This is a genomic window from Acinetobacter sp. YH12252 (assembly GCF_013417365.1).
GTDB lineage: Bacteria > Pseudomonadota > Gammaproteobacteria > Pseudomonadales > Moraxellaceae > Acinetobacter > Acinetobacter towneri.
In genome coordinates, this window is sequence record NZ_VPEA01000012.1 from 1 (window position 1) to 57,671 (window position 57,671).

55 protein-coding genes and 3 pseudogenes (1 of these 58 running past the window's edge) are annotated in these 57,671 nt (G+C 42.4%); 34 read left to right on the forward strand and 24 right to left on the reverse strand.

Annotated features, from left to right (window positions below):
- The first annotated feature begins 364 nt into the window (after positions 1-364).
- The 4 genes from leuC to leuB all read left to right on the forward strand — a co-directional run bounded on the left by leuC (position 365) and on the right by leuB (position 4,346).
- Entirely contained in the window at positions 365-1,813 is a 1,449-nt protein-coding gene (gene leuC / locus FTV28_RS10965) for a 3-isopropylmalate dehydratase large subunit (protein ID WP_179990471.1), read from the forward strand.
- Between the two features lie 97 nt (positions 1,814-1,910).
- Positions 1,911-2,561, forward strand: coding sequence for a 3-isopropylmalate dehydratase small subunit (gene leuD, locus FTV28_RS10970; RefSeq protein ID WP_004976094.1), 651 nt, complete (start codon positions 1,911-1,913; stop codon positions 2,559-2,561).
- 102 nt (positions 2,562-2,663) lie between these two features.
- Positions 2,664-3,227 (forward strand): hypothetical protein, encoded by a 564-nt coding sequence (locus tag FTV28_RS10975; protein ID WP_154321072.1) that lies wholly within the window; start codon positions 2,664-2,666, stop codon positions 3,225-3,227.
- Between the two features lie 39 nt (positions 3,228-3,266).
- Positions 3,267-4,346, forward strand: coding sequence for a 3-isopropylmalate dehydrogenase (gene leuB, locus FTV28_RS10980; RefSeq protein ID WP_004976098.1), 1,080 nt, complete (start codon positions 3,267-3,269; stop codon positions 4,344-4,346).
- Between the two features lie 114 nt (positions 4,347-4,460).
- On the opposite strand, the gene FTV28_RS10985 is transcribed toward leuB, so the two are convergent.
- Together FTV28_RS10985 and infA are read right to left on the reverse strand one after the other, a co-directional pair.
- Entirely contained in the window at positions 4,461-4,871 is a 411-nt protein-coding gene (locus FTV28_RS10985) for a hypothetical protein (protein WP_167845758.1), read from the reverse strand.
- Between the two features lie 158 nt (positions 4,872-5,029).
- Positions 5,030-5,251, reverse strand: coding sequence for a translation initiation factor IF-1 (gene infA, locus FTV28_RS10990; protein ID WP_001284370.1), 222 nt, complete (start codon positions 5,249-5,251; stop codon positions 5,030-5,032).
- A gap of 230 nt (positions 5,252-5,481) precedes the next feature.
- On the opposite strand from infA, the gene FTV28_RS10995 reads away from it, so the two are divergent.
- Positions 5,482-6,489: an AraC family transcriptional regulator gene (locus FTV28_RS10995; RefSeq protein ID WP_004976104.1), complete on the forward strand. Its 1,008-nt coding sequence runs from the start codon at positions 5,482-5,484 to the stop codon at positions 6,487-6,489.
- A 132-nt stretch (positions 6,490-6,621) separates the two neighbouring features.
- Here FTV28_RS10995 and truA read toward each other — a convergent pair whose 3' ends face one another.
- From truA to asd, 5 genes are all read right to left on the reverse strand, one after another.
- On the reverse strand, positions 6,622-7,419 hold the full coding sequence (gene truA, locus FTV28_RS11000) for a tRNA pseudouridine(38-40) synthase TruA (protein ID WP_154321070.1): 798 nt from the start codon (positions 7,417-7,419) through the stop codon (positions 6,622-6,624).
- Between the two features lie 12 nt (positions 7,420-7,431).
- Positions 7,432-8,412, reverse strand: coding sequence for an asparaginase (locus tag FTV28_RS11005; RefSeq protein ID WP_004976109.1), 981 nt, complete (start codon positions 8,410-8,412; stop codon positions 7,432-7,434).
- A 46-nt stretch (positions 8,413-8,458) separates the two neighbouring features.
- Positions 8,459-9,766 (reverse strand): fimbrial protein FimV, encoded by a 1,308-nt coding sequence (locus FTV28_RS11010; RefSeq protein ID WP_179990473.1) that lies wholly within the window; start codon positions 9,764-9,766, stop codon positions 8,459-8,461.
- 65 nt (positions 9,767-9,831) lie between these two features.
- Positions 9,832-11,250, reverse strand: coding sequence for a FimV family protein (locus FTV28_RS11015; protein ID WP_242770122.1), 1,419 nt, complete (start codon positions 11,248-11,250; stop codon positions 9,832-9,834).
- Positions 11,251-11,419: 169 nt separating this feature from the next.
- On the reverse strand, positions 11,420-12,538 hold the full coding sequence (asd, locus tag FTV28_RS11020) for an aspartate-semialdehyde dehydrogenase (protein ID WP_004976115.1): 1,119 nt from the start codon (positions 12,536-12,538) through the stop codon (positions 11,420-11,422).
- A 189-nt stretch (positions 12,539-12,727) separates the two neighbouring features.
- On the opposite strand from asd, the gene FTV28_RS11025 reads away from it, so the two are divergent.
- A complete protein-coding gene (locus FTV28_RS11025; RefSeq protein ID WP_179990476.1) occupies positions 12,728-13,855 on the forward strand; it encodes an endonuclease/exonuclease/phosphatase family protein in 1,128 nt (375 codons plus the stop codon).
- Between the two features lie 337 nt (positions 13,856-14,192).
- On the opposite strand, the pseudogene FTV28_RS11030 reads toward FTV28_RS11025, so the two are convergent.
- The 3 genes and pseudogenes from FTV28_RS11030 to FTV28_RS11040 form a co-directional block, all read right to left on the reverse strand.
- Positions 14,193-15,305: pseudogene (locus FTV28_RS11030) on the reverse strand (glycosyltransferase).
- A gap of 24 nt (positions 15,306-15,329) precedes the next feature.
- Complete coding sequence (locus FTV28_RS11035) at positions 15,330-16,265, reverse strand: lauroyl acyltransferase (RefSeq protein ID WP_179990478.1); 936 nt, start codon at positions 16,263-16,265, stop codon at positions 15,330-15,332.
- A gap of 167 nt (positions 16,266-16,432) precedes the next feature.
- Positions 16,433-18,340, reverse strand: a complete 1,908-nt coding sequence (locus tag FTV28_RS11040; RefSeq protein WP_179990480.1) for an ATP-binding cassette domain-containing protein — start codon at positions 18,338-18,340, stop codon at positions 16,433-16,435.
- Positions 18,341-18,375: 35 nt separating this feature from the next.
- Here FTV28_RS11040 and FTV28_RS11045 point away from each other — a divergent pair, with 35 nt between their 5' ends.
- The 11 genes and pseudogenes from FTV28_RS11045 to FTV28_RS11095 all read left to right on the forward strand — a co-directional run bounded on the left by FTV28_RS11045 (position 18,376) and on the right by FTV28_RS11095 (position 29,241).
- Positions 18,376-18,618, forward strand: a complete 243-nt coding sequence (locus FTV28_RS11045) for a SlyX family protein (protein ID WP_004976120.1) — start codon at positions 18,376-18,378, stop codon at positions 18,616-18,618.
- A 127-nt stretch (positions 18,619-18,745) separates the two neighbouring features.
- A complete protein-coding gene (locus FTV28_RS11050; RefSeq protein ID WP_179989444.1) occupies positions 18,746-19,711 on the forward strand; it encodes a hypothetical protein in 966 nt (321 codons plus the stop codon).
- Between the two features lie 16 nt (positions 19,712-19,727).
- Positions 19,728-20,735: a PIN domain-containing protein gene (locus tag FTV28_RS11055; RefSeq protein ID WP_096901707.1), complete on the forward strand. Its 1,008-nt coding sequence runs from the start codon at positions 19,728-19,730 to the stop codon at positions 20,733-20,735.
- Between the two features lie 101 nt (positions 20,736-20,836).
- Positions 20,837-21,286 carry an ammonium transporter gene (locus tag FTV28_RS11060; protein ID WP_004976129.1) on the forward strand — a complete coding sequence of 150 codons (450 nt, stop codon included), beginning with the start codon at positions 20,837-20,839 and terminating at the stop codon, positions 21,284-21,286.
- 34 nt (positions 21,287-21,320) lie between these two features.
- A complete protein-coding gene (topA, locus tag FTV28_RS11065) occupies positions 21,321-23,960 on the forward strand; it encodes a type I DNA topoisomerase (RefSeq protein WP_179990483.1) in 2,640 nt (879 codons plus the stop codon).
- Positions 23,961-23,971: 11 nt separating this feature from the next.
- Positions 23,972-24,703, forward strand: a pseudogene (locus tag FTV28_RS11070) (NYN domain-containing protein); the annotation flags it as partial.
- 251 nt (positions 24,704-24,954) lie between these two features.
- Complete coding sequence (locus FTV28_RS11075) at positions 24,955-25,710, forward strand: hypothetical protein (RefSeq protein WP_179988460.1); 756 nt, start codon at positions 24,955-24,957, stop codon at positions 25,708-25,710.
- Between the two features lie 147 nt (positions 25,711-25,857).
- Entirely contained in the window at positions 25,858-27,846 is a 1,989-nt protein-coding gene (locus FTV28_RS11080; protein WP_179990485.1) for an ATP-dependent helicase, read from the forward strand.
- A 79-nt stretch (positions 27,847-27,925) separates the two neighbouring features.
- Entirely contained in the window at positions 27,926-28,180 is a 255-nt protein-coding gene (locus FTV28_RS11085; protein ID WP_004976139.1) for an RNA-binding protein, read from the forward strand.
- Positions 28,181-28,355: 175 nt separating this feature from the next.
- The gene (locus tag FTV28_RS11090) at positions 28,356-28,859 is read left to right on the forward strand and encodes a DUF6586 family protein (RefSeq protein ID WP_179988458.1); all 504 of its coding nucleotides are present in this window, start codon (positions 28,356-28,358) and stop codon (positions 28,857-28,859) included.
- A 103-nt stretch (positions 28,860-28,962) separates the two neighbouring features.
- Positions 28,963-29,241, forward strand: coding sequence for a hypothetical protein (locus tag FTV28_RS11095; protein WP_131261040.1), 279 nt, complete (start codon positions 28,963-28,965; stop codon positions 29,239-29,241).
- A gap of 191 nt (positions 29,242-29,432) precedes the next feature.
- Here FTV28_RS11095 and FTV28_RS11100 read toward each other — a convergent pair whose 3' ends face one another.
- The 4 genes from FTV28_RS11100 to FTV28_RS11115 form a co-directional block, all read right to left on the reverse strand.
- Positions 29,433-31,148 (reverse strand): cation:proton antiporter, encoded by a 1,716-nt coding sequence (locus tag FTV28_RS11100; RefSeq protein ID WP_179990487.1) that lies wholly within the window; start codon positions 31,146-31,148, stop codon positions 29,433-29,435.
- A gap of 158 nt (positions 31,149-31,306) precedes the next feature.
- Positions 31,307-31,462 (reverse strand): 50S ribosomal protein L33, encoded by a 156-nt coding sequence (rpmG, locus tag FTV28_RS11105; RefSeq protein WP_004976146.1) that lies wholly within the window; start codon positions 31,460-31,462, stop codon positions 31,307-31,309.
- Between the two features lie 16 nt (positions 31,463-31,478).
- Positions 31,479-31,715, reverse strand: a complete 237-nt coding sequence (rpmB, locus tag FTV28_RS11110) for a 50S ribosomal protein L28 (RefSeq protein ID WP_004976147.1) — start codon at positions 31,713-31,715, stop codon at positions 31,479-31,481.
- A 163-nt stretch (positions 31,716-31,878) separates the two neighbouring features.
- Positions 31,879-33,327: a coniferyl aldehyde dehydrogenase gene (locus FTV28_RS11115; RefSeq protein ID WP_004976148.1), complete on the reverse strand. Its 1,449-nt coding sequence runs from the start codon at positions 33,325-33,327 to the stop codon at positions 31,879-31,881.
- A 117-nt stretch (positions 33,328-33,444) separates the two neighbouring features.
- On the opposite strand from FTV28_RS11115, the gene FTV28_RS11120 reads away from it, so the two are divergent.
- The 6 genes from FTV28_RS11120 to FTV28_RS11145 all read left to right on the forward strand — a co-directional run bounded on the left by FTV28_RS11120 (position 33,445) and on the right by FTV28_RS11145 (position 38,310).
- Positions 33,445-34,146 (forward strand): TetR/AcrR family transcriptional regulator, encoded by a 702-nt coding sequence (locus tag FTV28_RS11120; protein ID WP_004976150.1) that lies wholly within the window; start codon positions 33,445-33,447, stop codon positions 34,144-34,146.
- 91 nt (positions 34,147-34,237) lie between these two features.
- Positions 34,238-35,104, forward strand: coding sequence for a formyltetrahydrofolate deformylase (gene purU / locus FTV28_RS11125; protein ID WP_004976151.1), 867 nt, complete (start codon positions 34,238-34,240; stop codon positions 35,102-35,104).
- Positions 35,105-35,365: 261 nt separating this feature from the next.
- Positions 35,366-36,157, forward strand: a complete 792-nt coding sequence (locus tag FTV28_RS11130) for an energy transducer TonB (RefSeq protein WP_179990489.1) — start codon at positions 35,366-35,368, stop codon at positions 36,155-36,157.
- Between the two features lie 20 nt (positions 36,158-36,177).
- Positions 36,178-36,801 (forward strand): MotA/TolQ/ExbB proton channel family protein, encoded by a 624-nt coding sequence (locus FTV28_RS11135; protein WP_096901723.1) that lies wholly within the window; start codon positions 36,178-36,180, stop codon positions 36,799-36,801.
- Positions 36,801-37,205: a biopolymer transporter ExbD gene (locus tag FTV28_RS11140; RefSeq protein ID WP_004976158.1), complete on the forward strand. Its 405-nt coding sequence runs from the start codon at positions 36,801-36,803 to the stop codon at positions 37,203-37,205. The genes FTV28_RS11135 and FTV28_RS11140 overlap by 1 nt, the downstream gene beginning before the upstream one ends.
- Positions 37,206-37,371: 166 nt before the next feature.
- Positions 37,372-38,310: a DMT family transporter gene (locus tag FTV28_RS11145; RefSeq protein WP_179990491.1), complete on the forward strand. Its 939-nt coding sequence runs from the start codon at positions 37,372-37,374 to the stop codon at positions 38,308-38,310.
- A gap of 146 nt (positions 38,311-38,456) precedes the next feature.
- Here FTV28_RS11145 and FTV28_RS11150 read toward each other — a convergent pair whose 3' ends face one another.
- Positions 38,457-39,704 (reverse strand): YihY family inner membrane protein, encoded by a 1,248-nt coding sequence (locus FTV28_RS11150; RefSeq protein WP_178866098.1) that lies wholly within the window; start codon positions 39,702-39,704, stop codon positions 38,457-38,459.
- Positions 39,705-39,818: 114 nt separating this feature from the next.
- Here FTV28_RS11150 and wrbA point away from each other — a divergent pair, with 114 nt between their 5' ends.
- Together wrbA and FTV28_RS11160 are read left to right on the forward strand one after the other, a co-directional pair.
- Complete coding sequence (wrbA, locus tag FTV28_RS11155) at positions 39,819-40,415, forward strand: NAD(P)H:quinone oxidoreductase (protein WP_167846439.1); 597 nt, start codon at positions 39,819-39,821, stop codon at positions 40,413-40,415.
- A 568-nt stretch (positions 40,416-40,983) separates the two neighbouring features.
- Complete coding sequence (locus tag FTV28_RS11160; RefSeq protein ID WP_179989432.1) at positions 40,984-41,175, forward strand: hypothetical protein; 192 nt, start codon at positions 40,984-40,986, stop codon at positions 41,173-41,175.
- 58 nt (positions 41,176-41,233) lie between these two features.
- On the opposite strand, the gene FTV28_RS11165 is transcribed toward FTV28_RS11160, so the two are convergent.
- The 4 genes from FTV28_RS11165 to FTV28_RS11180 form a co-directional block, all read right to left on the reverse strand.
- Positions 41,234-41,635 carry a hypothetical protein gene (locus FTV28_RS11165; RefSeq protein WP_179990494.1) on the reverse strand — a complete coding sequence of 134 codons (402 nt, stop codon included), beginning with the start codon at positions 41,633-41,635 and terminating at the stop codon, positions 41,234-41,236.
- 261 nt (positions 41,636-41,896) lie between these two features.
- Positions 41,897-42,472, reverse strand: coding sequence for a xanthine phosphoribosyltransferase (locus FTV28_RS11170; protein ID WP_004976172.1), 576 nt, complete (start codon positions 42,470-42,472; stop codon positions 41,897-41,899).
- A 128-nt stretch (positions 42,473-42,600) separates the two neighbouring features.
- Positions 42,601-43,314, reverse strand: a complete 714-nt coding sequence (locus tag FTV28_RS11175) for a DUF3108 domain-containing protein (protein WP_179990496.1) — start codon at positions 43,312-43,314, stop codon at positions 42,601-42,603.
- Positions 43,315-43,459: 145 nt separating this feature from the next.
- The gene (locus FTV28_RS11180; RefSeq protein ID WP_004976182.1) at positions 43,460-44,134 is read right to left on the reverse strand and encodes a hypothetical protein; all 675 of its coding nucleotides are present in this window, start codon (positions 44,132-44,134) and stop codon (positions 43,460-43,462) included.
- Between the two features lie 275 nt (positions 44,135-44,409).
- Here FTV28_RS11180 and FTV28_RS11185 point away from each other — a divergent pair, with 275 nt between their 5' ends.
- Entirely contained in the window at positions 44,410-45,267 is an 858-nt protein-coding gene (locus tag FTV28_RS11185) for an energy transducer TonB (RefSeq protein ID WP_171062604.1), read from the forward strand.
- A 212-nt stretch (positions 45,268-45,479) separates the two neighbouring features.
- Here the strand turns inward: FTV28_RS11185 and ybeY are convergent, their stop codons facing one another.
- From ybeY to miaB, 3 genes are read right to left on the reverse strand one after another with little or no spacing between them, the layout of a single operon-like run.
- Complete coding sequence (gene ybeY / locus FTV28_RS11190) at positions 45,480-45,962, reverse strand: rRNA maturation RNase YbeY (protein ID WP_004976192.1); 483 nt, start codon at positions 45,960-45,962, stop codon at positions 45,480-45,482.
- Between the two features lie 43 nt (positions 45,963-46,005).
- Entirely contained in the window at positions 46,006-47,079 is a 1,074-nt protein-coding gene (locus FTV28_RS11195; protein WP_004976193.1) for a PhoH family protein, read from the reverse strand.
- Between the two features lie 39 nt (positions 47,080-47,118).
- Positions 47,119-48,573, reverse strand: coding sequence for a tRNA (N6-isopentenyl adenosine(37)-C2)-methylthiotransferase MiaB (miaB, locus tag FTV28_RS11200; RefSeq protein WP_168418537.1), 1,455 nt, complete (start codon positions 48,571-48,573; stop codon positions 47,119-47,121).
- A gap of 358 nt (positions 48,574-48,931) precedes the next feature.
- On the opposite strand from miaB, the gene FTV28_RS11205 reads away from it, so the two are divergent.
- The 6 genes and pseudogenes from FTV28_RS11205 to FTV28_RS11230 all read left to right on the forward strand — a co-directional run bounded on the left by FTV28_RS11205 (position 48,932) and on the right by FTV28_RS11230 (position 55,054).
- Complete coding sequence (locus FTV28_RS11205) at positions 48,932-50,818, forward strand: lytic transglycosylase domain-containing protein (protein ID WP_179990506.1); 1,887 nt, start codon at positions 48,932-48,934, stop codon at positions 50,816-50,818.
- A 71-nt stretch (positions 50,819-50,889) separates the two neighbouring features.
- On the forward strand, positions 50,890-51,537 hold the full coding sequence (locus tag FTV28_RS11210) for a ribonuclease I (RefSeq protein WP_179990498.1): 648 nt from the start codon (positions 50,890-50,892) through the stop codon (positions 51,535-51,537).
- 204 nt (positions 51,538-51,741) lie between these two features.
- Positions 51,742-52,728 (forward strand): malate dehydrogenase, encoded by a 987-nt coding sequence (locus tag FTV28_RS11215; RefSeq protein ID WP_019836931.1) that lies wholly within the window; start codon positions 51,742-51,744, stop codon positions 52,726-52,728.
- Positions 52,729-52,968: 240 nt separating this feature from the next.
- Positions 52,969-54,178 (forward strand): annotated as a pseudogene (locus FTV28_RS11220) (YeeE/YedE family protein).
- 205 nt (positions 54,179-54,383) lie between these two features.
- Entirely contained in the window at positions 54,384-54,632 is a 249-nt protein-coding gene (locus tag FTV28_RS11225) for a DUF2789 family protein (protein WP_096901745.1), read from the forward strand.
- Between the two features lie 164 nt (positions 54,633-54,796).
- Positions 54,797-55,054: a DUF2789 family protein gene (locus tag FTV28_RS11230; RefSeq protein WP_026438086.1), complete on the forward strand. Its 258-nt coding sequence runs from the start codon at positions 54,797-54,799 to the stop codon at positions 55,052-55,054.
- A 62-nt stretch (positions 55,055-55,116) separates the two neighbouring features.
- Here FTV28_RS11230 and FTV28_RS11235 read toward each other — a convergent pair whose 3' ends face one another.
- Together FTV28_RS11235 and FTV28_RS11240 are read right to left on the reverse strand one after the other, a co-directional pair.
- Complete coding sequence (locus FTV28_RS11235) at positions 55,117-55,644, reverse strand: hypothetical protein (protein WP_179990500.1); 528 nt, start codon at positions 55,642-55,644, stop codon at positions 55,117-55,119.
- Positions 55,645-55,730: 86 nt separating this feature from the next.
- The gene (locus FTV28_RS11240) at positions 55,731-56,333 is read right to left on the reverse strand and encodes a 2OG-Fe(II) oxygenase (RefSeq protein WP_179990503.1); all 603 of its coding nucleotides are present in this window, start codon (positions 56,331-56,333) and stop codon (positions 55,731-55,733) included.
- Between the two features lie 116 nt (positions 56,334-56,449).
- On the opposite strand from FTV28_RS11240, the gene FTV28_RS11245 reads away from it, so the two are divergent.
- Both FTV28_RS11245 and pssA read left to right on the forward strand, forming a co-directional pair.
- Positions 56,450-57,307 carry a 23S rRNA (adenine(2030)-N(6))-methyltransferase RlmJ gene (locus tag FTV28_RS11245; RefSeq protein WP_026438537.1) on the forward strand — a complete coding sequence of 286 codons (858 nt, stop codon included), beginning with the start codon at positions 56,450-56,452 and terminating at the stop codon, positions 57,305-57,307.
- A 43-nt stretch (positions 57,308-57,350) separates the two neighbouring features.
- Positions 57,351-57,671 carry the beginning of a CDP-diacylglycerol--serine O-phosphatidyltransferase gene (pssA, locus tag FTV28_RS11250; RefSeq protein ID WP_004976213.1) on the forward strand. 504 nt of this gene lie beyond the right edge of the window, so 321 of the gene's 825 nt are visible here — the first part of the coding sequence; its start codon is at positions 57,351-57,353; its stop codon lies off the right edge, out of view.

The following is a 57,671-nucleotide window of genomic DNA, read 5'->3' on the forward strand; positions in this document are numbered from 1 at the left end:
CATAATTCCAGACAAAATTTACTTCGGATGCTAACTGATTTAGCACCTTGCAATGTTTGTCTTTTATGCGTAATTTGAGTGTCTTCATCCAATTATTTTAACAGTATTTTTCTTAATAGTGACTATATTACAAGTATTTAAAACGACATTTCGTGTCGTTCATATGGTTTACTCCAGTCGCTTATATCCTCGTGCTGAACCACGAGGTTTTACGCTCCAGTGGATAAAAATTATTTTGCTAGAAACAACTAAATAATTCCTAAAAGTTTTTAAATTAATAAAAATGATAAATTAGATTTATACAAATTCGCGGTTATAATCAAATTAATGAAAAAATTACCCAGTCCAGTGGAGTAGATCTGACATGGCAGGCGAAAACCAACAAGCACAAAATCTAGCTGCAAAAACTTTGTACGACAAATTGTGGGATGATCACTTGGTCACTCAACGTGATGATGGCTCGGCTTTATTGTATATCGACCGTCATTTATTGCATGAAGTGACTTCTCCACAAGCCTTTGAAGGTTTGCAACTTGCAGGACGTAAGCCGTGGCGTTTAAGTGCCAACGTGGCAACGCCTGACCATAACGTACCAACGTCTAAGAAAGAACGTGCAGACGGTATTGCAGGTATTGAAGATGATACCTCACGTATTCAGGTACAAACTTTAGATGACAACTGTAAAACCTTTAACGTGGTGCAGTTTGACATCAACGACATCCGTCAGGGGATTGCGCACGTGGTTGGGCCTGAGCAGGGCTTAACTTTGCCAGGTATGACCGTAGTGTGTGGTGACTCACATACAGCGACTCACGGTGCATTTGGGTGTTTAGCGCATGGTATTGGGACGTCTGAAGTTGAACACGTATTAGCAACCCAATGCTTAGTTCAAAAGAAAATGAAAAACATGCTAGTGCGTGTAGATGGCAAATTAGGTCAAGGTGTTACACCGAAAGATGTCGTTTTAGCGATCATTGGTAAAATTGGTACTGCAGGCGGTACAGGTCACGCGATTGAGTTTGGTGGTCAAGTATTCCGTGATATGTCGATTGAAGGACGTATGACAGTATGTAATATGGCGATTGAAGCAGGCGCGCGCGTAGGTATGGTCGCTGTGGATGACAAAACCATTGAATACGTGAAAGGTCGTAACTATGCACCAAAAGGCGAGCAATGGGATGCAGCAGTTGCTTACTGGAATACTTTACACTCAGATGAAGGCGCGCACTTTGACACCGTAGTGGTATTACAAGGCGAAGAAATTGAGCCGCAAGTGTCTTGGGGAACTTCACCTGAAATGGTCATTCCAGTATCACAAGCCGTACCAACTTTAGAGCAGGCGAAAGATGATGTACAGCGCAATGACTGGACGCGTGCTTATCAATATATGGGCTTAACTGCAGGTCAGTCTTTGGCAGATATTCAATTAGACCGCGTATTTATTGGCTCATGCACCAACTCGCGTATTGAAGATATTCGTGCAGCCGCTGAAGTGATTAAAGGTCGTAAAGTTGCAGCAAGTATTAAACAGGCGATGGTGGTTCCAGGTTCTGGTTTAGTTAAGCAACAAGCGGAACAAGAAGGCTTAGACAAAGTGTTTGTAGAAGCAGGCTTTGAATGGCGTGAACCAGGTTGTTCAATGTGCTTGGCAATGAACGCAGACAAATTGCAACCGGGTGAACACTGTGCATCGACTTCAAACCGTAACTTTGAAGGTCGTCAAGGTAACGGTGGTCGTACCCATTTGGTGAGTCCAGCAATGGCAGCTGCGGCAGCAATCGCAGGTCATTTTGTAGACGTACGTTCATTCTAAGTTATGCCTTCATCCCAGCCTTCTCTCAGAGAGATGGCGTTCCCTCTCGCTATAGCAGAGGGCAAGGGAGAGGTTACGGATTCAGTGAGAATTAAACATGAAAAAATATACCGTTGAACAAGGTATCGTTGCACCATTAGACCGTGCCAATGTCGATACAGACTTAATCATTCCAAAACAGTTTTTGAAATCTATCAAACGTACAGGTTTTGGCGATAACTTATTTGATGAATTGCGTTATTTAGATGAAGGTTATCCGGGTCAGGACAACTCAAAACGTCCGATTAATACTGAGTTTGTATTGAATCAGCCGCGTTATCAGGGTGCTTCAATCTTAATTTCACGTGCCAACTTTGGTTGTGGTTCAAGCCGTGAGCACGCACCTTGGGCATTGAATGAATATGGTTTCCGTACCGTTATTGCACCAAGCTTTGCCGATATTTTCTTCAATAACTGCTTTAAAAACGGCATGTTGCCTGTGATCTTGTCTGAAGAGCAGGTCGAGCAATTATTTAAAGAGTGTGCGGCGACTGAAGGCTATCAATTAACCATCGACTTGGACGCACAAGAAGTACGTACACCAAGCGGTACGGCATTTAAATTTGAAGTAGATCCATTCCGTAAACACTGTTTATTGAATGGTTTGGATGATATTGGCTTAACATTACAAGCAGCCGATGACATTCGTGCTTATGAAGAGAAAACTAAGCAGTCGCGTCCATGGGTTTTTGCCGAAATTCAGGCATAAATTCGCTGAAATTTGTCATAGCATCGCTGCCTAACTCTTGCTAACATCGGCACATAATAATTTTTATATTTTGTATCTAACAGGTGAGGTTGGGCGCGAACAATGACTAAAATTTTCGGTCGGCTTGCTGTCATTGGATTATGTATCACCATGCTAAGCGCATGCCAAACGTGGAATACAGCACGCATTAAACAGGTGAAAGAAACTGAACAAAGCAAATCCAATGCACTGATTTACTGTGCGGGTACAGATGATTGTGAGTTTGAGCGTTTAAATACGGTCACAATTGTCGATGCAGAAAAACATCGTGTTACACGTGCTGCCATTCAGGAGGGTTTAGTGCGTTTACAGGAATCATCCTTAAATAAATCCAATGCCTTGTATTTATCTGTACCGCCTAAACAACATGAATTGGTGATTCGCTTTTATCCCATTTCTAAAGATCGTGCAGAAAAACTGCATGTAATTCATAAGTTTAATGCCAAGCAAAAATATACCTTTAGAATGTATCGTGATCGAAGTCGTACTAAAGGCAGCTTATTAAATGTGTCTGCGCCAGATCCTTTATGTGTAGATTTGGTGCAAAACAACAAAACCATTCGACGTTTTTGCAAACCCTACAATGTCTTAAATGGCTTGGGTGAGTTTGTAGAACAAAAAATTTAATCCCACAGTCTTTGACTGTCATGAACAATGGAAACTCTCATGTCAAAACATATTTTGATTTTAGCTGGTGACGGCATTGGTCCAGAAATTGTGAAAGCTGCTGAACAAGTGCTGACACGTGTCAATGAAAAATTCAATTTGGGTTTGACTTGGGAACAAGGTTTATTGGGTGGTTCTGCAATTGATGCACATGGCGAACCGTACCCAGCAGTGACATCTGAGCAAGCGAAAAAAGCCGATGCAATTTTATTGGGTGCAGTTGGTGGTCCAAAATGGGACAACATTGAGCGTTCAATCCGTCCAGAGCGTGGCTTATTAAAATTGCGTTCAGAACTCAATTTATTTGCTAACTTACGTCCTGCAATTTTGTATCCACAATTGGCAGATGCTTCAAGCTTAAAACCTGAAATCGTATCAGGCTTAGATATCTTAATCGTGCGTGAATTGACAGGTGGTATCTATTTCGGTCAGCCACGTGGTATCCGTGAATTAGAAAATGGTGAAAAACAAGGTTTTAATACCGACGTATATGCTGAGTCAGAAATCAAACGCATTGCAAAAGTAGCGTTTGAAATGGCGAAATTGCGTGGCGGTAAAGTATGTTCGGTGGATAAAGCCAACGTACTGGAAGTGACTGAATTGTGGAAGCAAACCGTGACTCAGTTACATGCAGAACAGTACCCAGAAATCAACTTGTCGCACATGTATGTCGATAACGCAGCGATGCAATTGGTACGCGCGCCAAAACAATTTGACGTATTGGTGACAGGTAACTTGTTTGGTGACATCTTGTCTGATGAAGCGGCGATGTTGACAGGTTCTATTGGTATGTTGCCATCTGCATCTTTAGACGAAAATGGCAAAGGTATGTATGAGCCTTGCCATGGTTCAGCGCCAGATATCGCAGGTCAAAACTTGGCAAACCCATTGGCAACCATTCTTTCTGTGGCAATGATGTTACGTTACACCTTCCGCGAAGAAGCGGCAGCAAAAGCCATTGAAGATGCAGTAGGCAATGTATTAGATCAAGGTTTACGTACTGCCGATATTATGTCTGAAGGCATGAATAAAGTTGGTACTGTTGAAATGGGTCAAGCAGTCGTTACGGCACTCAACTAAAAATTTAAGCGATTTAACCTATCGCTTACAGCTCAAAATCAAATCATTAAACGCAGTCTTCGGGCTGCGTTTTTTTATTGGTTTTGTACTTTCAGAGTGTTTTAGCTAGGAGACTTAACAGCGTTGTCCCGAAACATACACTGCGGTAGCAATACCCTGCTGTAGGCGAAAATACAAATCACAAGTCAGTGCAACATCGTAACTTTCATGACTCGGGATACCGATATTTAACGGAACAGCACCAATACCTGTAGTGGGATGCTGCGCCATAGGGATCGGAACACGTACAGGACGAATAATGATACGGTAATGTAGCAATTGAGGGGTAGCTTGAGCTGTACCAAGCTGTTGATAGCCAATTTGGCTTAATTGCAAATGGGTCAGGATATATTGGCTAGATTGACCAATAAATTGCTGTAAATACGCATCGCGGTTTAAAGTGGAATGCGGTGGATTACTACTACACGCCACTAAACTGAGCGCAAAAAGACCTGTTATACAAGCAACGCAGGATCGAAATAACATGCTTTTTCTCCCTTGCTCAAAACTTTATTGTAGAAGGCAATGCAAGAAAAGAATGTGGTGATTCGATAAGCGGCGGGGACGAATTAAAGGCTAAACAGAATTTTTTTAAGTGAACGTAAAAAAGCCACTCCGAAAGTGGCTTTAGCTTACTCTAAAACTTAGCGTGCGCGATAAGTGATGCGACCCTTGGTTAAGTCGTAAGGTGTCATTTCAACTTTCACACTGTCGCCTGTTAAAATACGAATATAGTGTTTACGCATTTTACCAGAAATGTGAGCAATCACTTCATGACCGTTTTCTAAACGTACACGAAACATAGTATTAGGAAGCGTTTCGGTGACAACGCCTTCGAACTCGATGAGTTCCTCTTTATTGGCCATAGCCTACCTGAGTATCAAATTGGAAAGGCGCAAATTATAGGCAATTTTTCTGAAAAAAACAAGATGCTTTACCCTATACACAGCGCATCTGTTAGTAAAATAAGCGAATCATCGGTTTATACTTTTTCTGTAAAAATGGGCTTGGGTAGGTTGTCAGTTCGGTCAATCGCAGTTAATCTAATTTCAATCTTTTTAAGTATAAATGAAGTACATACAAGGAAGGTTTTTGCGTGGGTCAGCTAACTGATGCATCGGTTGTATTGCGTTTAGGCTACCAAGCGATTCGTCGTGCGGGGTTGCCAACCGAAGATATTTTAACAAAAGCAGGTGTGGCCTTAAATCAGGTCGAAGCCAATGAACGTACGCCTTTAAATGCACAATATGCGTTTTGGGTTGCGGCTGAGGAAGTCAGTAAAGACCCTGATATTGGTTTACATCTGGGGGAACATTTGCCACTTTATCGCGGGCAGGTGATTGAACATTTGTTTATTTCTTCAGAAAACTTTGGTGAAGGCCTAAAACGTGCTTTGGCTTATCAACGCCTGATTAGTGATGCTTTTGATGCCAAATTGGTGGTGGAAGATGGACGCTGCTATTTAACCAATGGCGTGCAGCCGTGGTCAGAAAATATCGTCAATCGTCATTTTTCTGAATGCGCCATGTCGGGTGTTTTACGCTTCTTTAAATTCATTACCGAAGGTCGTTTTCAGCCTATTTATATTGACTTTAACTTTAGTGATGGTGCTGCAGATGATGAATATTTCCGTGTCTTTGAATGTCCTGTGAGTTTGGGGCAGAAAGAAACGCGTTTGTATTTTGATCCGAGTATTTTGGATTATCCACTGTGGCAGGCAGAACCTGAGTTATTGCAATTACACGAACAGTTGGCATTGGAAAAACTGCAGGAACTGGCGCGTTATGATTTGGTTGGTGAAGTGCGCCGTGCCATTGGTTCGACCTTAGAAAGTGGAGAAACGACACTAGAAACAGTGGCGGCACAATTGAATATCACGCCACGTCGTTTGCGTACCCAATTGAGTGAAGCCAATACCAGTTTTCAGCAAATTCTGTCCGATTATCGATGTCGTTTGGCTAAACGATTATTATCGAATACCAATGAAAGCGTGGAGCGGATTGTGTACTTAACGGGTTTTTCAGAGCCAAGTACTTTTTATCGTGCTTTTAAACGCTGGACCAATGAAACTCCAGTGGAATATAGAAAACGTAAACAGCGTTAAGTTTGAAAATTTAAAACCTTTCCTAAACAGAATCCTCCCTAAATCCCCCTTTTTCAAAGGGGGGGACTTTCGTTTTTAACGCCTCGAAATGGAGCTCCTCTCTTTGGAAAAGGGAGGTCGGGAGGGATTAAATTATTCCGGCATGTTTAACCAATGTGGCCCTAAAGGAACTTTCGGTAAATCATACTGTTCAGGATAATGTGCCTGAATAAAATACAAGCCATCTGGCGGGGCAGTAATTCCTGCTGCTTTACGGTCTTGAGCTGCAAAAATTTGGTCAATATGTGCAATGTCATACAAACCTTGCCCGATCTCCAATAGACAACCCATGATATTGCGAACCATGTGATGCAAAAAACCATCGGCTTGAATATCTAACACTAAATAATTGCCGTGACGAATTAAGCGGCAATGGCTGACATGACGGACAGGCTGATTGGACTGACACGCTGCGGCACGAAAGCTTTCAAAATTATGTGTCCCTTCAAATTTCTGCGCAGCCGCAATCATTTTATCGACATCTAAGGGATAATAAGCGTGAGTGACTTGTTTGTGCAGCAAGGCAGGGCGTTGTGGATTGTTATACACGACATAGCGATAACGCCGTGCCTGAGCCTTAAAACGAGCATGGAAGTCCATATCCATCGTTTTAATCCATTGAATTGCAATGTCTTTGGGTAGTTGGCTGTTGGCACCCATCAACCAACCGCGTTCAGGGCGAATGGCATGCGTATCAAAATGTGCCACCATATTGGTTGCATGCACGCCTGCATCGGTACGTCCTGCACCATGTAAAATAATGGGTTCATCGGCAATTTTGCTCAGAACTTTTTCAATGGTTTCCTGCACACTAGGTACGCCTGCTTGCTGGGTTTGCCAACCCCGATACCGAATGCCACAAAACTCAATTCCGATTGCAAAACGCTGCATAATCACCTCAAATCACACTGAAGACTGCCAATGCGCATACCACTGTGCAAGGCTGTCGTATTGTAAATACATTTTTAAGGCTTTGGCATAAAGATCTGCGTGACTTTGGCAATCACTGATTAAAATTTTACTGTCCTGTAACCACTGGCTGATCGCATAGCGTTGTTGCATGCCACCAAAAGTGACTTGGGTGGTGAGAATCACGGCACATTGTTGAGCTTGTAAGGCCTGAATTAACTCAATCACTTCGGCATTGACGGCCATATTGCCTGTACCATAACTCTGTAAAATGAGGCAGTGTGGTGGCTGTTGCTGTAAGGCTTTTAAATTATCGACCAAAGCGGAAATGGCAATTGGCTGTAACATCCAGTTCAGGCAGTTAAAGTGCTGGGCTTTTTCAATATGTTGAGTGCTAATGTTGAATGCTGGCTCATTCTGCGATTTGTTCTCCGTGTAAACCAAAGCAGACTGACCTGTAAATGCATTTAACTCGGTGGTGTGTTGTTTCAGTGCCGTTGCGGCATGAATCAGTTGCTGATGGAAGGCCAGATATACTCCCTGAGTCACTTGATGAATCTGTTGTAAAGCAAAATTTAGGTTGTCCAAGGCATCACTAAATTCACGGGTATCTGTGCCTTGTGCATTGAGTAAGGGATATTGGCTACCCGTGAGAATGACATGGGTACTTTGCGCTAAAAAACGTGCCAAGACTGCGCTGGCATAGCTGAGGGTGTCGGTGCCATGTAAAATAACGAAATGTTGAAAATCATCGTGTTGTAATTTTTGAATATATTGAATGAGCTGTAACCAGTCTGCGGCTGTGCAGGCACTACTGTCTTTAATGACAGGGGCAACAAAGCATTCAATCTCTAAATTTAGGGGTAAGACCTGTGCCAAGCGTGGCAGAAATTGCTCCGCAGGCATTGGGCTTAGTGGTTCACCGACACAGCCAAAAGTGCCGCCCATATAGATTAACGCAATTTTTTTCATCATAAAAAAAGCAGCCAAGAATGACTGCTTTATCTTAATCTGATTTGAATTAAGAAGCGATTTGATTCAGTAACTGATCGGCACGTTGGCGTTGTTCAGCAGAATAATTTGCGCCTTGTTCGCTAAGTAAAGCTTTCGCAGCATCATAAGCGCCCAATTCCACATATTGGTTCGCCAAGTCTAAATTCAACTGAATTTCATCTACTTGAGATAAGTCTGGGAATGATTTCACCAATGGATCATTTAGATCAACATCTGTGCTGACAACGGTTGCAGCAGGTTCAAGTGCAATACTTGGTGCAGCAATGACTTCAGGTTCAATTGCAGGCTGAAGGTTGGTTTCCTCAGCAGGCGCACTGTCAAATGTGAAATTAAAATCAGGCGTTGCAGGTTCAGCTTTTGCTTCAACCGCAGATGCGCTTTCTGGTGTAGAAAAATTGAAGTCTAGACTTGGGGCTTTGACTGAAGAAGCTTCATTGACTGTTGATTCTGGGGCTGTTGTTTCAGCTGGACTTGGTGTTAAATCAAACGTGAAGTCGAGCGGTTTAACTTCCTCTGCAGGGCTTACACTTGGTTCAGCTGTAATTGCAGGCGCTTCAGTTTTTGCTTCTGCTGCTGTGGAATCGAGTGAGAAATTAAAATCCAGTGCAGCAGGTTCTGCTTTGACTTCAGGTTCGGCTGCTTTTTCTACAACAGGTGTAGCTGCAGGGCTGAAATTTAACGATGAGGTGTCAAATTCTAAAGCTGCTTCAGGTTCTGCAGTTTTATTTGAGGTCAGTTCGTGCTGTAACTGGTCAAAAGAAGCCGTTTGATTTGGCGTACTCACAGGTGCAGTAAAATCTAAGCTGCTTGGAGCTGCTGTCAGCGCTTCATTTGCTGATTTTTCAGCAATATCTTCATGTGCATGACTGGCTTTTTTCGCTTCAGCTTGTGACAGAATATCGTCAAGCTCTAAAGAACGTAAATGATTCAGCAATTGATCAATTGCAAATTCATCTTTTTGTTGTAAATGAATATCAAGCAATAACAAATACAAACCATGCAATGAGTTATCACGTTTTAATGCTTGGTTAATTTGTGCTTCTGCAGCAAAGAAATTACGTTCTTTGATCAGGTTTTCAATGTTGGTTTGGATTTTTACAGGAACAGGGGTAGAGTGTTGTGGTGTTGGAACAACCTCTTCAACCACCACCGATTTCTGGGCAACTTTTTTGGTAGTTGTGGTTTTCTTGGCACTGGTTTTGGCTGGCGCTGCTGTTTTCTTGTTGCTTGGTTCGGCTTCTTTACTTGCTTCACGCTTTTTCAAGAAAATTGCGATCACCAGTAATAAAATAAACGGAATCACATAAATCAGCATGTTTATACCCCTTGAGGATGTGGTCCCTGTTTGACCTTATCCCAAAAAATCATTGTGTGTAACATTTAGTGTTTTGGCTTATTTGCGGCTTGTTGTTTTTGCAATTGTTGTTGCAGTTCAGCAAGGCGCGCGTTGAGTAATTGAATTCTGTGATCCTTCTGACGTAATGCCAATTCTAATTCTGTTACGTTTCTCTGTAATTTAACGGTTTTCTCACGGGATGTCATAACTTTTAATGACAAGTCACCCGAAGTTTGTGTGGATTGTGTGTTCTTCTTGGCAGAACCGTGGGTGGAGTCCTGTTGATTCTCTGCCACGAGGCTCATTTCTGCTTGATTTAAACGATATTTGGCTTTGCCTGATTGTGGTGTACTGGCCGTTTCTGGTTTTGGAATTGCGGCTTTTTTCTCTGTTTTAGAGTTAGCTTGTGCATGTAAATTTAAGGTCGCACCACGACGCAAACGATTGGCATCGCCTTGAATAAAAGCATGCTCATTATTGGCTTTAATTTGCTGCATCACTTCAGCAACAGGGCGGTTATTTTCACCCGCAATGCGTGAGGCAATTGCCCATAATGATTCATTCGATTGCACCACGTGTTGGGTATTGACTGCAGGCATGGCTGTGGCAGGGCTTGGTTTAGCCTGTGCAGCCGCTGTTTGTGCAGGCTTTTTCACGGCAGCAGCAGGCTGAGTTTGTGCCAGTTGCTTCGTGCGTTGCTGTTCAGCAAATTTTTGTACCAATGGATCAGCCGATTGTTGTGCAGTGACTGACGTAGTCGCTGTAGATGCTGTCGGTGTTGGGTTGTTATTTGTTTTTGCTGGCGCTGCTTTTGGAGCAGCAACAGTCGTATTTTCACTCGCTGCGCTACGGCTTGGCGCAGTTTGAATCACTGTTACTGCTTGATGGTTTAACGCAGGCGGTGTATTGCGTTTAATGGTTAGCGGTGCTTCAAAAGCCTGTTGTTCAATTGCTTTGGGTGTTTCAACCTGATAGGCCGTACTTACAGGTAAATTTAAAGCAATATCTTGCTCATTGACAATCATGACAGGCGTTAAAGCTTGTTCATTACTGCGTTGCATAGCGGCCAATGGCGCAGGTGCACTGCGTTTTAATGGTGTACGAATATGTTGCAGGCGAGTTGCATTACCTTCTTTAATTTTGACCACAATATTCAACTCAGACTCGGTTAGAGGTCGAGATGAGGTAATGGTGATGACCCCTGTACCGTTGCTGTTACGACGTGTAAAAAAGTTAAGATGACCAGGCGGACGGTGGCTCGCACCAATCGACATCAGATCTTCGGCCGTAGCTAAACTAACATCAATCGCTTCATTCACATTCGATTGACGAAAGTTGATTTCGGCATAGAGCAATTCCCCAGTTGTTGACTGAATTTGAATCGGGTCAACATTCATTGCATACATTTGCTGTGAAGCCAAAATAGATAAAATGGCGATCTTTAATTTGTTATATACAGTCATCTTAATTGTTAGCTCGGTCATTTATCGCAAGGCGAAAAGGATAGAGTAGCGAGTTGTAGGTCGATTGTAAAATATTAACACGTTGATTACATAAAAAAGCCAGTCAAATTTGACTGGCTTGTTGAGATTGATCACAGAATCAAAAATGATTCAGTGCTCAAGACGAAGCTTAAGCATTTTTGTAATCAATTAAGATGCGTAACATACGACGTAATGGCTCTGCTGCGCCCCAAAGTAATTGGTCACCTACAGTGAATGCACCAAGGTATTCTTTACCCATGTTCATTTTGCGTAAACGACCAACAGGTACTGTTAAAGTCCCTGTAACTGCAACTGGGGTAAGATCGGTCATTGATGCTTCGCGTGTATTTGGTACCACTTTTGCCCATTGGCTTGATTGACGAATCATATCTTCAATTTCGTTCAGTGGAACGTCTTTTTTCAGCTTCAATGTGATTGCCTGAGAGTGACAACGCATTGCGCCAATACGCACACAGTGACCATCAATTGGAACGATCTGCTGATTGCCTAAAATCTTGTTGGTTTCAACCTGACCTTTCCATTCTTCTTTTGACTGACCGCTTTCAAGCTGTTTGTCGATATATGGAATGAGAGAACCCGCTAAAGGCACACCAAAGTTTGCCGATGGGAAACCTTCGCCACGTTGTAATTCGGCAATTTTAGAGTCGATGTCTAAAATTGGTGAACGTGGGTCATCCAACAAGTCTTTGGTGTTGTTATACAAGTAGCCCATGCCTGTGATCAGCTCACGCATGTTTTGCGCACCTGCACCAGAAGCTGCTTGATAGGTCATTGAAGTTGCCCATTCCACCAAATTGTTTTGGAATAATGAACCCAAGCCCATCAACATGAGTGAAACAGTACAGTTACCGCCCACAAATGTTTTGGTGCCATTCACCAAGCCATCTTTAATGACATTCATGTTGACTGGATCAAGTACGATAATCGCTTCATCATCCATACGTAGGGTAGATGCAGCATCAATCCAGTAACCATTCCATCCTTCAGCTTTAAGCTTCGGGAAAACGGCAGAAGTGTAATCACCACCTTGACAGGTAATAATGACATCCATTTGCTTCAGACTTTCAATATCTGTTGCATCCATAAGTGCTGGGGCAGTCTTACCACCAAACGCTGGTGCTTCACCGCCAGCATTACTGGTAGAGAAATAGAATGGCTCAAAATGAGCAAAATCATTTTCTTCAACCATACGTTGCATAAGGACGGAACCCACCATCCCGCGCCAACCGACCAGACCTACTTTCATGTCACTTTGCCTCGGTGCGTTAAAAAACAATAAAGGAATATAAGTCTATCAAAAGGGGACGCAACTGCAAGCATTACATGAACAAAACATGAGTATTATTGAGTGAAATCTCTTGTTTGTGTTACATACAAAATTGATAACTTTGGTTTTCATGTAAAAACGACAAAAAATACAAAAGAGTAAAGCAAGATGATTTGGGTAGAAGGGCTTGCAATATTAGTCATTTGGTTAAGTTTTTGGTCACTGATTCCGCGTGATGAATGGTGGATTCGGGGCGCAGATTTTCCACGTTTACAGATCTTGGTTTTGGGCATCATTGCCTTTGTTTTGCTACTGATTTGGGAGCAGACGTGGGATGTGTCTAGCCAAGTGATTTTAATTGGGCTGATTGCAGCTTTGGCTTATCAGCTCAAAATGGTCTTGCCCTACACCTTGCTGTGGAAAAAACAGGTCAAACAAGTTCGTCCAGAACAGCTAAATCCTGAAAAACAAATTTCATTAATCGTGTCCAATGTTCTGACACCAAATCAAAAATATCATCTTTTAATTGAACATATTCAAGCCTTAAAACCAGATTTGGTGTTGACCCTAGAATCTGATTTGGCTTGGCAACAAGCCTTGTCTGTGATTGAAGTCGACTATCCTTATCGGGTCGCTGTGCCTTTAGATAATTTATATGGCATGCATTTGTATAGCCGTTTGCCGTTACAAAACAGTGAGATCAAATTTATTCTCAGCGATGAAATTCCATCTATTCATACCAGTGTGATTTTGCCTTCGGGGCAGCCTGTACAGTTGTATTGTTTGCATCCTAAACCACCAAGTCCTACCGAAGCCAAAGATTCAGTTTTAAGAGATGCCGAATTGTTGATTGTAGGCGATCAAATCAAAGATTTAGATGAAAGTTGTATTGTGATGGGGGATTTAAACGATGTGGCGTGGTCGCGGACTACGCGCTTGTTTCAGCGGATCAGTGGCTTGCTCGACCCGCGCGTTGGACGGCACTATATCAATACCTTTCATGCCGATTATCCTTTATTGCGTTGGTCATTAGACCACGTTTTTCATAGTACTGATTTTGCATTGGTAGATATGCAGCGTTTAGCACATATTGGTTCAGATCATTTTCCTGTGTATGTGGTATTGCAAACTGGGCGGGTGTTTGATCGAATTCAGGAAGAACTGCCGCAAACCGATGCCGATGAGCAGGAAGCACAACAGGCGATTCAGGATGGGATTGAAAAAGCAGAGCAAGAAGAAAAACTGGTGACCGATGAAATTGCACAACCGTATAAAGCACAGGATAAATCGGTTTAGAAATTAAACGAAAAGTGTACGAAATGGCTTACACGGATTTAGGCACATGACGCATGGTTTATTCTGACTGATCTGGTTAAGATTAATTCATCAGCACAAGGACTCGGGAACGGAATATCCCATTAAGGAAGACGACGCTGAGGGATAAACATCAAGGATATGATGTAGGTAAGGAACGCCATACAATAAAATAACAATAAGTTTTGAAAGCACAACCTCATGAGCCCGAGTTTTACAGGATGTAGAACTCGGGCGATGATTTTTTAGGGCTTATTTTTTCATTCTCATTGTTTTTAAACAAATTAAATTTCAATCAGCTCGATTCAGTTTTAAGGCTTTAGGTGTGTTTTGACTGCAAAACTTGCTGATATAAATCTAAGGTTTGATGACACATATCTGCCAAGCTGAACAATTCAACAGGGGTGACACTTTGCGGTATTTCCAGATGCAATTGCACTGCATTGAATAAAGCCACTTGGTCATCTGCTGCGATGAGCCCTTGCGGATACAGTTGTGACAAAATTTCAGCCACACCACCACGGTTCCAGCCAATCACAGGTGTTCCTACAGATAAAGCCTCAAGTGCAGTGCGTCCAAAGGTTTCCGCCTGATTGGAAAGTGAAAGTACAATATCGCTAAACGCAAGCCACTCGCGAATGTCAGAACGGTGTCCAACAAAGGTTATCGCTTCGGTCAGATGTTTATCCCGAATATTGCGTTCCAGTTCCTGTAAATAAGCTGCTTTTTTAACATCTGCACCGCCTACAACAACAGCATGAATCTGTGGATACTGGGTTTTTAATTTCGCAATTAGATCAATCAATGTTTCATGACCTTTTAAGCGGGTGATACGTCCCGGCAAACAAATTAAAAACTTATGTTCAAGTTCTGGGAAATCTTGATAGGTTTGTTGCATCCATTGTGCCGAAGGTTGATACCCGTGCGGAAATGCAGCAGGGTCAATTCCACGATAAATACGGACAATATCTTCAGGTGGACAGTTTTGATAATGATCACGAATGTATTTGACTACACTGTCAGAAACTGCGATCACTTTTTCCGCTTGGGTCATAATTTGGCTGTAACGGTTAACTGAATAAAAACCATGTACAGTTGAAATTAAGTGTGGACGTTTTTCGGCTGGAATACCTTTTAGGGAAAAATGAGTTAGCCATGCAGGTACGCGGGAACGTACATGCACAATATCAGGTTGATGTTGCATAATCAGTTGGCGTAAAGGACGGATTTGCCACAAGCTTGATAATGATTTTTTGTGGATGGCTAACTTTAAATGAGTGGAACCTTCAGCTTAGAGTTGGTTAACCATCCGTCCGCCATTCGACACCACCAATGACGTATGTCCTTGAGCGACCAAGGCTCGGGCGATTTCGAGCGTACCGCGTTCTACACCGCCACTGTTTAATTCGGGTAATAACTGCATGACTTTCATGAATCTTTCCTTCTGCCGTACAGATTAGTAAATACTGTCATAACCTTCGGGGCGGCTCTTAAACCGACGATGAAACCACATATATTGGGTAGGAGCGATCCGTAATTGCTGCTCAATAATGAAATTGGTGCGCGTTGCATCTGCAACTTCATCTGCGCTTGGGAAATCCAGCAGTTCAGGTTCAATCAAGACTTTATATTGAGGGTTGGAAAGCTCACCTGTACGGTAAAAATATAACGGAATTGCTGCGGCTTTGGTCATTTTAAGTAAACGACGATGCGCTGTAACTGTCGCAGCAGGCACGCCAAAAAATGGCGCCATAACACCTTGTTTTAAACCAAAGTCCTGATCTGGGCTATACCAAATGGCACGACCATTTTTTAAGTGGCGGATTAAACCACGCATGTCATCGTGGTCAATTTGATGACCGTAAATGGTGGCGCGACAACGGTAAATCAGCATGTCCAGTAAGGGATTGTTTTGTGGACGATAGACCACATCGGGGTCAAAATATTGTGCACAGACATAGCCACCTGCATCTAGCAGAGTAGAATGTGTGCCTAACAATAAAACCCCGCGACCATCTGCTTGGGCTTGCTGAATATGTTCCAAACCTTCAACCTGAGTGCGTCCTTTAAACCACTGTGGACAGTACCATGCATTTAAGGTTTCAAATACGCCCAGCATTTGATCAACAAAGACTTGGCGAGCATTTTCATGTACTTCAGCCTCGCTCCATTCAGGAAAACACACTTCCAAATTGCGTAACGTAGTTACGCGACGTGACTTCATGCTGTTAAAGGCAAGATTGCCTAAAAGCTGCGCCAAACGATACTGAATCGCCCACGGCAAAATGGCTAAAATCATCAGGTAGACAATGCCAATCCAGATGCCCCAATATTTTGGCAACAGGAAAGACCATTGAAATTCGCCTGGTGGATATTCAGTGTGTTGACTCATAATGACCGTGTAAAGTGTTGTATCGTTGCAGTTTAGCACGAACCGATTTTAAAATTTAAAAGCATACGTCCAATGGGAAAGATGCTTAAAATGGTTTTGCAAAGCTTTGGTATTGGGGACAAGTCCTGTGCTTAAAAAGTTAGGAATAATCACTTAAGCCAATATGCTTAGTTACCATTCGCTAAGTTTTCCAGTTCGTCCCAACGCTCTAGTTTTTTCAGCAGTTCTTCATCAATTTCAGCCAAACGCTGTGAGGCTTTGGTGGCTGCATTGGCATCTGTTACAAACCAAGAACCATCCGCCAGTTTTTCAGCCAATTCGGTTTGTTCCTGTTCCAGTGCTTCAATTTCACCTGGCAACTGCTCTAAAGCACGTTGATCTTTATAGCTCAATTTTACTTTTTTGGCCGTTGGCGCTGCTGCAGCTGCTTCGGCTTTGGCAACGGCTTTTTTAACATCACTTTTTTGATCAACTACAGTTTGGTCTGGGCGTTGCTGCAAGTAGTCCTGATAGCCGCCAATATATTCATCAATATTGCCTTTGCCATCAAATACCCAAGTCGAGGTCACCACGTTGTCCATAAAAGCACGGTCGTGTGAAATCAGCAATAAAGTACCCTTATAGTCGCTGAGCATTTCCTCAAGCAACTCTAAAGTGACCATATCTAAGTCGTTGGTCGGCTCATCCATCACAATTAGGTTAGATGGTTTGAGTAGTAATTTTGCCAGTAAAATACGGTTGCGTTCACCGCCAGACAAAGCTTTAACCGGCGTGCGTGCACGTTCTGGTGAGAATAAAAAGTCTTGTAAATAACTATAGATATGACGACGTTGTCCGTTCACATCAACAAAGTCTGAACCTTCAGACACGTTATCTTTGACCGACTTTTCCAAATCCAAGACATTGCGTAATTGGTCGAAATAGGCAATTTCCAGTTGTGTGCCTGTTTTGACAGAGCCACCATGCTCAATTTCACCTAAAATGGCTTTAATCAGGGTGGTTTTACCGACACCGTTATCGCCAACTAAACCAATACGATCGCCACGTAATACCAGTGTTGAAAAGTCTTTGATAATCGGAGCTTGATTGCCAAAGGCCACTTGTAAATGTTCAATATCAAAGACCAGTTTGCCTGAGCGATTGGCTTCCTGCGCTGCCATATTGACTTTGCCTTGTTGGAAGCGACGTGCTTTTGATTCTTCACGTAAGGCTTTTAAGGCACGCACACGTCCTTCGTTGCGGGTACGACGTGCTTTAATGCCTTGACGAATCCATGCTTCTTCTTCGGCCAGTTTTTTATCAAACAGCGCATTTTGTTTTTCTTCGGCTTCTAGTTGCTGCGCCTTTAAATCTAAATAACGTGAATAGTTACCTTCGTAGCTGCGTAATACACCACGATCTAACTCGACAATGCGGGTGGCGATACTATCGACAAAAGCACGGTCATGCGAAATAAACAGTAGAGTTAAATTATTTTGATCGAGTAGGAATTTTTCTAGCCATTCAATACTTTCCACATCTAAGTGGTTGGTCGGCTCATCTAGCAACAATACGTCAGGTTGGGTGAGTAGGGCACGTGCCAACAACACACGACGTTTACGTCCACCCGATAAATCGGCCAAGTCGGCATTTGGATCAAGTCCCATTTTACTTAAAATGGCATTGACCTTATTTTCTAGCGCCCAGCCATCAAGCTGATCTAGCTTGTGTTGCAAGTTCCCCATACGGTCACAGGCATCCATATCGCCCAATACACAGGCATCACTGGCTTCGTGATAGGCTTTTAATACTGCAGCAGCTTCACCTGCACCATCGGCCACAATATCGGCGACTTTGCCTGAATCCATGGGTACATCTTGCGCCAACATGGCAATGGTGATGCCATTTTGAATGGACACTTCACCTGCATCGGGCAGTAAACTTCCTTCAATCAGTTTAAGTAGAGTAGACTTACCTTCTCCATTACGGCCAATCAAACACACTCGTTCGCCACGTTCTAGGTTAAAATTCGCGCCGTCGAGCAAGGCAGGTCCACCAAATGCAAGTTGGACATCCCTTAAAGTAATATAGGCCATAGTGTTTCCTAAAAAATCTCAAATGAGGATTTGAAATGACTAAACAAAGTATAGATGATCAGGCGTCATTTTCCGCACCCATTGAAGATTTGCAAGTGCGAATTGCATTTTTGGACGATTTAGTTGAGCAATTGAATGAACAAGTGGTTCATCAAAGTCTGGAAATTGCTGATTTAAAGAAACAAATGCAGTTGTTATATCAGCGGGTAGAGTCGGCAGATTTGTCGGATGGGATTGCACCATTTGACCCGATGACCAATCGCCCACCACACTATTAATCAATCGTACTTAATCAACGGTATTGGTTTCCGTGCTGATTTTAATTTGACCTTTGCTGTACTTCCCGCTGTAATGCTCGGCTGCTGTGCCTGAATCTTTTAAACCCTATTGTGTCCGCTAAAGTTTATGTCCTCTAAAGTTGTATTACTTGACCTTGAAAACAACCTGCCTACCGCGACTTTGTTGCGAGAAATTATTGAGCATCATCCGAGTGTGTATCTGTTTAATTGTGCAGGAAAATTTGAATATAACTTGCAGGATTTAACTGAACTCGCTGGCTGGATCAGTACGGGTCAACTTATGATTTTAGACAGCCCGCGCGCAGAGTTTAAAGAGTTTGAATATGCAGTGGTAGTTGGGCAACTGATGGCACTGCTAGAGCCAGAAACACAAGTTGAAGTGATTTCTGCGGCTGACAGTATTCAGATTTTAATGGAAATGTTGCAAGCATCTGAAATTGCCTGTCACCTGATTCATATTCAGCCTGAAATGCAGTCTGGGAAAAGCAAAAATCGTTTACCAAGCCCAATGGCAATTCGCAGCAAACCTGAATTGCTGTTGGTAAAAAAGTACTGTGATGCGCTGGCAAAAATGTCAGGCAAGCCAACCAACTTAGAAGCTTTAAAACACTCAATTGCCAATATTTTGCAACTTGAGGCCGACAAAGTGCAGCATGTGGTTGGTATGTTGATGAGCCTGAAAATTGTAAAGCGGGTGGATGAACAAATTAGCTTTCGTAAAAAAGTTCTGAAACAATGGGCTCAACTTGACCTAGATGTCGTGGAAGAATCTACGCAAGAGGCGACAGTCACTTCTACAATCGTGGCGCAAACTGAAGCCGTAGAGCCACATCCTCAGCACAGTTTATTTAAAAACTTTAGCCAAATTGACCCTGTGCAATGGGAAGTTGCCAAAAAGTTACGTGAGCTAAAGGGTGAAAAACCGAAAGATATTTATGAGTTGCGTGATTTACTAGAGCGGTTATTTCCAAAGTCTGATATTCGTTTATTGCTCAAAGAACTGATTGAAAAAGGCTATATTTATTGGAATGGACATGAAGTGCTATATAGTCATGAGATGTTCTTGAGTTAAAAGATTGTGAGAGTGTATGAAAAAAGTCTTGTTGTTGGATATTGAAAATTTACATAAATCAGAAAAAGAACTTCTAAAATATTTATCTGAATATCAATTCGTGTATTTGGTATATGCAAAATCACCTATAAATTTAAGCTTAGATGGTTTGCAGATGCTTTCTGATTTTGTGAGCAAGAAAAAGCTTGTTCTTATTAAAATGCCTAAGATTGGCCCAGATGCTGCAGATTTTGGATTAGCTTTCTTAGCTGGTCAGTTATCTATTCAAATGGATAAATCAAATGTTGAATTTGATGTAATGTCTAATGACAAGAAAATTGAATATATTGTTGATTTATTGACAGTAATGGGTTTTAAGTCTCAACAGTTAAAAAGGGATCTCTTATCTTCACCTAGCAAAGAGTTCAAATTAATAAATCAAGAAACTGATTTAAGTTCTGATGAACTGAAACCTTTACTGTTTGCAATCCAATTACTTTTAAAAAATCAACCCAAACAATTTAATTCATTAAACAATGCTCTAAAGTCTTGGTTAAAAGGATATACAAGCAATACCAGAAAGATTATTGAGCAGTTAAAAGATTATCAATTGATCCAAATTAAAGATCAGACTGTAAGTTATGAGCTATCTCGGATGAAAGATGCTCTTAAATTTAGAGAAAAAGGTGAGGTACAGGCTTTGAGTAAAGCTTTACCGTCAGTTGATGAAATTCAGATTAAGCCGCACTTGCAAAGAGTGAAACAGTATTGTGATTATCTAAGTAAAATTAGCAATAATAAACCTGCAAAATTAAATAGTTTACTGAATTCGATTCAATCTGTATTAAAGTTAAACGCTCAGCAATTGGCTCAAGACTTTATCAATATTTTAATAAAGCAAAATATTGTTAAGCAAGAAAGTACTAAACTAATATATAACGATTCCTTGATTGAGGCTTGGGCAAGTCTAGACAAAACTTGTTTGAATACAACAATAATTCAGACAAGTTTGATGGAACAACCTAATACGGAAGTTTTGTCATAAACAGTATAAGCTTCTGATAAAGCCAGTTGATTTTAGTCGGTGGTACTTGCGTTTTATATTGTGCTTATGCAACTCTAATATAAGAATAGAAAGGTTGTACTATGGAAAATACTGGAATTTGGGTTGCCGTTGCCATCATTATATTTGTGATGGGCTCTATTTTTGGTCTGCGTGTCAGCCCAAGAGAAAAAGCTTTAGGATTGATGCGTGAAAAAGCCCGAAAAATGGGACTACACCCTCGTTTGGTGGTTGCACCTGATTGGACAAAAATCCCCAAAGCTACGGAATCACGTGCCAGTATGGTGGCGTATTACAGCGTACTCATTGCCGATGCACGTTTACCGTTAATGCGTGCTTTAGTGACAGATCAAAAGCTAGAGCTGTTGCATGGCGATGAGAAATTCCAAGGCTTACCCATTGCATTAAAGGGCATTTATGCTATTGATATGCAGGCAAACTGTGTAGGAATCTATTGGGATGAAGAAGCCGATCTTCGCGCAACTCAATTAGATGAGATGAAAGCCTTTTTACATAGCTTGGCTGAACGTTAATTTTTAAACCATTAAATAGGAAATACGGTTACTTATGGCGAACGCTCCTCGGTCCACATCCAAAAGCACTGCAGCCAAATCTGAAGCTGGTCACAAACGTGCTTTAGTGATTGTGGAGTCGCCTGCAAAAGCGAAAACAATCAATAAATATCTTGGTTCGGACTACATTGTGAAGTCTTCGGTCGGTCACGTGCGTGATTTGCCAACCAGTGGTGGCGCAAAAACCACAGAAAAGAAAACCACCACCCGAACCAAACTGACCGAGGCTCAGAAAGCTGAAAAAGCTCAACAAGCATTAGTCAACCGTATGGGGGTTGATCCTGAACATGACTGGAAAGCACACTATGAAGTGCTGCCAGGCAAAGAAAATGTAGTCGCTGAATTAAAAAAACTGGCATCGCAGGTCGATGAAGTCTATCTCGCAACGGACTTGGACCGTGAAGGGGAAGCGATTGCGTGGCACTTAAAAGAAGTCATTGGTGGAGATGACTCACGTTATCAACGTGTCGTGTTTAACGAAATTACCAAAAATGCGATTCAAGAAGCCTTTAAGCATCCTGCGCGTTTAGATACCAACAAAGTCAATGCCCAACAGGCACGTCGTTTCTTAGATCGCGTGGTGGGTTTTATGATTTCGCCACTGCTCTGGGAAAAAATTGCCCGTGGTTTATCGGCAGGACGAGTGCAGTCAGTTGCGGTGAAGCTGGTTGTGGAGCGCGAGCGTGAAATTCGCGCCTTTGTACCCGAAGAATATTGGCAAGTCTTTGCAGATACTAAATCTGAAAAAGATGACATTCGTCTAGAAGCGGTTAAGCAAGCGGGTAAAACCCTCAAGTTACGCAACAAAGCTGAAACCGATGCTTTACTGAACTTGATTAAAGATGCGCAATACACCGTATCTGCACGTGAAGATAAGCCGACCAAAGTCAACCCAAGTGCGCCGTATATCACGTCAACGCTGCAACAGGCTGCGAGTACCCGTCTTGGTTTTTCAGTCAAGAAAACCATGATGCTAGCACAGCGTTTGTATGAGGCAGGTTTTATCACCTATATGCGTACAGACTCGACCTTCCTGAGTGATGACGCGGTCAATATGGTGCGTACGCATATTGAAGCGGAGTTTGGTCAAAAATATCTGCCTGCTAAACCAAATCGTTATGGCAATAAAGCAGGTGCACAAGAAGCTCACGAAGCGATTCGTCCATCTAATGTTGCACTTAAAGGCGACAGTTTGGTAGGTGTAGAACGCGATGCACAGCGCTTATATGACCTGATTTGGCGTCAGTTTGTGGCCTGTCAAATGACACCCGCCGAATATTTGTCATCGACCATTTTGGTTGATGCCAATGGTGTTGAGTTAAAAGCCAAAGGTCGTACGCTGGTCTTTGATGGTTTTACCAAAGTGCGTGGGCAAAACAAATCGGATGATGATGTGTTGCTGCCTGCAGTTAAAGTCGGTGAAATTCTTAAATTAGAAAAGCTTGATCCATCGCAACACTTTACTAAACCACCTGCACGCTTTACTGAAGCCTCTTTGGTTAAAGAGCTTGAGAAAAAAGGTATTGGACGTCCATCGACCTATGCTGCGATTATTTCGACTATTCAAGACCGTGGTTATGTCAAACTGGAAAACCGTCGTCTATTTGCCGAAAAAATGGGCGAGATTGTTACAGACCGTTTGGATGAAAGTTTTAATAACCTGATGAACTACGACTTTACAGCAGACTTGGAAGGTCAGCTGGATAAGGTTGCAGATGGGGAGCGTAACTGGAAAGACTTGCTCAACAGTTTTTACGGTGACTTCAAACAGCGTTTGACCAATGCACAGGGCGAACAAGGCATGCGCCGTAATCTACCAGTAGAGGTTGATGCGGTACATTGTAAAGAATGTTCACGTCCAATGCAGATTCGTACAGGTACAACAGGGGTATTCTTGGGATGTTCAGGCTATAACTTGCCACCAAAAGAACGTTGCAAGGGAACTTTGAATCTAACTCCTGTTGAGTCGCTTGCTGCATTGTCGGATGATGATGCCGCTGAAACTGCAGATTTGATGTCGAAAAAGCGCTGCTCAATTTGTGAAACTGCCATGGACAGTTACGTGATTGATGGTGGTCGTAAACTGCATATTTGCGGGAATAACCCAGACTGTGCAGGTTTCGAGCTAGAAGAAGGTGAGTTCAAAATTAAAGGCTATGATGGTCCAACCATTCCGTGTGACAAGTGCGATGGTGAAATGCAGCTGAAAACAGGTCGTTTTGGCCCTTATTTTGCCTGCACCAGTTGCGAAAACACACGTAAAGTACTCAAGAATGGTCAGCCTGCGCCACCGCGTGTTGATCCAATTAAAATGGAACATTTACGCTCGACCAAACATGATGACTTTTTTGTACTGCGTGATGGTGCGGCAGGTTTATTCTTGGCAGCCAGCAAGTTCCCGAAAGTGCGTGAAACTCGTGCCCCGAAAGTGGCAGAGTTGCGTACGGTAGCAGAACAGCTTGATCCAAAATATCAATTTATTCTGCAAGCACCTGATGCAGACCCAGAGGGTAATCCAACATTAGTGAAATTCAGCCGTAAGAATCAAGCGCAATATATTGGTTCGGAAACGCCTGAAGGCAAACAAACCAAATGGTCATTGGTTTACCAAGATGGTAAATGGGTTGAGGCTTAACACGATCTATTATGGAGTTGAAGCCAAAAAAATTCGCCATTTTAATCGATGCAGATAACTCATCGGTCAACTCGATTGAGTCTGTATTGGAAGAAGTGGCGAAGTATGGCATCGCCAGTGTAAAGCGCGTGTATGGTGACTGGAGCAGCGAAAGTCTAAAAAATTGGCGTGATGTACTTTTACCGCACGCCATTACGCCTGTACAGCAATTTGCTTATACCAAAAGCAAAGATGCCACCGATATGATTTTAATTATCGATGCCATGGATTTGTTGTATAGCGGTGCTTTAGATGGTTTTTGTATTGTATCTAGCGACAGTGATTTCACGCCTTTAGCCTCTCGCATTCGTGAAAGTGGTTTAATCGTTTATGGTTTTGGGCGTAGTAATACGCCTGAAGCTTTTCGTAAAGCCTGCGATAAATTTATTTATGTAGAAAACTTGGTGTCCGAAGCTGAAAAAGCTGCGGTAGCAGAAGAATCTGATCAGAAAGGGAAAAATAATAAAGTTACCGATGTTGCACTCAGCATAGATAAATACACCTTGAACCTGATTTATAAAGCGGTCAAAGAAAATGCCGATGATAGTGGTTGGGCTTATTTAGGGGCAATTGGTACGTATATCAGCTCGGTCAAGCCCGACTTTGACACCCGAAACTATGGTTACGATAAACTCTCTGGTTTAATTAAAGCCTTGGGTTTATTTGAAACCAAATTACAGGGCAGTCAGATGTATTTGAGAAAGCGTAGTTTTAGTACGTTTGTCAAACTTGTCCAAAAAACCATTCAGCAACTTGCAGATCAGGCAGGTTGGGCAAAAATTTCCGAGATTATTCAACATATCGAACAAAATGATCCCTACTTTAATATTCAAAATCAGGGATTTGAAAATACACAGTCAGCTATACTTTCAATACACAGTGGTTGGTTGGAATTTTCCAGTGATCACAATCGTGTTAAAGTCGGCAAGCTGATGTCTTAATGTTGTCCTAATTCATGTGGAAAAAAATCCGAATTTTATGCTTATTGCTGGTTTTGCTGGTCGTTGCAGTCAATGCTTGGCGTGATCAGAGCCAAGACTGGAATAAGCCCATCATCGTATTGTTACACCCAATCAATGCCGATGGACGATCAAACACCCAAAACTATATCAATACATTAAATATCAATAATTTAAATTCTGCTCAAGACTATCTAAAACAAGCTTCTTTGCAGTATCGTGGGCAACCGCTTGCGCTCTATTTCAAGCAGGGGCGAGAATTAAAGCAGTTGCCACCGAAAGTGCCTGAGCAGGCATCGCTGCTTAGCACTGTACTTTGGAGTTTAAAGTTCCGCTTTTACGCTTGGCAGCAACGACAAAGCAGTGATGGTACAGCAACAGTGACGCTGTACCTGAATTATTATGATCCGAGTCAAACTCAAATTTTGAAGCATTCCACCGCTTTGCAAAAAGGCAAAATTGGCTCGGTGAATTTATTTGCTTCTGCTGCGCACAGTCAGCGTAATACGATGGTGATGGTGCATGAATTACTGCATACCTTTGGTGCCACAGATAAATACGATTTGAGCACAGGTCAGCCGATTTATCCGATTGGTTATGCAGACCCAAATCAGCAACCATTGTATCCACAACGACAGGCTGAACTGATGGCGGGTTATGTGCCACTTTCGCAAAGCAAAAGTAAAATGCCTGAATCGTTACAACAGACACGTATTAACGAAATCACTGCCATAGAATTGGGCTGGAAATAATGTGGATAAGCATGTACTTATCCACATCTCTACAATAGAGCTTGTGTAAAAGTATGTGTTTAGGCATGAACCGAGCCATTTATATTCATGGGTTTATTCCTAAACCGATCTGTTAAACTATTCATCCACCCAGTACGATGAGTCACTATGAGTTTAGCCAGCCTAATTGATGAATTGAATCCCCAGCAAAAACAAGCAGCCACGACAGCATATCAACATAGTCTGGTCTTGGCTGGCGCAGGCTGTGGCAAAACCAAAACCATTGTGGCACGTGCAGCGTACTTGATTGATCAAGGTATTCCAGCCAATCAAATTCAAATTTTGACCTTTACCCGCCGTGCGGCGAGTGAAATTGTCGCACGGGTGGAGTTGGCACTGGGCGAGCAAGCCAAAGGCTTACGTGCTTCGACCTTTCATACTTTTTGTATGTACTTGTTACGACGTATTCCTAAAGCTTTTGGCTTGGAACAATTTTCTATTATTGATCGTGATGATCAGTTGATGATGTTTCGCCTCATTCGCGGAAAAGATGATAAGAAAAATCCAAGTCAGTTGCCTAAGCCTCAAGAATTATGTGATTTGTATTCTTTTGCGCGGAATACCCGTCAAAAACTGAGTGTGGCTTTAGAAAAGCAACAGCCTGAATATTTGGCATTAAAAGATCAAATTGCTGAAATTATGCAGGAATACGAAAGCCGTAAACGTGCACGTGGCTTTCTCGATTATGACGATATTTTGGCTGTGGTGGCATCGGCATTGGCGCAGTCGGAAGGTCTGGTCGATTATGTCGCGTCAATTTGTCAGCATCTTCTGGTCGATGAAATGCAGGACACCAATCCTTTGCAATGGGCTTTGCTTGAGCCTTTAAAAGATCGGGTCAGTTTGTTTTGTGTGGGCGATGATGCACAATCGATTTATGGTTTCCGTGGTGCAGATTTTGAAAATATTCATCATTTCACAGAGCGCGTACCCAATGCTCAAATTTTCAAATTAGAGCAAAATTACCGTTCTACGCAGGAAATTTTAGACCTGTCCAATTGGTTGTTAGATCAAAGTGAGATTCGCTATAACAAACGGTTGCAGGCGCATCGTGGTGATGGCATCAAACCCAAAATGCATATTTTCCCGAATGAATTTGATGAAGCCAAATGGATTGCGATTGATATTAAAGAGCGACATTTCTTGCAAGGCGCGCCGTGGTCAGATCACATGGTCTTGGTGCGTTCGAGTTTTGCAGCGCGACATATTGAAGCCGCGTGTATTGCGGCAAGTGTGCCGTATCGTTTTATTGGCGGCATGAAGCTCTTGGAAACTGCGCATGTGAAAGACTTACTTAGTTTATTGCGCGTTATTGCCAATCCTTTAGATGATATTGCATGGATGCGTTTTCTCACTTTATGGAATGGCGTGGGTGATGTCGGTGCGAGTAAGTTGGCGCAGCAATTGTTACTTGAACCGACAATGGATAAGGTGATTGAAAAGCTGGAAAAATTTGGACGCTTGCCAGAAAAAACTTTATTGATCATGAAGCAAATGGATGTCTTACGCCATGAAGTTGCGGCTTGCGTCGGTTTAGGCATTGAAGCGATTCAGGAACAATTGACTGATAACTATAAAAAAGACTGGAATCGTCGTCAGGGTGATTTTCAGTTGGTGCAACAACTGGCGGGTAAGCATGCGCAGTTAAGTGAGTTTTTAGAAGAATATGTGCTCGATCCTGTGTCTATTTCTGAAATTGAACGCCAGTCTGATACCGATGTGGTCACTTTAATCACCATTCACTCTGCCAAAGGTACGGAGCAAAAAGTCTGTTATGTGGCGAATGTGACTGCAGGGCAGTACCCGCATGCACGGGCGCAGGGCAGTTTTGATGATATTGAAGAAGAACGTCGAGTGCTGTACGTGGCTTTGACCCGTGCCCAAAATGAACTGATTTTAACCAAGCAAAATTTTAATTTATGGGCGCGTGATACGGTAGATGAACAAGGGCGCAAACTGGACAGTTATTTTTTGAATGATCTGACACGGCAGTTGTGTGCGATGGAAACTCATCACCGTACCCGTCAGCAAACTGTGAAAAGTGCCTTGGTGGAACGCCAAGCGATTAATTTAGATTTTGGTATAGATCTCGATTAAACTATGCCACATGGTTTCCTGCAAAAAGTAGAGTAGGCGAGTGCTTTTTGATGTTTTTTGCCTATTTTAAGGTTGTAAGATGAAAATTTTAGTTCGTAGTTTAGAGCGTACTGTTACTGAAGAAGAATTGTTAAAACTTTTTCAGGAATATGGCACTGTAGAATCTTGTAATTTGGTGTTGGATGCTGCAACAGGAAAATCTAAAGGTTTTGCATTTGTAGAAATGCCACATGCACGTGAGGCAGTAAAAGCCATTAAAGCGCTGAATACTTTGCGTCTGCATGGTCATGGAATACGTGTCAAAGCAGCAGAAGATAAGCCTGCATCAAAATAGTTCAAAGGGAGCAAAAAATGCTCCTTTTTTATGCGTGATTTTTAGTAAAAATACGAGATTGGCACTGCATTGGTGCGCGATTTTATCGCAGTAAAAATAGTGTATTTTTTATTGGGTGTTGCAGGAAAATCGGTTTAATCTAAGCTTCTTAGAACGCTAAATTGAGGAAATGCTCATGTCCCGTGTTGCTCGTTTTCATGCAGATCGTACCAATCAGAAATTATATTTCGCCCGTCTTTCATGTCAGCAGGCCGAGCAAACCGAGCATGTTCAGCAAGCGCAGGCACATCGTGAAGCTGCGGTGTTTCATTTAAATGGCGCGGTGCTGGCTTTTTTGCAGGAATTGGTGCGGTATTATCGTTTAAATGACAGTAATCCAACCCTTAAATCAATTGAAGAATTGATGGCAGCCAAAGGGCAGATTTCCCCTGAAGTGGCAATTTTGGAGCAACTGAGCAAATCGGGTTTTATTGCAGAGTTAAAGCGCGCTTATCGTTTATGTCAGTACACGCCCGAGCCAAGTGCACCAGAACCTGAACAGGAAACGTCATCCAATTTGATTATTAAAGTCACGCAATCTCCGCAAGCATGGCTACCAGATACGAAAATTTTGCGCGAATGGCATCGTGACTTAACCCAGTTGATTGATGGTTTTCGTAATGAAATGGTGGAATTTTAAGCCGACCAAACGCCCTTGAAAAAAATCTGATCAGCCCGATATAAATATTCTGAACGATGCAAAGTGCAAGCGCCTTTGCCGCCATGTCGAGCATGGAGGATATATGTCTATAGAGCAATTGAAAGAATTATTTGGTAATCAGGAAGCAATTTTAGAGCTGGTTCAGCTTGAAGGTGGCGAGTTGGCATTGCGTAATGCAGGCTCAGAGAAAGAGCCATTGGTCAAAATCCAGTTCAATGACGAAGTCAAAGCCATATTGGGCGATCAGACGGCTGTTGTGGCACAGCACATGATTCAGGCGGCATTATTTGGCTTGTTGGAAAAGCAGGTCAATGAATGGCATGCCGAAATTGTGGATGAACAGCCGCAATTTATGAGTTAATCCGAAAAGGTCTTTCGGTGATGAGCTATCTTTAATGAATAGATTGTCTATCTGCTTTGGTTAAAATCATGGACATTATTAGATAGTTTTTCATCAACACAATGAAAGCCAATCTATACGTCAACAAAAAAAGCGCAGCTTAAACGGTGCGCTTTTTGTGATTTTGGCTATGGGTTTTAGATGAATGATGCTCAATGCGTTGGTGGCTGATGATGGGCAATTTCAATTTGATTTAAAATATAATTGCTCATATTTTTCGCCATTTCTTCTTTGGCAAAATACACTTCACCAATGTTGTCTTTACGAATTACTTCCGCTTCGGCTTTGCTTTCTGCACATACCAAAACCTGAATTTCAGGGTTTAGGGTTTTGGCAATATCCACAATTTTATGAATATCCAGAATGTCCATAGGCGAGAGAACGAGTAGTCGTGCATGTTGAATATGTGCCTGAATCAGTACACCCGCTTCTGTGGCAATGCCGCTGACTGCAGCAATGCCTTTTTCGCGTAAGTCTTCGACAATTTCACGGTTTTCTTCCGCAATCACGACCTTAATATTCTCAGCCATTAAATTTTTAGTAATGCGGCGTCCGACTTCACCATGTCCAACAATCACCACCTGATCACGTAAATAATCTTGAGAAACTTCATCGGGCAGCATGGCTAAAGGGTCATTGCTGCGTTCAAGCAAACGCGCCAAATAAGAGCGTTCCCGAATCCAGTTTTGCACAGGCTCAATCGCAGAAAAAACAAAGGAATTGAGGGTAATTGAAATGAGTGCGCCTGCTAAAATCAGGTTTTGTCCTTCTAGTGACAGCAGTTGTAAAGATACACCTAGCGTTGCCAAAATAAAGGAAAACTCACCAATTTGTGCCAAGCTCGCGCCTACGGTCAAGGCTGTATTGAGTGGATAGCGGAAGAACAAGACCAATGCCATGGCTGCAATGGTTTTACCCACCATGATAATGCCGACGACCGCTAAAACGTGCAGTGGTTCTTCTATCAGAATACGCGGGTCAAACAGCATGCCCACAGCAACGAAAAATAGAATGGAGAAAATTTCACGTAAGGGTAAAGTTTCTTCTTCGGCGCGATGACTGAAATCAGATTCTTTGACCACCATCCCCGCAAAGAACGCCCCAAGTGCCATCGACACGCCAAAGATTTTATAAGCACCAAAGGCAATTGATACCGCAGCAGCGACCACAGTCAGGGTAAACAGTTCCCGCGAGCCTAAGCGAGCCACAATTTGCATAATGAAGGGCACAAGGCGTTTGCCAACAATCAGCATAAAGGCAATAAAGCCTGAAACTTTTAATAAAGTCAGTCCGAGTGTTAGCCAAATATTTTCATCACTGGCATTGTCGATAGCTTGTCCACCCAGTAATACAGCTGTGGCAGGCAAAAGCACCAATGCTAAGACCATCACTAAGTCTTCAACTAACAACCAGCCTACGGCAATTTTACCGTTCACGGAGTCGAGCAGGCCACGATCACCCAATGCTTTTAAGAGCACAACGGTACTGGCACAAGACAGACTCAAGCCAAAAATTAAGGCAGAACCAAAACTCCAACCCCACATCATCGACACGCCTACACCGAGCAGGGTCGCCACGGCGATCTGCAATACTGCACCAGGCAAAGCAATGCGTCGTACCTGCATTAAATCATTTAGCGAGAAATGCATGCCAACACCGAACATGAGGAACATGACCCCAAGTTCTGCCAATTGGTTGGCAAGATGAATATCTGCCACAATGCCCGGTGTGTTGGGACTAATGATGACACCTGCAATCAGATAGCCCATAAGCGGTGGAAGGCGTAAGCGCGCAGCGATATAGCCAAATACCAGTGCCAAGCTAAAACCAACGGCAAGTAAGATGATGAGTTCTACATCATGAGGCACGAGAAACTCCTAAGCCATGGTGAAGGTGCGGTCAAAAGACTGAAATAAGACAAGCACAAATAGTGCCAAAAAAGAAAACGAGGAAATTTTAACAAGTGAGGCAAAAAAAGTGCAAAAAAAAACGACCTGAATAAGGTCGTTTTTTAAAAAAGCTAAAATTATTTGATTTTAGCTTCTTTGAAAACTACGTGTTGACGGATTTTTGGATCAAATTTTTTGATTTCCATTTTTTCCGGCATAGTACGTTTGTTTTTAGTAGTGGTATAGAAATAACCTGTACCAGCTGTAGAAACTAAGCGAATCTTATCACGCATTGTCCTGACTCCTTACTTAGATCTTTTGACCTTGAGCACGAAGGTCAGCAACAACCTTTTCAATGCCCAATTTGTCGATAATACGCATACCTTTAGTGGTTAAACGAAGACGTACGAAACGTTTTTCGCTTTCTAACCAGAAACGGTGGTTGTGCAGGTTCGGCTCGAACCGGCGCTTAGTTTTGTTGTTGGCGTGTGAGACGTTGTTACCAACGACTGGACGCTTGCCGGTAACTTGGCAAACCTTAGACATGGTGTAACTCCATTGATTTAGCCAACAGCAAATCTGTATGGCCAGTCAAAAATAAACGGATGAATTCATTCAAGGGGCGTTTTATATCAAAAATACGCTTAAAAGACAAGCGATTTTCTTCAAAAACAGCATGAGCGTGTTTGATAGCTCATGCCTTGATCAGTTAACGAAGAAGCGTCTTCGAAATCAATCGATGAATCGGCTTATCAAATGGGGGGAGAATGAACTTCAAGCTGTAAAGCTTCGGATTAGACATTACCGACCGTTCATGTGACAAGCTGAAAAAACCTTCTGGACCGTGATATTTCCCCATGCCCGATGCACCAACACCACCAAATGGTAAGTCATCTTGTGCAACGTGGGTCAATACAGTATTGAGTCCGAAATGCCCTGAATGGGTTCGCTGTGCGACATAGTCGGCACGCGCCTGATCAAAGTCGAAATAGTATAAAGCAAGAGGACGCGGTCGGCTATTAATAAACTCGATTACATCATCAATTTGTTCATATTCTAAGATTGGCAGGACTGGACCAAAGATCTCATTTTGCATAATTTGCATGTCTGGACTGACATTGGTCAGTACCGTTGGTGCCATTTTACGGGTTGCAGCCACATTTTCACTTTGCGGATTAATTTCAATAATATTTGCACCTCGCTCACGTGCATCTTCTAAATAGCCCTGTAAGCGACGATATTGTTTGTCATTAATAATAGAAGTGTAGTCTTGGTTATCACGAATATGCGGATACATTTCGGTCACAAATTGCTCGAAATGCTCCATAAATTCGGCAGTTTTGCCTTTAGGCAAGAACATATAGTCGGGTGCAACACAGGTTTGTCCAGCATTCCAGAGTTTACCTACCGCAATACGCTGCGCTACATCGACCATATCGCTAGATGGATGCACCAAAACAGGGGATTTTCCACCTAGTTCTAAAATGACAGGCACAAGGTTTTGTGACGCGGCAGCCATTACAGTTTTGCCGACTTCGGTAGAGCCTGTGAAAATAATTTTGTCAAAAGGCAAATGACAGAACGCATCGGAAATAATACCGCCGCCATTAATTACTGCCACCAATTCCTGTGGAAATGCTTCGCTCATGGCGTTTTCCAGTACTTTACCAAAATGCGCAGAAGCACTGGAAATTTTGATCATGGCATGGTTGCCTGCAGCCAAAGCACAGATCAGTGGGCCTAAAGACAACAGCAGCGGATAGTTCCAAGGTGCAATAATGCCAATTACCCCTAAAGGTTGATACTGTACCCATGCTTTTGCAGGTTGGTGGATAATACCAACCTGACGTTTAGATGGCTTCATCCAGTCGGTCAGGTTTTTGCTGTAATATTTGATATGTTCCAAGCAGGTAAGTAATTCACCAATTTTGGTTTCTGCAATGGCGCGGTTGCCATAGTCACGGTTAATGGCTTCGGCAAATTGATCCTGATATTTCACAATCACACGTTTTAAGCGGGCTAAGCGTTCAATGCGTTCTTTGGCACTTGGGACAGGATGACGCTGATAGGCATATTTCTGCAATGCCAAAATATCATCCAGACGTTGTAAATCGGGTGAATGTGGGGTCATTGAAGTTGTTTTTGTTTGACTGTTCATGGCATGTTACCATTCAATAAAAGCAATATAAGTTAATTTTTAGAGTATTTACTCTAATCAGTCAAGTGACTTTATGTTTTCATGCCCCCCAAATTTTAAAGAATGGTTGTTTTTAGGATGTCTCAAACCAAAACGTTGAAAACCAAAGAACGTATTTTGCAATTGAGTTTGCAATTGTTTAACGAGCGTGGTGAGCGTTCGGTAACAACCAATCATATTGCGGCAGAACTGGGCATGAGCCCAGGAAACTTGTATTACCACTTCCGCAATAAGAACGAAATTATTAAAGAGCTGATGGAACAATATCAGCAAGAAACTTTAGAAATGCTGGCTTTGCCTGAAAATCGTGGCTTAGATGCCAATGACAAAATTCGTTATTTTCAGGTTCTCAGTAGTCAGCTGTGGGCTTATCGTTTTTTGCATCGTGATGTCTATCATTTGGTCGAAACCAATGAAGATTTCCGCAAAATGTATCCACGTTTTGCAGGACAGGTCATGCAGCAGGGACAAAAAATTTATCAGGCCTTTGTGGATGCGGGTCTGATGCAAATGACTGAGTCAGAAATTGAAGCCTTGATTATCAATATTTGGATTGTGCTGACCAACTGGACGAACTTCTTATATATGTCGGGTCACATTACCGATTCAAACCATTTGGAAGAAAAATGGATTTGGCAGGCTTTACGTCAAATGCTGTTCCTTGAAGGGGCATATTTACGGGGTGAAAGTCGTGCAACCTATGAGCGTTTACTAGAAACACTAGGCACATCTGAACTGTTTGAGAGTTTATCATCCAGTAAAAATACTCAAGCCGACTAAGAGACTGAGAATGGCTATTTAGAATGTCTGAGAAACGCGCTAGAATACTCGGCTTGTTTTTCAATTTAACCAAGTAGTGACTAAAAACAACATGAATATGACGACTGCGAATACTGCACGTTTACTGATTACCTGTGAAGATAAGCCAGGTATTGTGCAGGCTGTATCGAGCTTTTTGTATCATCAAGGAGCCAACATTACCGCGCTTGATCAATACGCAACAGAAGCTCAGGGCGGGCGTTATTTCATGCGGGTTGAGTTTGAACTGGATCACTTGCAAAGCCGTAAAGAAAGCTTATTGCAAACCTTTGCTTCTAACGTGGCAGAGCGTTATGAAATGCAATGGCGTTTGGCTTTGGTCAGCGATGTGAAAAAAGTCGGCATTTTGGTGTCTAAAGTTGATCATGCTTTGCTCGAACTATTATGGCGTCATTCACGTGGTGGTTTACCATGTGAAATTACCAAAGTGGTGTCGAACCATGACACCTTGCGTGAAGCGGTAGAAAACTTTGGTATTCCGTTTGAAGTAGTGCCTGTTAATAAAGAAAATAAACGTGAAGCTTACGCTAAAATTGATGAATTGATGCAAGGCAATGATTTGTTGGTATTGGCGCGTTATATGCAAATTTTGGATGAAGAGTTTGTCTCTAAGTGGGAAATGAAAGTGATCAATATTCACCATTCATTCCTGCCTGCTTTCGTGGGCGCAAATCCATATAAACAAGCTTATGAAAAAGGCGTAAAACTGATTGGTGCAACTGCACACTATGTAACAGCAGACCTAGATCAAGGTCCGATCATTGAGCAAGATGTAGAGCGTGTAAACCACGACTTTACGGTAGATCAACTGCGTGAATTGGGTCAGGATGTGGAACGTAATGTACTGGCACGTGCAGTTAAATGGCATTTGGAAGACCGTATTATTGTAGATGGCAACAAAACTGTTGTATTTCAATAGGGTAAAAGCTATCTAAAAATCGAATTAAAACATGCCGACATGGCATGTTTTTTTATGCTAAAATTGTAATGTTATAACATTTATTTAAACTGTTTTTAAAATAGCAAATTTATTGGATGATTCACGTTTGTTATTAAAAAATAGTTGCAAATGAAAACACTTCTCATTTATTATTGCGTTACTTTAATTGTGCTAACCGATCAGTTTGATCGTTCGGAACTGTGATGGTTTGGCAATTGCTTTTGAAGGTCGCTGACTTTAATGAACCAATCTCCCAACGCTATGCTACAAATGCCCAATGCCATGAAAAAGAAAGTTGTGACGGCTTTAGCTGTTGTTGCATTAGGTCATGTCGGTGTGTTGTGGGCATTGGGGCAAATGCAAACTCCGACCTTAAAGCCCATAGAAAAAGAACCTTTAAAAGTACGCTTTGTAAAAATTCAAGAACAGCCTAAACCGTTGCCACCGCAACCTAAGGCTGAACCACAGCCTGAAAAACCCAAGCCTCAGCCTGTAAAAGAAGTGCCTGTGGTAGAAAAACCGTTGCCACCGCCACCGAAAAAAGTAGAAAAAGTACAGCAAGTTAAAAAAGCAGAAGCCCCTAAACCCGTGGCGAAGCCCGTAGAAAAACCAGTCGAACGTGTGGTGCAACCTGCACCTGTAGCAACGGTGACTGAAACTAAAGTGGTACAGCCTGCACCGAAACCGACAGTTGCACCTGTTGCGCCAGCACCTGCTCCTGTCGCACCTTCTGCTCCAAAAACAGTGTCGATTGGCGGCTCAGGCGTGCAATGGAGTCGTTCTCCAAAACCTTCTTATACCAATCGTGATTTACAGGGAGAAACCCGTAACGTGGTGGTTCGGATTGAAGCCAATGAAAAAGGCGTGATCACCGATGCTCAAATTACGCGTTCTAGTGGTGTACCTGCTTTAGATCAAAATATTTTACGCGCAGTGCGTAGTGCAAAATTCAAACCGTACAAAGAAAATGGCGTGGCTTATCCAATTCGTGCTGAGCAGCCTTTTGAATTGACATTGAACCCTAACGGCTAACCTTCAACAGGAGTTCGAGTATGAACTTTTCCGTCTATTGGCAACACGCAGATGCAGTCAGCAAAACGCTGTATTTCGTGTTATTGGCGATGTCGATTGCGACATGGACCATCTTCGCATTACGTTTGATAGGCACGCGCCAATTGAAGCAACAAGCTTATGCTCAACTGTCACAGGCTTTAAATCAGCTTAAAGCAAAACTGGTGCCCTTAAATTTTGAGCAGCGTAAAGCGGTTGCTGAGCAAGCCTTATTGCGTCAAATTTCGGTAGAAAAAGCATCGGCAGAAAAAGGCGTATCGGTACTGGGTACAATTGCGTCATTAGCACCGTTTGTGGGTTTGTTTGGTACAGTTTGGGGTATTTTCCATGCACTCGTTGCGGTTGGAAAAAGCGGTCAGGCGGGATTGGCTCAAGTGGCAACGCCTGTTGGTGAAGCGTTGATTATGACGGGCTTCGGTTTGGCGGTGGCGATTCCTGCCGTGATTGCTTACAACATTTGTTCGCGTGTGAACCGTACCTTATCTACAAATTTGCAAGATCATGCACATAGTTTGTTGATTGACACCATGTTGCAACAAGATTCTTCTGTTCAAAGAACTGAAGTGAATGCAACACAACAAAGTTTAGTGGGAGGTCAGGTTTAATGGCTTTTCAATTGGGTGAAGACAACGATTCAGGCATGAATGAGATGAACCTTATTCCCCTGATCGACATTATGTTGGTATTGATGATCATCTTTTTGGTGACAGCGACCGTTGCCAACCCTTCTATACCATTAACCTTACCGCAAACCAGCGCAGAAATTGTTGATTTACCGCCTGAGCAAATTCAGGTCAGTATCAATGCCAATGGTGAAGTGGCGTGGGATGATCAAATCATTAGTTTAGATGAGTTGCAAACCCGCTTTAATGATGCTAGTCAGCAAGCTCAACAGCCAACCGTGGTGTTAAGAGCAGATAAAGATGCGCGTTATGATACTGTGGCGCAAGTGATGTCACGTGCGAGTGAAGCCGGACTCAGTGATATTGCTTTCGCAACAGATGATTAAGTTAATCCTTAAAAATTAGCGATCTATTTAGGTCGCTTTTTTTATGCAAAGTCGCGCATAATGCCAAAACTCCTCAAGTACTCAATGATGTTGAATATCCAAAAGATTTAGGTTGAGTCCGCTGCTTACTTTAAAGTCTATTTTTTATCTCAGATCAGGTTCAGCCATGAGTTCACGCCAAGCACTTGATGCAAAAGCCAGCAGTATGATGCTAATTTTGTGTGTTTTTTGGGGTCTGCAACAAGTGGTGCTAAAAGTTGCTGCGGCAGATATTTCACCCTTGATGCAATTGGCACTGCGTTCAGGCTTGTCTGCTGTGATGGTGTTGCCTTTGTTATTGCTTGCAAGAAATACACAATGGGCTTCGACTGAATATCTGCCTGCAGGCATATTGGTGGGTATTTTATTTGCCGCAGAATTTTTTATGTTAGGGCAGGCGATTCAATATACTTCTGCGTCGCATGTGGTGGTTTTACTATATACCGCGCCTATTTTTGTGGCTTTAGCGTTGCATTGGAAACTACCTGCAGAGCGTTTATCTCGCTTGCAATGGGGCGGGATTCTGTTGTCTTTTGCTGGCATAGCGGTGACTTTTTTATGGCGTGATACTGTGCAACAAGAGAGCCACCAAAACTTCAGTCACATGCTTTTTGGCGATTTACTTGCGCTGAGTGCAGGCATACTTTGGGCAGCCACAACTGTTGCGGTACGTTTAAGTCGTTTATCGGAAGCTCCTGCAACACAAACGTTGTTTTACCAATTGATGGGTGGTTTTTTGATTTTACTGCCGATGGCATGGTGGATGGGACAGGCTGAAATTTATTGGACAGCCTTAGCCATAGGCAGTTTGATTTTTCATGCGGTATTGATTTCGTTTATTAGCTATCTCGCTTGGTTTTGGTTGCTGAAACAATATTTAGCATCCAGTTTAGGCGTGTTTTCATTTTTAACGCCATTATTTGGCGTATTGTTTGGTGTATGGTTGTTGAATGAAAGCTTGAGCCAAAGTTTTATGATTGGGGCTGTTTTGGTCATGCTGGGGGTGTTGATGGTGAATGCTCAATGTTGGTTTAAACATAAAACCCAAGTACTAAAAAGAAAATAAGTATTTGCAGCTTTTCCATGAACTTGAGCAAGACTCAACATCAGCAATGTTGTCTTGTAAAAATCATCTTCAAATAACCTAGTAGCTCAATACGGGTTTAAATTTGAAGATGGGTGATATTTAAAATCTAGCGAGCGCGTACAAGATTATTTTTCTTCAAAAATCTTAGAGAGCGGAATCGACAATTTGGCAGCCAAATAGTCATCGGTTTCACTGAGTACGGGGCCAAGTTTTTGCATCCATTCATCATCAGGATAGACATTGGCCAAGTCCTGACGACGTGGCAATGAATACGGTAGCTGTGAATAAAAACTCCAAAAATCTACCTGAGATAAATTGCGCACCAAAACAAATTCATCATTTTCAGTACGTTTAATTAAATTTTGTTGTTCTAGCATCAGCACATAAGACGGCCAGCGCCCAATTTCATTACGTCCCAATACATCTAAGGCTTCAGCTTCAGTGACACTTTCTCCGCGCATTTGTTTTTTGTAAAACAATTCCAGTAAGTCCAATAGCATGAGCAGCGGATGGCATTTTTTTTCGCGACTGGCTTCAAAAGCGGTCAAGGCATAACTAATTTCAACACCTAACAGCACAATATTCCAAGACAGGAAAATCCACAGTAAGAAAATAGGTACGGCAGCAAAAGCACCATAAATAATTTCATAACTGGTGAAGTTGGACATAATAAAACCAAACAGGTTTTTCAAAAATTCAAATACAACAGCACTGAAACCCCCCGCAATTAATGCGGCTTTAATAGGTACACTGCGGTTGGGAATGGTCCAATTCAGAATAAAAAAACCTAAAATGGTTAGGGCAAATGAAATCAGCCATAAAATAAATGCGCCATTGAGTTCATAACCTGCAAAGTTATTACTCAGCACATTCATAGATGCCAAAGTTGAGGAAATGACAAAAGCACTGCCCAGTAAAATAGGGCCTAATGAGATAATGGTCCAGTAACGCATAAAACCCATAATGCCGCCACGGGTTTCCTTAACCCGCCAAATTCGGTTAAACACAGTTTCAATACTGGTCAGCATCATCACCGTGGTCACGAATAAAAACAAAATCCCGATGACGGTTAAGTTGCTAGATTTGTCGGTAAAGGCATTTAAGGCTTTATCAAAGGCGATGGTGGTTTTAGGTAAAAAGTTGCTGTAAATCAGTTGTTGTAATTGTTGCCGTGCAGGTTCGAGTGCCTTAATGGATGAGATGATCACCAAAAATACGGTGAGCATAGGTACAACGGCAAACAGGGTAGTGTAGGTTAAAGAGCCTGCTTGTTCACGGCAGCGATCTGCTTCAAAGCGACGCAGCACAAATAAGACAAATTGAAACCATTGTTTGTCATAAAAAGGCAGTTTCTTTAAATACTCAACGATCATACAGTGGCTGTCTCAACTTTTTTAATCATCTTTATCTGTTTTCATGGTTAAGCTTAACCAAAAAAGCAGCAAAATACCGTATAGTTTTCATTTTTAGTCTGATTTCTTAGCATGATGCAAGCATATATTCTGGTTTTGTACTTTAGTAAATATGGTTCTACCAAAGAAATGGCATATTTAATTGCCAACGGGGTAGAGGCTAGTGGCATGCCCGTTAAAATAAGAACTGTGCCAAATATCTCGACCGTGGTGCAACAAGCCGAGCCAAGTATTCCTGCCGAAGGTGATATTTATTGTACTTTGGATGACTTGGCCAATTGTGCAGGTTTGGCTTTAGGTTCACCTACACGTTTTGGCAATATGGCATCTGAAATGAAATATTTCTGGGATCAAACCACTAGTCTGTGGCTGAATGGCGCATTGCACAATAAACCTGCCTGCGTTTTTACCTCATCGGGTTCGATGCATGGTGGACAGGAAAGTACCTTATTGACCATGTTGCCGCCATTGTTTCACCACGGAATGATGATTATGGGATTGCATAATGCGCATCCTGCTTTATCAAATACCAAAACGGGCGGTACGCCGTATGGTGCAACGCATGTGAGCGGCCCGCGCCACGATCAGGCTTTGAGTCAGGATGAAAAAATCCTTTGTGAAGCGCAAGGACAACGCCTAGGTGAAATGGTAAAAAAATTACAGGGCATGTGAGATTCTTTCTTTAATTAAGATGAAGCGTAAAATGTGGATATCGTTTTACGCTTTTATCTTTTGTACTTGAATTCGATTGGCTTATGTAGCATTGAGCGTGCTAAAAAATAAGTTTACTTTTCACCTAAAATCACCATTTGCAGTGATATTCAGTTTTTCTCTTTTCACGTCTAATAACCGCTTTAAAAGCAGAGTTTTCTGTCACGGTTCACGCAGCATTTTTTTGCAGGCTAGGGTCTGTTGACATTTCATAAATGGCTTGCGCTGTAGGCTAAAACTGAGCAGATCAGGCATGAAACGCAAGGAATAGCGAGATTATTGCTAAGTTTCATAACGCAATCTGAGAAAGTTTTAGCCACAGCCTTTCGGGGCGAGCATATTTTTTGCTGCTATTGCGTTATGTGCCAGTCATTTAGAATGACTAAATTTCCTGTCCCATGCCTTATATCAGCTAAAAAACCTTGCGAGATATATCTCTCATGCCGCAAACATAGACGAATTGTCAACAGACCCTAATGTATTGAGCACAACGGACTGCTGTAAAAATGAGAGATTGAGGAAAGTGAAAATGAATAAGTGGATGCTGATTGGGTTAGGTCTAATGAGTTTAGGGTGTTCATGGTCGAGTGTTGCAGCGACTGAAATTGTGCATAGTCTGAGTTTTTCAGAAGAACAACGTATTGAAAAACAACCTGCGGAAGCACAGTATTTAGCGGCACAAAAAACTGTGATGACTTCTGCAAGCAGCACTGCAAAATAAAAAGATGCAATCAAAAAGTGCTGCAATGTGCAGCACTTTTTTTGAAATTGATTTAGGGTTACTTAGAGTTGCTTGGCTGTTTCAACTTTTCTTTAAAGCGGTGTTTACATTTGAGGCATTGAAAATCTAGAAAAATATTCTGATCAACAATTACACCTGCTTTTTTACCAAAGCGATGCCCAAGAAAACCACCTGTGATTCCCACGCTAATTGCCCCGACAAATGTTCCAATGGTGCCGCCCATAATCACGCCCAATGGCCCTGCGGCTGTACCAATTGCCGCACCAATAGAAGCTCCCGAAGCTGCGCCGCCCACAGTACCTGCTGCTGTACCTGCAGAGCCTAATAACACGCCACCAATTTTTTGTAAGTTTTGTTCATGGTTGCGTTTTTCAACTTGAGTTGAACCACATTTTGGACAGACGATACTGTGTTGCATCAACGGATTGTCTTGTGTCATGACTGTAAATTGCCTTATGCTCATGCCGCATGCATCAATGCACGCAGACGATCTAAAAAGTGCTGTCTAGAGCTGCAATCAGAAAAACTAGACTGCTGAATCACTGTTATTTCAAGTGCAGAATGGCGTAGCGCGGCTATTTTGTAAATTCAATATATGTAAATGAGTTGTTTAAGTTTGAAAAAAAGCATAAAAAAGAGCGCCTAAGCACTCTTTGATCATAAGGTCTAAATGATGAAACAACATCAGTTTTAATCGACCTTAATCGCGTACAAATTCAACAGTACCGTTTGCCAAAGACTTTACCCGTGCCAATGATTCAACACGATAGCCTTTTTCAAGCAATAATTCACGACCCGGTTGGAATGATTTTTCAATCACAATCCCAATACCCACGACTTCTGCATTCGCTTGATGGATTAAATCTGCCAAACCAAGTGCAGCTTGACCATTTGCCAAAAAGTCATCAATCACCAAGACTTTGTCGCTCGCGCTGATATGTTTGTTTGAAATGGCAATCGTGCTTTCAGTTTGCTTGGTAAATGAAAATACTTTAGAGCGGTATAAATCATCTTTTAAGGTTAAAGATTGATATTTACGTGCAAAAATTACAGGTACGCCAAGCTCTAAACCTGCCATCACAGCTGGTGCAATGCCAGAAGCTTCGATGGTAATAATTTTGGTGATGCCTGCATCTTTAAACAAACGCGCAAATTCTTGACCAATTTGCTGCATCATCACAGGGTCAATTTGATGGTTTAAGAAAGAGTCGACTTTTAGAACCGCTTCAGATAGAACGATACCTTCGGCTAAAATTTTCTGTTCTAGTGCATGCACGGGAGAATCCTCAAGAGCAGGTGCTTTTCAAAGCAAAAGCGTATTTTAAAAAGCACCTGAAAAAATGCAAGAACAATTTACCAAATGGTGAATAACTGCCAAGCTTTGCTCAGTAGTTATATTCTAAATTAGTTGGTCGGGCCTTTATAGCCTGTGAGTAATAATCCATAAGACTTGTCTTTGTCTTGGTGGGTAACTTTGACAGGCAAGTAGTCAAGTTTTGGTGCCAACCAGAAAATCGTATCACGGTTTGGTTTGTTGTGTTTCAGCACCACTTTAATGGTATCAAAAGTACCATAACTGGTTTTGATTTTTTCTGAACCTTGCTTAATAAAGCGACGTGATTCCACCTCTTTATTATCGGCAATATAGTAGCTCGATTTTAAACCGCCACTTTTTAAGTCTTCACGGATTTGCAGTTCCGCATTCAACTCATCCAACACGCCCGCTTTCCACGCAAAAGAACGGGTGTCGCTGTCCTTTTTGGTGTTAATGGTTTTCGCCGAAGGATTGAAGTTAATACTCATGGTGTTGTTATGCACCAAAATCTTACTGCTGCGGCTAAAGCTAGATGAGCCAATTTTGCCATTATTAAAACTAAAATGGCTAGTTTCTGTAGCAGAGGCAATCACGCCTGCTTTGGCAGCAAACACATAACTCCATTGGTTACCTGTTTGGCTTAAAGTACGTGTTGCAGAACCTAAGTTTTTACCATTGTAGTTAAATTGATAACTGGCTTGGAAAGGACTCATGGCAAATGTTTGGCTAGAGAAACCAGCCAAAAACAGTGCTGTAGACACACCGGCTGCCATACCCATTTTTTTCAATACATGATTTGCCATTGCTGAGATATTTCCTCTGTATGTAGGGAGATGCAATTTGCTTGCTTGTTGCCATTATACGCGTTGAATATGAAGAGAAAATTAGGAATTATGCGGCTTGTGTAGTTTTCCTGTATGTATTCTCTTCTAAAGTTTCAGCTTAGCTTTATTTTTGTTTCAGCGGTGTGACTTGCGTATCTGCAAGAGATTCTTCCACATCTTCTAGTCTTTCTTCAGACATTTTGCGGAACAACGCCGTTAAATTGACGTTGCCAGTGAGCACCAATTCCGCTTCACGTAATACCGCATGATTCACATGAACTTTGCTGAGTGTGTCAATGATAGAGCGGCTTTTGCCCAACCAGCGATTTAAATCTAAATGCAGCAAATCATCTTTGACTTTAATGACTTTGAGTTTTTCTAAAATCATGCCTAAAGGGTCATCATTGCGTATTTTTTGATAGTAAAATAAAGCGCACTTCACAGCGATTTTATGCAAAAAACTTGGATAACTTGCTTCAATCACCTGCGTGTCACTAATTTGTTCAAACACAATCAGCTGAGTATCTTTATTCAATTCCATCTGTACTAATTTTAAATCGACAGACAGAGTGATGTTCAAGCCGTTGTAATCTAGGGTTGCATAAAGACGTAACCAGTCGTCGTGTAAGTCTGCGTGCAGATCTTGCAACATTTTCACATTATCGGTCACAAAGCGCTGAAAAGTCGCATTTAAGAAGACCTGAGATAATGGAAATTCACGTTCATCCTCAATAAATCCTTCCGCTTTTTGGTACACTTGACGGATACGTTGAGAGATATTGGTGATCAGGGTTTGCATACGGCCGTCCAAGTCGTTCATTCATTCTTTACAGATACAAATATTTTGTCGAATTGTATTAAAAATACAGGCATAGAAGCTTGCAGTTTAGCAAAATAAGTTGCACCATTTTTAAGATTTTAAGGCTCAGTAGTCAGCTTTTTGATGAACTTCGCAGTTTTGCAGAAAAGCAAAAACTGAGCAAAGTAATATGCTCTTTAGTTTATACCGCATTTGGCGGCTTGGGGAATCAGACGTTTTGTCGGATTAATGTGATGCTAAAAAAAATTCAATTGATGCCTTCTACGCAAGATTGGTGGAAAGATCCTATTTTTGCTGCAGCGTTGCTGGTGGCTGCTGTATTGCACGCATTAATTTTGGCCGTGCAGTTTGCTGCACCGCAACAAAGCGATGCTGCGGTCAAAGAGATTGCGGTATCGGTACGCATGAGCGATGCAAAAGTTGAAGATGCAGATTTCTTAGCCCAAGCCGATCAGCAAGGTTCAGGTACGTTCCGTGAAGAACATCGCATGTCGAGTGATATGCCTGCACCCATGACTGAACAAAGTGCAGGGGAGCAGCAATTGGAAAGTTTAGAGCGTATGCAGCAACAGCGTGAATTAAACTTTGAAGAAAAAGTATTGATGACCACGCTCAGTTGGCAAAAACAGGCTGCAGAAAATCAGCGCAAAAAAGCCATGCAGGAGTTGAATAGCCAATTCCAAGCTAAGGCTGCCATGGTCGCTAGTATTGAAGCGCAATATTTACAACGCCAACAAAATTTTAGCCGTCAGCAAAAAATTAAAACCATCGATGGGATTCAGGCCAAGCAAGACAACACCGCTGGTTATATGGAAAAATTCCGTCAAAAAGTCGAATTTTATGGTAACCGTTATTATCCAGAACAAGCCAAAGCACAGAATTTGGCAGGCGAAGTACGTTTAATGGTGATTTTGAACAACAATGGTGGGATTCGTGCCATTCGTTTAATTGAAAGTTCAGGACATGCCATGCTAGATGAAGCAGCCAAAGCTTCGGTGCGTAAAGCCGCACCTTTTGGTGCATTTGATGCCAAAATGAAAGATATTTCTGAATTGCGGATTGTACGGACGTGGCGTTTTGACCCTGCTGAAGCTGAGTTTGAGGTGCGCTAGTTTTTCCCTCTCTCTGGCTCTCTCCCAAAGGGAGAGAGGACTTTGTGGACAAGTAACAAGAATCTACTCTCTGCTTTACGCAGCAATGTTCTTCTGGTATTTAGCAATCATGGGACTCTAATGAATGTTCTCCCTCCCATTGGGAGGGAGTAGTTTTAAACAAAAAAGCGAGCCTTAGCCCGCTATTTTTATGATTTTCTAAAACTTAAAATTCAATCTCTTTCCATGTATGGATTATCCAAACCCAACTTGGCAAGAATCTCAACTTCTAAAGCTTCCATTTCTTCGGCATCCTCATCTGAGGTTTCATGATCATAGCCCATAAGGTGCAGCGTGCCATGTACTAGCATGTGAGTGAAATGCGCTAATGGTGTTTTGGCTTGTTCTGCAGCTTCCTGTAAAACCACAGGAATACAAATTACCAAATCCCCAATAGGGAAGCTCGGCAAAACTTGTGCCATTTCATCGGGTAAATCGCTTGGGAAAGACAAGACGTTGGTAGATTTGTCTTTTTTGCGATATTCCAGATTGAGCTTGTGACTTTCGGCATGATCGACACAGGCAATTCCAATTTCACAATCACTTTGGGTGTCTATATGTCTTAAAGTGGTTTCGACTACTTTTTTCAGATAGGCACGTTTTAACACCAGCTCAGGCGCTTGAATGTCCTGTTGCAGGCTGAGACTTAATTTCAAAATGAATCCTTAATACTTCAGTAGGTTGCAGAGCGCACAGCGATTAGTGCTGTGCATCTGCTGCGGCATCATTTTCCGCAATTAATGCTTCCTGGCGCGCTTTACGTTCTGCACGCGCTTCGGCACTTAAACGCTGTTGCTCACTGTCCCAGCCTTCATAGGCTTCAACAATTTTCTGAACCAGCTGGTGACGCACGACATCACGAGAATGGAAACGAGTAATATGAATTTCAGGGATTTTATCAATCACACGTAAGGCATGTGCCAGACCAGACTGCTGACCACGTGGTAAATCCACCTGAGTCACATCACCGGTAATCACTGCACGTGAACCAAACCCTAAACGGGTCAGGAACATCTTCATCTGTTCAGGCGTGGTGTTCTGGGCTTCATCCAAAATCACAAAAGAGTGGTTGAGGGTACGACCACGCATATACGCCAGTGGTGCAACTTCAATCACTTGACGTTCAATCAGCTTAGCAACTTTTTCAAAGCCGAGCATTTCATACAGGGCATCATAAAGGGGACGCAAATACGGGTCAATTTTCTGGGTTAAATCACCCGGTAAGAAGCCCAGTTTTTCACCCGCTTCAACCGCAGGGCGCACCAATAGAATCCGCTGGATTTCATTGCGTTCCAACATATCTACGGCAGCGGCAACAGCCAAATAGGTTTTACCTGTACCTGCAGGGCCAATACCAAATGAAATATCACTTTGCAAAATACGTTGCACATAACGCTTTTGGTTGGCACCGCGTGGATTAATGCGCCCTTTGCGGGTTTGCAACCAAACAGCATCCAATCCAGTATGCTCTTGCCCATCATCCGATTGTAATTCACGGTCAGTCTGACTGCCCTGAATCATCATGTGGAGCGTGTCTGCACTAATTTGTGCAGAGCTTTCCGCTTCTTCATGCAGGCGTTGCAAGAGTGTTTCGGCTCGTTCAACTGCATCAATTTCCCCATCTATAAAAAAGGCGTCACCACGATGAGAAATTTGGACGTCTAGACGTTGTTCGATTTGTTTCAAATGTCCGTTATAAGCACCGAGCATGCTTTTTAGACGTTCCATTGAAATGCCAGGAAAAGTTACTGTACGTCGAATCGCTGCAGTCAAGAGAATTCCTTAATCTGTTATTGGACTTTAGCTCCTACATTACGCCACGTCAGGCTCAAGATTCAAGAGTTCACCGTAAACTAAATTCAAAGTTTTAATCTCGGTAATCTCAATCTCCGCAAAGCGTCCGACCCAAGCAGGGTCACCAATAAATGTTACTAAACGTGTATTGTCGGCCGTACCCACTAAAATGTTCGGGTCTTTGTCGGAAACATTTTCAATCAGGACACGTTGCACCGTACCCAGCATGGCATCGGTCTTATCAATACTCGATTGTTTGATCCATTGTTGGACTTTGGCCAAACGCTCTTTTTTCACATCTTCAGGTGTGGTGTCTTCAAGTTCAGATGCAGGCGTACCTGGACGTTTTGAATAGATGAAACTGTACGAGTGGTCAAAATCCATCTCTTGAATAAACTGATAAGTTTCTTCAAAGTTTTGATCGGTTTCACCAGGGAAGCCAATAATAAAATCGCTAGATAAATGCATATCTGGGCGCACTTTACGTAATTTGGCAATCTTGTCGATATACACATCAATGGTGTGGTTACGCTTCATGGCTTGTAGCACATCGTTTGAGCCACTTTGTACAGGTAAGTGTAAATGCGACACCATTTGCGGTAAATCACGGTAGCATTGAATTAAATCATCATTAAATTCAAGCGGGTGTGATGTGGTGTAGCGAATTCGTCCAATGCCAGGTACTTCGGCAACCAAACGCAGTAAATCGGCAAAAGTACAAATTTTACCGTCAAAAGTTTCACCGCGATAGCCATTTACGTTTTGACCGAGCAAGCTAATTTCACGCACGCCTTTTTCGGCCAAAGTTGCAATTTCAGCCAAGACATCATCTAAAGGACGTGAAACTTCTTCACCGCGCGTGTAAGGCACTACGCAGAAAGAACAGTATTTTGAACAGCCTTCCATAATCGACACAAAAGCTTTAAACCCTTCAACACGCGGTTCAGGTAAAAAGTCGAATTTTTCGATGTCTGGGAAAGAAATATCCACCAGTTTGATTTTTTCTTTCTTTGGTTTTTCAACTTGATCGTGGTGCTGATCAAGCATTTGTGGCAAGCGGTGCAAGGTTTGTGGGCCAAAAATCATATCCACATACGGTGCGCGTTTTTGAATGTTGTCGCCTTCTTGAGAAGCCACGCAACCGCCTACACCAATGACCAAATCAGGATTTTTTTCTTTAAGCTTGCGCCAACGTCCTAATTCAGAAAATACTTTTTCTTGGGCTTTTTCACGAATTGAACAGGTGTTCATGAGCAAAATATCGGCATCGGCAGGGTTGCTGGTCAGCACATAGCCGTGCGAGTCGCCCAAAAGGTCTGCCATACGGTGACTGTCATACTCATTCATCTGACACCCTTGCGTTTCGATATACAGTTTTTTAACTGAACCGTCGGCTGGGGTGTGCTGTGGCTGGGTAACAGTGTTTTCTGAGGCAGCTTGGGCACCATTCGGGATGAAGGTTTGAACCGTCATGTAGGCTCCTAAGAGATAATTCACGAGTTCGTTTATAAAAATAAACGGAGTAGATAAAACAGAGGGGCGTATTTTAGCAGGAATTCAAGATAAACTGACAGCCTTTAATCCGTGCATCACATACTTGAAATGTGAAGTAAAATTGTTGGAAGATTGATTTCAAGATTAATAGTGTCTAATCATAAGGTTACATAACAGAACACAACTTGGGTTCTAGACTAATTAAACTAAGCTGAATGATTGGATGCGGATCTCGAGGCAGAAGTAAATGACCGAAAGCAAGCGAATGCTGCAAATGATGAAACAAAATAATAATTTAGCTAAAAAGCTTGCTTTGAGCCTTGTTTCGTTTGCAGTCATGGCAAGTACGCATGCGGCAAATGAACAGTTTAATGATGCACTGCGTGCAGCCAATTCAGGTGATGTCGATTTATTGCAGCAGTATCAATATGCCATGCAAAATGATGTTTTGGGCTACTATCCTGAATACTGGGCATTGAACACCAATTTGGGCATGCAACCTGCCAGTGCAATTGTTCAGTTTGCACAGCGCCATCCACAATCAGCGATGGCAGAAAAACTCGCAGCCGATTACATCGAAGAAAAAGTGAAACAGGCCGATTTTAGCAGTGCACAACCTGTGCTTGCCTATGTGAGTAATGCTGATCAGGCCGAAAGCTGTGCCATGGCACAAGTTCGTACCCGTTCGGGTGATCCTTTGGTGGTCGCGGAATTTAAAGATGTTTGGTTGACCACGAACTCACAACCTGAATCTTGTACAGGTCTAGGTCGAATGATGCTCTCTAGTCCAATTATGACTCAGCAAGATAAACAGCAACGCTTATGGGCACAATTGCGTGCAGGGCAGTCAGGGCTCGCTTTAGCGACTGCGCAAAGTTTAGGTATGAATATCAGTTTGGCACAATTGAACAGCATTCAAGCCAATCCACTGAATTATTTGTGGTCTGCGCCTAAAGCAAGCAACGAAGACCATGCCTATCTTATTTATGCGATGGGACGTTTAGCCGATAGCGATTTAGACTCGGCACTTTCTTCACTAAAACGCAGTGCAGAAGGTACGCCAGAAGCGGTACAAAAAGCCTTGTATCGTGCAGTGGGATATATTGGCGGCACTACAGTCATGAAAAACAATTTTAACCGTGAAGTGTTAAGTGCCTTAGATGCCAGTTATGGCTTACCTTTTAGTCCCGAAGAAGCAGAAATTTATGCCCGTCAGGCGATTCGTTTTGGCGCATGGGAAAGTGTAATTCGTGCTGTAGATAGCATGAGTGTGACCCAAAAACAGGAAGATCGTTGGCAATATTGGTTGGCACGTGCTTCAGAACAACGCAATGATGCAGCATCAAAACGTAGTGCACAAAATATTTATAAAAAACTGGCACAGGGTGATGATTATCACAACTTGTTGGCGAAAGATCGTCTTGGGCAAACTTACAATACGAATCCTGCGAATACCCAACCAAGTACCAATGATTTACAGCGTTTGAATCAAGATATTCACTTTAACCGTGCCTTTGCCTTGCGTGAAATTAATGCACCTGCCAATTATGTCAATCGTGAATGGAACTGGGCGGTGCGTCAGGCGTATTTAAGACAAGATGATGGCTTGATTTTGGCAGCGGCTAAACGTGCAACCGATATGGGTTGGTATGATCGTGCCATTTATGCAGCAGATCGTACTGTGAATAAGCACAACTATAGTTACCGTTATGCTATGCCACATCGTAATTATGTTGTGAGCCACAGTCAAAATGCAGGTATTGACCCTGCTTGGGCTTATGGATTGATGCGTCAGGAAAGCCGTTTTAATACCACTGCACGTTCGCATGTCGGCGCAGGTGGACTGATGCAAATCATGCCCGATACGGCACGTTTGGTTGCACGACAAATGGGTGAAACTTATAATCCTGCCGCGCTGAGTGACATGAATACCAACATCCGCTACGGTACATTTTATTTGTCGACCATTCAGCGACAATTAAGCAATAGCCCTGTGCTGGCCACAGCAGGATACAACGCTGGGCCAAATCGTGCACGCCGTTGGCAGCCAGAGTTTCAGCAAATTGCGGCAGACCAATATACTGAAAGCATTCCTTTGTTGGAAACACGTGACTATGTGAAACATGTCATGACCAACGCTACACATTATGGATTGATGTTAGGTCAAGGTGGTCAATCTATGAGTAGTCGTATGCAAAGTATTCCATCACGCAATACACCATAGCTCGTGGAATACTCAAGCATGCTATTTGTCATCGAATCACTGTTAAGGGGGCAGAATCATTGAAAATGAGGATGGGTACCATTTTGCAGCCAATTCATTTTGCATTGCTCAGTTTGGGTGGTGCAGCTTGGGTCATGTGTACACAAAACGCATTTTCAGCTCCTGTGCAAGGCTATGTGATGTCGGTTCAAATGACTCCAGCCGTATGTTTGATTGATTCTACCAAAAGCAAAAAGCGTAAATGTTTAGAAGGTTACTCACTGAATATTGAGGGTTTATATCCCGAAGTAGCCACGCGTGAATGTAGCACCCATTCATCGGCAAAGTTACCGCCGCTACAAGCGAAGGTAGTGGCGCGAGTCATGCCCGATGATGCTGCGCGAGTACAGCTTTGGCAGGGTATAGGTGGGTGTGTGCCTATGAATGCTAGTCAGTATTTCCGAATGATCATTAACAATGCAGATCGGATGAACGTGCCTGCGGTATTGACGAGCCAAGACACGCAGACGGTGCAATTGTCACAACTACGGAGTTTGTTTCTCAAGTCCAATTCAGGTATGTCATCAAAAAGCGTGCATTTTCAGTGCTCTAACCATCAAGGTAAAAGTTATTTAACTGAAATCAAAATTTGTTATAACACCGAAGGACGCTATAAGCAGTGCGGTGCAGCGATTGAATCAAATTGCCCGAATCAGTTTGTCATTAAAGGTTCTTACTAGTTTGCTAGGTGACTGTAATTTCTGAATTTTAAGCTTTTTGAGAAATTTTATTCATATTTTCTATCAGACTTTTGTGGAATTTGATGCGCTTTTGCATGCATCCGCTGAATGATTGGAGTACAATCTTTCGCGTTTATGATTATTAAGATTAGATAGAACAGCTATTTAATCGCATTGACTATCCTCTCAATTGGAGATAATTACATGAAGCAACCTGTTCGCGTTGCCGTTACTGGCGCTGCTGGTCAAATTGGTTACAGCCTATTATTCCGTATCGCTAGCGGTGAAATGTTGGGTAAAGACCAACCAGTTATCCTTCAATTATTAGAAGTTCCTTTTGAGAAAGCTCAAGCTGCGCTTAAAGGCGTAATGATGGAACTTGACGACTGTGCTTTCCCATTATTGGCTGGCATGATCGGTACTGATGATCCTAAAGTGGCATTTAAAGATGCTGACTACGCGTTATTGGTTGGTTCTCGTCCACGTGGTCCTGGTATGGAGCGTGCTGACCTTCTTAAAGTAAACGGTGAAATCTTTATTGGTCAAGGTCAAGCACTTAACGAAGTTGCTAGCCGTGATGTTAAAGTTCTAGTTGTTGGTAACCCAGCGAACACGAATGCTTACATCGCAATGAAATCTGCTCCAGATCTTCCAGCGAAAAACTTCACAGCAATGTTACGTCTTGACCACAACCGCGCGTTAACTCAACTTGCTCAAAAAGCTGGCGTTGCTGTTTCTGACATCAAAACAATGACAGTTTGGGGTAACCACTCTCCAACAATGTATGCTGACTACCGTTTTGCAACTGCAAATGGAGAAAGCTTAAAAGACAAAATCAACGATGCTGAATGGAACAAAGACGTATTCCTTCCTACAGTTGGTAAGCGTGGCGCTGCGATCATCGAAGCACGTGGTTTATCTTCTGCTGCATCTGCTGCAAACGCTGCAATTGACCACATGCGTGATTGGGCGCTTGGCACAAACGGCGAATGGGTAACTATGGGTATTCCTTCTGACGGTTCTTACGGTATTCCTGAAGGCGTAATGTTCGGTTTCCCTGTAACTTGCGAAAATGGCGAATACAAAATCGTTCAAGGTCTTGAAATCGACGAGTTCAGCCGTGAGCGTATCAACTTCACGTTAAACGAACTTGAAGAAGAACGCGCAGCAATTGCAGACATGATTAAATAATTTAATCTGCTAGATTAAGTTAAAACTCCTTCGGGAGTGATGCCAGTCAACCTAAAAGTTGACTGGCATTTTTTTGCGCTTGATTTTATCTTTGCAATTAAAAGCCTATCATCAGCTAAGCTCATATTGCTTATCAAATATCAGAATGGATAAGCGACTATAAAATAGGTCGATTGACCTGCACGGTAGGGGAAATTGCTTAGAATACGCGGGTTTCCTTTTTCAAATCTTCTCTTTGTCATGTCAGTTATTGTTGCAAGTGCCCATAGATCGAATGTTTCGGTTTGGGTGGCTTTTATCTTACTTGTTGTCGGTACTATCGGCGCCTATCAAATCGTGGGTCTAAATCAAGCACTGTTATTTTTAATTGGTGGTGCTTTGGGGATGACGTTGTATCACGCCTCTTTTGGTTTTACTTCTAGCTGGCGTGTGTTTATTAAAGAACGTCGTGGTCGTGGTTTGCGGGCTCAAATGATTATGCTGGGCTTGGCGGTGTTGTTGTTCTTTCCTGCTTTAGGTGTAGGTGAGTTGTTTGGCAATCCCGTCAAGGGCAATGTCAATCCTGTGTCGATGTCGGTCATGATTGGTGCTTTTATTTTTGGTATTGGCATGCAGTTGGGGGGGCTGTGCATCGGGTACGCTATACACGGTAGGCGGTGGCAGTGCGCGTATGTTGGTTACGCTATTTTTCTTCTGCTTAGGTTCACTGATTGCCACTTCGCATTTAGATTGGTGGTTTAATCTGCCGCATTTGGCGCCAATCTCGATTGTCGAAAGTTTTGGGGTGATTCCTGCACTTATTCTAAGCTTTGTTATTTTTGCTGTGATTGCTGCCGCAACCGTGTTTTTTGAAAAGAAACGTCATGGCAGTTTAGAAGTCGAGCCGCAAAGTCAGTACCATGGTTGGAAGCATTTCCTCAAAGGTCCTTGGCCGTTAATTTGGGGTGGGCTTATTTTAACGCTGCTGAATTTTGCTACCTTGGTATTGGCTGGTCGTCCGTGGGGCGTGACTTCTGCGCTTGCAGTTTGGGCTGCAAAAGTTGCTGTTTTTGCGGGTGTAGATGTAAGCGCTTGGGATTATTGGCAGCAGTCAGGCAATGCTAAAGCATTGGCAAATTCATTGTGGCATGACATCACCTCTATGATGAATTTTGGCATTATGTTGGGTGCATTGCTTGCTGCAAGTTTGGCTGGAAAATTTGCCCCGAACTTTAATATTCCACGCCGTTCACTGGTTGCGGCTGTTATAGGTGGCTTATTACTTGGTTATGGTGCACGTTTGGCCTACGGTTGTAACATTGGCGCATACTTTAGCGGAATTGCTTCGGGCAGTGTGCATGGTTGGTTATGGCTAGTATTTGCATTTATGGGGAATGCCATTGGTGTGAAATTGCGCCCAATCTTCTTTCCAAATGAAAAGCCACAGCCTGAAAAACTAACAGGTTGCTAACTTTTAATTTAAGTAGATGAAAGCCAGTCGGTTTACATTGACTGGCTTTTTTGTTGCCTGTCATCGTGTTAAGAATATTGAGTGGGATGCTTTAGGTATATCGCATCGTACAAAAAATAACATGCTGCAACTCGGCTGCTGCTGAATTGCGGCTCGAAGCAGGTTAAGGTCATTAAAAGTACAAGACGAATCAAAGGAGGATGCCATGTTTGACCAACAACCGACTTTAGAACTGTTATTTCAACAATTGGGTCTAGATGCTGACGATGCAGCAATTGATCAATTTATTCGTGAGCATCAATTACCTGCAGAAACCAAATTACACTGTGCCGAGTTTTGGACGGAAGGGCAGCGCCAATTTTTGCAAAGCCATTGGAAAAAAGATGATGATTGGGCCATTGTGATTGAAACCTTAAATGAGCAATTACATAGTGATCAACACCCGAGTGTTTAATCGGTATTTAAGTTAAATCAAATACTTTTCATCTAAAAAGAGCCAGTAAACTGCGTGCTCACAAAAAGATACAACAAACCCAGTCGGAAGACTGGGTTTTTTATACAAAGTGTTATAAGTTGGTTGAATAAGGAATTACAACGAAACTAATAAAAGGGGGCAAGGTGCTCATGCAAAATACTCCATCATTAGCCATGTTATTCAGCCAACTCGGTTTAGCCAGCAGCCCTGCAGCCATTGAATTGTATGTACGTACGCATCAATTACCTGCACATATTAATTTACATGAAGCGCCGTTTTGGAATAAATCACAACGTGAATTTTTAATCAGTCATTTGGTACAAGACGATGATTGGGCCATTTGGATTGATGAACTCAATCAACAATTACATTTAGATGCTTATCGTTTACAAGCTGTTTAGGTTTAAGTCATCGTCATATTTAATATGTTTTCATTAAAAACGCCTCAGAACGAGGCGTTTTTTTAATGCATTCTGCTTTTGAGAATTTGTTTAAACCAGACTTCGGTTTGATAGGCGTTAAAGGCAGGGTGAATTTGTAAGAGTTCCAAATCAAATTCGGCAGTTTTACTGTACTTGCCTAACCAGTGGCGACACAGTGCACTTTCATTTTTACTGGCGCTGGCATAAGCCAAGAAAAAGAAAATATCTCCATGTGCATAATGAGTCATGGCTTTTAAAATTTGTTGGGTAATTAAGGCGTATTTTGCATCGCGGGTCAGCTCAAAATACATCATATAGGCTTTGGCCAAATGCAAAGACAAATTGATATATAACGTCACTGGCATTTCTTCAAATTCAACCCGACCTTGTTCTAACAGCACAATGGCTTCTTGCAAAAAGTAAATCTGTTCTTGGCGTAACTCGCTCAAACTCACCAATTGTAAGCGTAAATCGGCACGTTCTAATGCCAATTCAGGCGTATTGCCTTGTAAAAAAAGTTGGTCAGTTTCCCCAATACGTTGAATAATCTGTTGAGTCGAGTTGCGCATGGGTGAATTCCTGATAGCAATATTTGCTCTACATCGGGGCAAATTTACAGTTTTAAAGCCAATAGTCTGAAAAATGCGGTCTGTTTTTACCAAAGTTGATTGCCGCTGCGTAGCCATGCGGTAATGGAAAGACGTTGCTGTGTCGCAGGCAAAACTTCGTGCAATAAATCACTTTGGAAAATTGCAATCCGATTTGGGCGTGGTTCTATAATTTGCCATGCTCCATGTTTGTCTTGTAAACGTAGTTGTCCACCCCAATCTGTCTGCCATTCAGGGTGTAAATAATAGACAGCAGAAATCACCCGATCATTTTTTTGTTGTGGGTTATCGCGGTGCAAGGCATAAAAAGAACCTGCTTGGTAGCTGGCAAAATGCGCTTCGACCTCACGAATCCCTAAATAAAATGCCTGATTGAATTGTTCAGCCAAAGCCAAAAGGGTTTGGGTATGTTGTTGGGCAAAGCTTAAATCTTCGTGAATCCATAAAATATGATCACTGCGAATTTTGCTGATCACACCATTTTGTATGGCTGCTTCACGAAATTGATCTAAATTTTGACTACACTCTGCTAGAACCTGTTGTTGATATTCAGGTGAATAGGCATCATCCAGCATAGCAAAACCATGCAAATCTAAATCTTCAAGAATTTGATCAATATTCCAAGATTTTGGAAGCAGTGTGGCGTCCATAAAATAGATACTCAGACAAAATGCAAGACAAGCTGATTATTTTAGAGGAATACAAGCTCCTGAATGAAACTTTTTTTCATGCTAAAATGTCGGTTGATTTTAGGAATGAACCAAACATGAATTATCGTCACCATTTCCATGCGGGCAACTTTGCCGATGTCATGAAGCATGTTTTATTGCTGCAAATTCTGACACGTTTAAATGCCAAAGATAAACCTTATCGCTATGTCGATACACATGGCGGTGCGGGTAAATATGACTTATCTTTAGCACCTGCACAAAAGTCGGGCGAATTTTTAAATGGTATTCATCGTTTAGTGAAACTAGATGATTCAATCAAACGTCAGGCACCAGAAGGCGTACAGCAGTATTTAAAACTGGTTGAAGCAATGCGTGAAACGGATGGGCAAGGTGCATACCCCGGTTCGCCATGGTTTGCTTTACAAGGTATGCGTGACATCGACAAAGCAACTATTTTTGAAATGCAGCGCGATGTATTCCAGCAATTGCGTCATAACATTCGTGACAAACGCGCAGGTTTACATGAGCGTGATGCTTACGAAGGTTTATTGGGCGTCATTCCACCAAAAGAAAAACGCGGTTTGGTGATGATTGATCCACCGTATGAATTGGAACGTAAAGATTTCCCTCAGTTGGTTGAATTATTGGCAGCTGCACATAAAAAATGGCCAACAGGCGTATTTGCGGTGTGGTATCCAATTAAAGACCGCGCCATGATTGAACGTTTTGAAAAGAAAATGTTTAAAACAGGGATTCGCCGTCAACTCATTTGTGAAATTTGTGTGTGGCCTGACGATACTCCTGTGGGCTTAAACGGTTGTGGTTTATTGGTGATTAATCCACCATGGAAATTCTCTGAAGATGCAGATGAAGCCCTGCAATGGTTGTTCCCGCACTTGCGTATGCAAGAACATGGTGGACATGCTGCAGTGCGTTGGTTAGTTGGCGAATAAAAAATTTAAATAGACGTTCAGGTTACAGTTAGGACACAAAATAATGACAAACACATCCAAACCCGAAGGAGAATATAGTTCCCGTGATCTTGAGCATGACGGAATTACATTTGAAGTGGTGGAAGAAGAACATACCCGTGAAGGGCAAAAGGTGAAACGTCGTGGTATCTATCTGTGGCCAAACCTGATTACCACGGCAGCCTTGCTGTCGGGTTTTTACTCCATTATTGCCAGTATGAATGGCGAATTTAGCCAAGCGATTTATGCCATTTTTCTAGCAGCATTGTTTGATGGTTTAGATGGTCGTGTGGCACGTGCGATTGGTGCGCAAAGTCCATTTGGCGAACAGTTTGATTCATTATCC

What these genes read in the sequence shown, in the direction of transcription:
- leuC (WP_179990471.1), top strand. Translation starts at nt 365, where the DNA reads ATGGCAGGCGAAAACCAACAAGCACAAAATCTAGCTGCAAAAACTTTG.
- leuD (WP_004976094.1), top strand. Translation starts at nt 1,911, where the DNA reads ATGAAAAAATATACCGTTGAACAAGGTATCGTTGCACCATTAGACCGT.
- FTV28_RS10975 (WP_154321072.1), top strand. Translation starts at nt 2,664, where the DNA reads ATGACTAAAATTTTCGGTCGGCTTGCTGTCATTGGATTATGTATCACC.
- leuB (WP_004976098.1), top strand. Translation starts at nt 3,267, where the DNA reads ATGTCAAAACATATTTTGATTTTAGCTGGTGACGGCATTGGTCCAGAA.
- FTV28_RS10985 (WP_167845758.1), bottom strand. Translation starts at nt 4,871, where the DNA reads ATGTTATTTCGATCCTGCGTTGCTTGTATAACAGGTCTTTTTGCGCTC.
- infA (WP_001284370.1), bottom strand. Translation starts at nt 5,251, where the DNA reads ATGGCCAATAAAGAGGAACTCATCGAGTTCGAAGGCGTTGTCACCGAA.
- truA (WP_154321070.1), bottom strand. Translation starts at nt 7,419, where the DNA reads ATGCAGCGTTTTGCAATCGGAATTGAGTTTTGTGGCATTCGGTATCGG.
- FTV28_RS11005 (WP_004976109.1), bottom strand. Translation starts at nt 8,412, where the DNA reads ATGATGAAAAAAATTGCGTTAATCTATATGGGCGGCACTTTTGGCTGT.
- FTV28_RS11010 (WP_179990473.1), bottom strand. Translation starts at nt 9,766, where the DNA reads ATGCTGATTTATGTGATTCCGTTTATTTTATTACTGGTGATCGCAATT.
- FTV28_RS11015 (WP_242770122.1), bottom strand. Translation starts at nt 11,250, where the DNA reads ATGACTGTATATAACAAATTAAAGATCGCCATTTTATCTATTTTGGCT.
- asd (WP_004976115.1), bottom strand. Translation starts at nt 12,538, where the DNA reads ATGAAAGTAGGTCTGGTCGGTTGGCGCGGGATGGTGGGTTCCGTCCTT.
- FTV28_RS11025 (WP_179990476.1), top strand. Translation starts at nt 12,728, where the DNA reads ATGATTTGGGTAGAAGGGCTTGCAATATTAGTCATTTGGTTAAGTTTT.
- FTV28_RS11035 (WP_179990478.1), bottom strand. Translation starts at nt 16,265, where the DNA reads ATGAGTCAACACACTGAATATCCACCAGGCGAATTTCAATGGTCTTTC.
- FTV28_RS11040 (WP_179990480.1), bottom strand. Translation starts at nt 18,340, where the DNA reads ATGGCCTATATTACTTTAAGGGATGTCCAACTTGCATTTGGTGGACCT.
- FTV28_RS11045 (WP_004976120.1), top strand. Translation starts at nt 18,376, where the DNA reads ATGACTAAACAAAGTATAGATGATCAGGCGTCATTTTCCGCACCCATT.
- FTV28_RS11050 (WP_179989444.1), top strand. Translation starts at nt 18,746, where the DNA reads ATGTCCTCTAAAGTTGTATTACTTGACCTTGAAAACAACCTGCCTACC.
- FTV28_RS11055 (WP_096901707.1), top strand. Translation starts at nt 19,728, where the DNA reads ATGAAAAAAGTCTTGTTGTTGGATATTGAAAATTTACATAAATCAGAA.
- FTV28_RS11060 (WP_004976129.1), top strand. Translation starts at nt 20,837, where the DNA reads ATGGAAAATACTGGAATTTGGGTTGCCGTTGCCATCATTATATTTGTG.
- topA (WP_179990483.1), top strand. Translation starts at nt 21,321, where the DNA reads ATGGCGAACGCTCCTCGGTCCACATCCAAAAGCACTGCAGCCAAATCT.
- FTV28_RS11075 (WP_179988460.1), top strand. Translation starts at nt 24,955, where the DNA reads ATGTGGAAAAAAATCCGAATTTTATGCTTATTGCTGGTTTTGCTGGTC.
- FTV28_RS11080 (WP_179990485.1), top strand. Translation starts at nt 25,858, where the DNA reads ATGAGTTTAGCCAGCCTAATTGATGAATTGAATCCCCAGCAAAAACAA.
- FTV28_RS11085 (WP_004976139.1), top strand. Translation starts at nt 27,926, where the DNA reads ATGAAAATTTTAGTTCGTAGTTTAGAGCGTACTGTTACTGAAGAAGAA.
- FTV28_RS11090 (WP_179988458.1), top strand. Translation starts at nt 28,356, where the DNA reads ATGTCCCGTGTTGCTCGTTTTCATGCAGATCGTACCAATCAGAAATTA.
- FTV28_RS11095 (WP_131261040.1), top strand. Translation starts at nt 28,963, where the DNA reads ATGTCTATAGAGCAATTGAAAGAATTATTTGGTAATCAGGAAGCAATT.
- rpmG (WP_004976146.1), bottom strand. Translation starts at nt 31,462, where the DNA reads ATGCGTGATAAGATTCGCTTAGTTTCTACAGCTGGTACAGGTTATTTC.
- rpmB (WP_004976147.1), bottom strand. Translation starts at nt 31,715, where the DNA reads ATGTCTAAGGTTTGCCAAGTTACCGGCAAGCGTCCAGTCGTTGGTAAC.
- FTV28_RS11115 (WP_004976148.1), bottom strand. Translation starts at nt 33,327, where the DNA reads ATGAACAGTCAAACAAAAACAACTTCAATGACCCCACATTCACCCGAT.
- FTV28_RS11120 (WP_004976150.1), top strand. Translation starts at nt 33,445, where the DNA reads ATGTCTCAAACCAAAACGTTGAAAACCAAAGAACGTATTTTGCAATTG.
- purU (WP_004976151.1), top strand. Translation starts at nt 34,238, where the DNA reads ATGAATATGACGACTGCGAATACTGCACGTTTACTGATTACCTGTGAA.
- FTV28_RS11130 (WP_179990489.1), top strand. Translation starts at nt 35,366, where the DNA reads ATGAACCAATCTCCCAACGCTATGCTACAAATGCCCAATGCCATGAAA.
- FTV28_RS11135 (WP_096901723.1), top strand. Translation starts at nt 36,178, where the DNA reads ATGAACTTTTCCGTCTATTGGCAACACGCAGATGCAGTCAGCAAAACG.
- FTV28_RS11140 (WP_004976158.1), top strand. Translation starts at nt 36,801, where the DNA reads ATGGCTTTTCAATTGGGTGAAGACAACGATTCAGGCATGAATGAGATG.
- FTV28_RS11145 (WP_179990491.1), top strand. Translation starts at nt 37,372, where the DNA reads ATGAGTTCACGCCAAGCACTTGATGCAAAAGCCAGCAGTATGATGCTA.
- FTV28_RS11150 (WP_178866098.1), bottom strand. Translation starts at nt 39,704, where the DNA reads ATGATCGTTGAGTATTTAAAGAAACTGCCTTTTTATGACAAACAATGG.
- wrbA (WP_167846439.1), top strand. Translation starts at nt 39,819, where the DNA reads ATGCAAGCATATATTCTGGTTTTGTACTTTAGTAAATATGGTTCTACC.
- FTV28_RS11160 (WP_179989432.1), top strand. Translation starts at nt 40,984, where the DNA reads ATGAATAAGTGGATGCTGATTGGGTTAGGTCTAATGAGTTTAGGGTGT.
- FTV28_RS11165 (WP_179990494.1), bottom strand. Translation starts at nt 41,635, where the DNA reads ATGACACAAGACAATCCGTTGATGCAACACAGTATCGTCTGTCCAAAA.
- FTV28_RS11175 (WP_179990496.1), bottom strand. Translation starts at nt 43,314, where the DNA reads ATGGCAAATCATGTATTGAAAAAAATGGGTATGGCAGCCGGTGTGTCT.
- FTV28_RS11180 (WP_004976182.1), bottom strand. Translation starts at nt 44,134, where the DNA reads ATGCAAACCCTGATCACCAATATCTCTCAACGTATCCGTCAAGTGTAC.
- FTV28_RS11185 (WP_171062604.1), top strand. Translation starts at nt 44,410, where the DNA reads ATGCCTTCTACGCAAGATTGGTGGAAAGATCCTATTTTTGCTGCAGCG.
- miaB (WP_168418537.1), bottom strand. Translation starts at nt 48,573, where the DNA reads ATGACGGTTCAAACCTTCATCCCGAATGGTGCCCAAGCTGCCTCAGAA.
- FTV28_RS11205 (WP_179990506.1), top strand. Translation starts at nt 48,932, where the DNA reads ATGGCAAGTACGCATGCGGCAAATGAACAGTTTAATGATGCACTGCGT.
- FTV28_RS11210 (WP_179990498.1), top strand. Translation starts at nt 50,890, where the DNA reads ATGGGTACCATTTTGCAGCCAATTCATTTTGCATTGCTCAGTTTGGGT.
- FTV28_RS11215 (WP_019836931.1), top strand. Translation starts at nt 51,742, where the DNA reads ATGAAGCAACCTGTTCGCGTTGCCGTTACTGGCGCTGCTGGTCAAATT.
- FTV28_RS11225 (WP_096901745.1), top strand. Translation starts at nt 54,384, where the DNA reads ATGTTTGACCAACAACCGACTTTAGAACTGTTATTTCAACAATTGGGT.
- FTV28_RS11235 (WP_179990500.1), bottom strand. Translation starts at nt 55,644, where the DNA reads ATGCGCAACTCGACTCAACAGATTATTCAACGTATTGGGGAAACTGAC.
- FTV28_RS11240 (WP_179990503.1), bottom strand. Translation starts at nt 56,333, where the DNA reads ATGGACGCCACACTGCTTCCAAAATCTTGGAATATTGATCAAATTCTT.
- FTV28_RS11245 (WP_026438537.1), top strand. Translation starts at nt 56,450, where the DNA reads ATGAATTATCGTCACCATTTCCATGCGGGCAACTTTGCCGATGTCATG.